This window comes from Duganella aceris, from assembly GCF_011090165.1.
GTDB lineage: Bacteria > Pseudomonadota > Gammaproteobacteria > Burkholderiales > Burkholderiaceae_D > Rugamonas > Rugamonas aceris.
On record NZ_JAADJT010000008.1, the window covers coordinates 55,669 to 110,338 of the forward strand.

General features: G+C 63.1%; 63 protein-coding genes, 5 tRNA genes and 3 pseudogenes (2 of these 71 running past the window's edge). 55 read left to right on the forward strand and 16 right to left on the reverse strand.

Features of this window, described 5'->3' with window-relative positions; all coding sequences use genetic code 11:
• The 7 genes from GW587_RS17850 to GW587_RS17880 all read left to right on the forward strand — a co-directional run.
• Positions 1-9, forward strand: the final stretch of a protein-coding gene (locus GW587_RS17850; RefSeq protein WP_166105707.1) for a hypothetical protein. Its footprint begins 282 nt before the window's first position; the window shows 9 of its 291 coding nt (coding positions 283-291); its start codon lies beyond the left edge, outside the window; the stop codon is at positions 7-9.
• Positions 10-125: 116 nt separating this feature from the next.
• A complete protein-coding gene (locus GW587_RS17855) occupies positions 126-629 on the forward strand; it encodes a hypothetical protein (protein ID WP_166105708.1) in 504 nt (167 codons plus the stop codon).
• A 14-nt stretch (positions 630-643) separates the two neighbouring features.
• Positions 644-1,723: a cytochrome c oxidase subunit II gene (locus GW587_RS17860; RefSeq protein WP_166105710.1), complete on the forward strand. Its 1,080-nt coding sequence runs from the start codon at positions 644-646 to the stop codon at positions 1,721-1,723.
• 12 nt (positions 1,724-1,735) lie between these two features.
• Positions 1,736-3,487, forward strand: a complete 1,752-nt coding sequence (locus GW587_RS17865; RefSeq protein ID WP_166105712.1) for a cytochrome c oxidase subunit I — start codon at positions 1,736-1,738, stop codon at positions 3,485-3,487.
• Complete coding sequence (locus GW587_RS17870; RefSeq protein ID WP_229259523.1) at positions 3,484-4,020, forward strand: cytochrome c oxidase subunit 3 family protein; 537 nt, start codon at positions 3,484-3,486, stop codon at positions 4,018-4,020. The genes GW587_RS17865 and GW587_RS17870 overlap by 4 nt, the downstream gene beginning before the upstream one ends.
• Positions 4,021-4,031: 11 nt before the next feature.
• Complete coding sequence (locus GW587_RS17875) at positions 4,032-4,691, forward strand: heme-copper oxidase subunit III family protein (RefSeq protein ID WP_166105713.1); 660 nt, start codon at positions 4,032-4,034, stop codon at positions 4,689-4,691.
• Positions 4,692-4,700: 9 nt separating this feature from the next.
• On the forward strand, positions 4,701-5,006 hold the full coding sequence (locus GW587_RS17880; RefSeq protein WP_166105715.1) for a cytochrome C oxidase subunit IV family protein: 306 nt from the start codon (positions 4,701-4,703) through the stop codon (positions 5,004-5,006).
• A gap of 8 nt (positions 5,007-5,014) precedes the next feature.
• Here the strand turns inward: GW587_RS17880 and GW587_RS17885 are convergent, their stop codons facing one another.
• The 4 genes from GW587_RS17885 to GW587_RS31870 all read right to left on the reverse strand — a co-directional run bounded on the left by GW587_RS17885 (position 5,015) and on the right by GW587_RS31870 (position 7,620).
• Positions 5,015-5,293: a DUF4242 domain-containing protein gene (locus tag GW587_RS17885; protein ID WP_166105717.1), complete on the reverse strand. Its 279-nt coding sequence runs from the start codon at positions 5,291-5,293 to the stop codon at positions 5,015-5,017.
• Positions 5,294-5,779: 486 nt separating this feature from the next.
• Complete coding sequence (locus GW587_RS17890) at positions 5,780-6,010, reverse strand: hypothetical protein (protein ID WP_166105718.1); 231 nt, start codon at positions 6,008-6,010, stop codon at positions 5,780-5,782.
• Between the two features lie 82 nt (positions 6,011-6,092).
• A complete protein-coding gene (gene trmL / locus GW587_RS17895) occupies positions 6,093-6,563 on the reverse strand; it encodes a tRNA (uridine(34)/cytosine(34)/5-carboxymethylaminomethyluridine(34)-2'-O)-methyltransferase TrmL (protein ID WP_166105720.1) in 471 nt (156 codons plus the stop codon).
• 34 nt (positions 6,564-6,597) lie between these two features.
• Positions 6,598-7,620, reverse strand: a complete 1,023-nt coding sequence (locus tag GW587_RS31870; protein ID WP_371875612.1) for a ComFC family protein — start codon at positions 7,618-7,620, stop codon at positions 6,598-6,600.
• A 94-nt stretch (positions 7,621-7,714) separates the two neighbouring features.
• Between GW587_RS31870 and GW587_RS17910 the strand changes: the two genes are divergently transcribed.
• From GW587_RS17910 to GW587_RS17935, 6 genes are all read left to right on the forward strand, one after another.
• Positions 7,715-8,644, forward strand: coding sequence for a methyltransferase domain-containing protein (locus GW587_RS17910; protein ID WP_166105722.1), 930 nt, complete (start codon positions 7,715-7,717; stop codon positions 8,642-8,644).
• 414 nt (positions 8,645-9,058) lie between these two features.
• Complete coding sequence (coxB, locus tag GW587_RS17915) at positions 9,059-10,276, forward strand: cytochrome c oxidase subunit II (protein ID WP_166105724.1); 1,218 nt, start codon at positions 9,059-9,061, stop codon at positions 10,274-10,276.
• Positions 10,277-10,291: 15 nt separating this feature from the next.
• On the forward strand, positions 10,292-11,887 hold the full coding sequence (gene ctaD / locus GW587_RS17920) for a cytochrome c oxidase subunit I (RefSeq protein WP_166105726.1): 1,596 nt from the start codon (positions 10,292-10,294) through the stop codon (positions 11,885-11,887).
• A gap of 111 nt (positions 11,888-11,998) precedes the next feature.
• Positions 11,999-12,589 carry a cytochrome c oxidase assembly protein gene (locus tag GW587_RS17925; RefSeq protein WP_166105727.1) on the forward strand — a complete coding sequence of 197 codons (591 nt, stop codon included), beginning with the start codon at positions 11,999-12,001 and terminating at the stop codon, positions 12,587-12,589.
• Positions 12,570-12,782, forward strand: coding sequence for a DUF2970 domain-containing protein (locus GW587_RS17930; protein WP_166105729.1), 213 nt, complete (start codon positions 12,570-12,572; stop codon positions 12,780-12,782). The genes GW587_RS17925 and GW587_RS17930 overlap by 20 nt, the downstream gene beginning before the upstream one ends.
• Positions 12,783-12,810: 28 nt before the next feature.
• Positions 12,811-13,671, forward strand: coding sequence for a cytochrome c oxidase subunit 3 (locus GW587_RS17935; protein WP_166105731.1), 861 nt, complete (start codon positions 12,811-12,813; stop codon positions 13,669-13,671).
• A gap of 79 nt (positions 13,672-13,750) precedes the next feature.
• Here GW587_RS17935 and GW587_RS17940 read toward each other — a convergent pair whose 3' ends face one another.
• Positions 13,751-13,957 (reverse strand): twin transmembrane helix small protein, encoded by a 207-nt coding sequence (locus GW587_RS17940; RefSeq protein ID WP_166105733.1) that lies wholly within the window; start codon positions 13,955-13,957, stop codon positions 13,751-13,753.
• Between the two features lie 39 nt (positions 13,958-13,996).
• On the opposite strand from GW587_RS17940, the gene GW587_RS17945 reads away from it, so the two are divergent.
• The 6 genes from GW587_RS17945 to GW587_RS17970 are packed head-to-tail and all read left to right on the forward strand — an operon-like array spanning position 13,997 to position 19,024.
• The gene (locus GW587_RS17945; protein WP_166105735.1) at positions 13,997-14,725 is read left to right on the forward strand and encodes an SURF1 family protein; all 729 of its coding nucleotides are present in this window, start codon (positions 13,997-13,999) and stop codon (positions 14,723-14,725) included.
• Entirely contained in the window at positions 14,700-15,326 is a 627-nt protein-coding gene (locus tag GW587_RS17950) for an SCO family protein (RefSeq protein ID WP_166105737.1), read from the forward strand. Before GW587_RS17945 ends, GW587_RS17950 begins: the two co-directional genes overlap by 26 nt.
• A 2-nt stretch (positions 15,327-15,328) precedes the next feature.
• The gene (locus tag GW587_RS17955) at positions 15,329-16,513 is read left to right on the forward strand and encodes a COX15/CtaA family protein (protein WP_229259524.1); all 1,185 of its coding nucleotides are present in this window, start codon (positions 15,329-15,331) and stop codon (positions 16,511-16,513) included.
• Positions 16,510-17,403 carry a heme o synthase gene (gene cyoE / locus GW587_RS17960; protein ID WP_166105739.1) on the forward strand — a complete coding sequence of 298 codons (894 nt, stop codon included), beginning with the start codon at positions 16,510-16,512 and terminating at the stop codon, positions 17,401-17,403. Before GW587_RS17955 ends, cyoE begins: the two co-directional genes overlap by 4 nt.
• A complete protein-coding gene (locus tag GW587_RS17965) occupies positions 17,400-17,978 on the forward strand; it encodes an SCO family protein (RefSeq protein WP_166105741.1) in 579 nt (192 codons plus the stop codon). The genes cyoE and GW587_RS17965 overlap by 4 nt, the downstream gene beginning before the upstream one ends.
• A gap of 11 nt (positions 17,979-17,989) precedes the next feature.
• Complete coding sequence (locus tag GW587_RS17970) at positions 17,990-19,024, forward strand: AI-2E family transporter (RefSeq protein WP_166105743.1); 1,035 nt, start codon at positions 17,990-17,992, stop codon at positions 19,022-19,024.
• Here the strand turns inward: GW587_RS17970 and GW587_RS17975 are convergent.
• From GW587_RS17975 to GW587_RS18005, 7 genes are all read right to left on the reverse strand, one after another.
• Positions 19,021-19,827 carry a substrate-binding periplasmic protein gene (locus GW587_RS17975; protein WP_166105744.1) on the reverse strand — a complete coding sequence of 269 codons (807 nt, stop codon included), beginning with the start codon at positions 19,825-19,827 and terminating at the stop codon, positions 19,021-19,023. The genes GW587_RS17970 and GW587_RS17975 overlap by 4 nt on opposite strands.
• Before the next feature lie 49 nt (positions 19,828-19,876).
• On the reverse strand, positions 19,877-21,214 hold the full coding sequence (locus GW587_RS17980; RefSeq protein ID WP_166105745.1) for a hemolysin family protein: 1,338 nt from the start codon (positions 21,212-21,214) through the stop codon (positions 19,877-19,879).
• A 165-nt stretch (positions 21,215-21,379) separates the two neighbouring features.
• Positions 21,380-22,213 carry a hypothetical protein gene (locus GW587_RS17985; RefSeq protein ID WP_166105747.1) on the reverse strand — a complete coding sequence of 278 codons (834 nt, stop codon included), beginning with the start codon at positions 22,211-22,213 and terminating at the stop codon, positions 21,380-21,382.
• Positions 22,210-23,667: a hypothetical protein gene (locus GW587_RS17990; protein ID WP_166105749.1), complete on the reverse strand. Its 1,458-nt coding sequence runs from the start codon at positions 23,665-23,667 to the stop codon at positions 22,210-22,212. The genes GW587_RS17985 and GW587_RS17990 overlap by 4 nt, the downstream gene beginning before the upstream one ends.
• A 23-nt stretch (positions 23,668-23,690) precedes the next feature.
• Positions 23,691-25,247: an OmpA family protein gene (locus tag GW587_RS17995; protein ID WP_166105751.1), complete on the reverse strand. Its 1,557-nt coding sequence runs from the start codon at positions 25,245-25,247 to the stop codon at positions 23,691-23,693.
• Positions 25,248-25,471: 224 nt separating this feature from the next.
• Positions 25,472-26,197 (reverse strand): SAM-dependent methyltransferase, encoded by a 726-nt coding sequence (locus GW587_RS18000; protein ID WP_166105753.1) that lies wholly within the window; start codon positions 26,195-26,197, stop codon positions 25,472-25,474.
• An 8-nt stretch (positions 26,198-26,205) separates the two neighbouring features.
• A complete protein-coding gene (locus GW587_RS18005; protein WP_166105755.1) occupies positions 26,206-26,796 on the reverse strand; it encodes a Maf-like protein in 591 nt (196 codons plus the stop codon).
• Between the two features lie 126 nt (positions 26,797-26,922).
• Between GW587_RS18005 and GW587_RS18010 the strand changes: the two genes are divergently transcribed.
• The 30 genes and pseudogenes from GW587_RS18010 to GW587_RS31905 all read left to right on the forward strand — a co-directional run.
• Positions 26,923-27,420, forward strand: coding sequence for a YceD family protein (locus GW587_RS18010; protein ID WP_207393548.1), 498 nt, complete (start codon positions 26,923-26,925; stop codon positions 27,418-27,420).
• Positions 27,421-27,610: 190 nt separating this feature from the next.
• Positions 27,611-27,793 (forward strand): 50S ribosomal protein L32, encoded by a 183-nt coding sequence (rpmF, locus tag GW587_RS18015; protein ID WP_008449924.1) that lies wholly within the window; start codon positions 27,611-27,613, stop codon positions 27,791-27,793.
• 195 nt (positions 27,794-27,988) lie between these two features.
• Positions 27,989-29,050 carry a phosphate acyltransferase PlsX gene (gene plsX, locus GW587_RS18020; RefSeq protein ID WP_166105756.1) on the forward strand — a complete coding sequence of 354 codons (1,062 nt, stop codon included), beginning with the start codon at positions 27,989-27,991 and terminating at the stop codon, positions 29,048-29,050.
• Between the two features lie 11 nt (positions 29,051-29,061).
• Positions 29,062-30,045, forward strand: coding sequence for a beta-ketoacyl-ACP synthase III (locus GW587_RS18025; protein ID WP_308495389.1), 984 nt, complete (start codon positions 29,062-29,064; stop codon positions 30,043-30,045).
• 35 nt (positions 30,046-30,080) lie between these two features.
• A complete protein-coding gene (gene fabD / locus GW587_RS18030; RefSeq protein ID WP_166105758.1) occupies positions 30,081-31,022 on the forward strand; it encodes an ACP S-malonyltransferase in 942 nt (313 codons plus the stop codon).
• Positions 31,023-31,070: 48 nt separating this feature from the next.
• Positions 31,071-31,817 (forward strand): 3-oxoacyl-ACP reductase FabG, encoded by a 747-nt coding sequence (gene fabG / locus GW587_RS18035; RefSeq protein WP_166105760.1) that lies wholly within the window; start codon positions 31,071-31,073, stop codon positions 31,815-31,817.
• 155 nt (positions 31,818-31,972) lie between these two features.
• Positions 31,973-32,212, forward strand: coding sequence for an acyl carrier protein (gene acpP, locus GW587_RS18040; RefSeq protein ID WP_008449912.1), 240 nt, complete (start codon positions 31,973-31,975; stop codon positions 32,210-32,212).
• Between the two features lie 30 nt (positions 32,213-32,242).
• On the forward strand, positions 32,243-33,490 hold the full coding sequence (gene fabF, locus GW587_RS18045; protein WP_166105762.1) for a beta-ketoacyl-ACP synthase II: 1,248 nt from the start codon (positions 32,243-32,245) through the stop codon (positions 33,488-33,490).
• Positions 33,491-33,641: 151 nt separating this feature from the next.
• Positions 33,642-34,049, forward strand: a complete 408-nt coding sequence (locus GW587_RS18050; RefSeq protein WP_166105763.1) for a hypothetical protein — start codon at positions 33,642-33,644, stop codon at positions 34,047-34,049.
• Positions 34,050-34,126: 77 nt separating this feature from the next.
• Positions 34,127-34,729, forward strand: coding sequence for an RNA polymerase sigma factor RpoE (rpoE, locus tag GW587_RS18055; RefSeq protein ID WP_166105765.1), 603 nt, complete (start codon positions 34,127-34,129; stop codon positions 34,727-34,729).
• Between the two features lie 38 nt (positions 34,730-34,767).
• On the forward strand, positions 34,768-35,106 hold the full coding sequence (locus GW587_RS18060; RefSeq protein WP_229259525.1) for a sigma-E factor negative regulatory protein: 339 nt from the start codon (positions 34,768-34,770) through the stop codon (positions 35,104-35,106).
• A gap of 136 nt (positions 35,107-35,242) precedes the next feature.
• Positions 35,243-36,754: a Do family serine endopeptidase gene (locus tag GW587_RS18065; RefSeq protein WP_371875613.1), complete on the forward strand. Its 1,512-nt coding sequence runs from the start codon at positions 35,243-35,245 to the stop codon at positions 36,752-36,754.
• A gap of 104 nt (positions 36,755-36,858) precedes the next feature.
• Entirely contained in the window at positions 36,859-37,101 is a 243-nt protein-coding gene (locus GW587_RS18070; RefSeq protein WP_166105767.1) for a glutaredoxin family protein, read from the forward strand.
• A gap of 199 nt (positions 37,102-37,300) precedes the next feature.
• Complete coding sequence (gene lepA, locus GW587_RS18075) at positions 37,301-39,094, forward strand: translation elongation factor 4 (protein ID WP_166105769.1); 1,794 nt, start codon at positions 37,301-37,303, stop codon at positions 39,092-39,094.
• Positions 39,091-40,008, forward strand: coding sequence for a signal peptidase I (gene lepB / locus GW587_RS18080; protein WP_166105771.1), 918 nt, complete (start codon positions 39,091-39,093; stop codon positions 40,006-40,008). Before lepA ends, lepB begins: the two co-directional genes overlap by 4 nt.
• A gap of 51 nt (positions 40,009-40,059) precedes the next feature.
• The gene (locus GW587_RS18085) at positions 40,060-40,443 is read left to right on the forward strand and encodes a DUF4845 domain-containing protein (RefSeq protein ID WP_229259526.1); all 384 of its coding nucleotides are present in this window, start codon (positions 40,060-40,062) and stop codon (positions 40,441-40,443) included.
• Positions 40,444-40,462: 19 nt separating this feature from the next.
• A complete protein-coding gene (gene rnc, locus GW587_RS18090) occupies positions 40,463-41,281 on the forward strand; it encodes a ribonuclease III (protein ID WP_166105774.1) in 819 nt (272 codons plus the stop codon).
• A 12-nt stretch (positions 41,282-41,293) separates the two neighbouring features.
• Complete coding sequence (gene era / locus GW587_RS18095) at positions 41,294-42,196, forward strand: GTPase Era (protein ID WP_166105776.1); 903 nt, start codon at positions 41,294-41,296, stop codon at positions 42,194-42,196.
• Between the two features lie 22 nt (positions 42,197-42,218).
• The gene (gene recO, locus GW587_RS18100) at positions 42,219-43,094 is read left to right on the forward strand and encodes a DNA repair protein RecO (protein WP_166105778.1); all 876 of its coding nucleotides are present in this window, start codon (positions 42,219-42,221) and stop codon (positions 43,092-43,094) included.
• Positions 43,095-43,116: 22 nt separating this feature from the next.
• Positions 43,117-43,878 (forward strand): pyridoxine 5'-phosphate synthase, encoded by a 762-nt coding sequence (gene pdxJ / locus GW587_RS18105; protein ID WP_166105780.1) that lies wholly within the window; start codon positions 43,117-43,119, stop codon positions 43,876-43,878.
• Complete coding sequence (acpS, locus tag GW587_RS18110; protein WP_166105782.1) at positions 43,875-44,273, forward strand: holo-ACP synthase; 399 nt, start codon at positions 43,875-43,877, stop codon at positions 44,271-44,273. Before pdxJ ends, acpS begins: the two co-directional genes overlap by 4 nt.
• Positions 44,273-46,132, forward strand: coding sequence for an excinuclease ABC subunit UvrC (gene uvrC / locus GW587_RS18115; RefSeq protein WP_166105784.1), 1,860 nt, complete (start codon positions 44,273-44,275; stop codon positions 46,130-46,132). Before acpS ends, uvrC begins: the two co-directional genes overlap by 1 nt.
• 105 nt (positions 46,133-46,237) lie before the next feature.
• Positions 46,238-46,819, forward strand: a complete 582-nt coding sequence (gene pgsA / locus GW587_RS18120; protein WP_166105785.1) for a CDP-diacylglycerol--glycerol-3-phosphate 3-phosphatidyltransferase — start codon at positions 46,238-46,240, stop codon at positions 46,817-46,819.
• A gap of 109 nt (positions 46,820-46,928) precedes the next feature.
• Positions 46,929-47,004, forward strand: a tRNA-Gly gene (locus tag GW587_RS18125).
• Positions 47,005-47,068: 64 nt separating this feature from the next.
• Positions 47,069-47,144, forward strand: a tRNA-Gly gene (locus tag GW587_RS18130).
• Between the two features lie 44 nt (positions 47,145-47,188).
• Positions 47,189-47,264, forward strand: a tRNA-Gly gene (locus GW587_RS18135).
• A gap of 54 nt (positions 47,265-47,318) precedes the next feature.
• Positions 47,319-47,392: transfer RNA gene (locus tag GW587_RS18140), tRNA-Cys, on the forward strand.
• A 17-nt stretch (positions 47,393-47,409) separates the two neighbouring features.
• A tRNA-Gly gene (locus GW587_RS18145) sits at positions 47,410-47,485 on the forward strand.
• 197 nt (positions 47,486-47,682) lie between these two features.
• Positions 47,683-47,973: a nucleotidyltransferase family protein gene (locus tag GW587_RS18150; RefSeq protein WP_166105787.1), complete on the forward strand. Its 291-nt coding sequence runs from the start codon at positions 47,683-47,685 to the stop codon at positions 47,971-47,973.
• Positions 47,974-48,047: 74 nt separating this feature from the next.
• Positions 48,048-48,242 (forward strand): annotated as a pseudogene (locus GW587_RS31905) (HepT-like ribonuclease domain-containing protein); the annotation flags it as partial.
• 90 nt (positions 48,243-48,332) lie between these two features.
• Here GW587_RS31905 and GW587_RS31030 read toward each other — a convergent pair.
• The 3 genes and pseudogenes from GW587_RS31030 to GW587_RS31655 all read right to left on the reverse strand — a co-directional run.
• A pseudogene (locus GW587_RS31030) lies at positions 48,333-48,626 on the reverse strand (lyase family protein); the annotation flags it as partial.
• Positions 48,614-48,745: pseudogene (locus GW587_RS18160) on the reverse strand (CoA transferase); the annotation flags it as partial. The pseudogenes GW587_RS18160 and GW587_RS31030, both read right to left, overlap by 13 nt.
• Positions 48,742-48,927 (reverse strand): tannase/feruloyl esterase family alpha/beta hydrolase, encoded by a 186-nt coding sequence (locus tag GW587_RS31655; RefSeq protein WP_308495390.1) that lies wholly within the window; start codon positions 48,925-48,927, stop codon positions 48,742-48,744. The gene GW587_RS31655 and the pseudogene GW587_RS18160, both read right to left, overlap by 4 nt.
• Positions 48,928-49,019: 92 nt before the next feature.
• Here GW587_RS31655 and GW587_RS18170 point away from each other — a divergent pair, with 92 nt between their 5' ends.
• From GW587_RS18170 to GW587_RS18180, 3 genes are all read left to right on the forward strand, one after another.
• Positions 49,020-49,574, forward strand: a complete 555-nt coding sequence (locus GW587_RS18170) for a TetR/AcrR family transcriptional regulator (protein WP_166105795.1) — start codon at positions 49,020-49,022, stop codon at positions 49,572-49,574.
• Between the two features lie 101 nt (positions 49,575-49,675).
• Positions 49,676-50,788, forward strand: coding sequence for an alkene reductase (locus GW587_RS18175; protein WP_166105797.1), 1,113 nt, complete (start codon positions 49,676-49,678; stop codon positions 50,786-50,788).
• A 162-nt stretch (positions 50,789-50,950) separates the two neighbouring features.
• Positions 50,951-51,700 (forward strand): SDR family oxidoreductase, encoded by a 750-nt coding sequence (locus tag GW587_RS18180; RefSeq protein WP_166105799.1) that lies wholly within the window; start codon positions 50,951-50,953, stop codon positions 51,698-51,700.
• Positions 51,701-51,816: 116 nt separating this feature from the next.
• Here the strand turns inward: GW587_RS18180 and GW587_RS18185 are convergent, their stop codons facing one another.
• Positions 51,817-52,302, reverse strand: a complete 486-nt coding sequence (locus GW587_RS18185) for a hypothetical protein (RefSeq protein WP_166105801.1) — start codon at positions 52,300-52,302, stop codon at positions 51,817-51,819.
• Positions 52,303-52,523: 221 nt separating this feature from the next.
• On the opposite strand from GW587_RS18185, the gene GW587_RS18190 reads away from it, so the two are divergent.
• The 3 genes from GW587_RS18190 to GW587_RS18200 all read left to right on the forward strand — a co-directional run.
• Positions 52,524-53,132, forward strand: a complete 609-nt coding sequence (locus GW587_RS18190; protein ID WP_166105802.1) for a TetR/AcrR family transcriptional regulator — start codon at positions 52,524-52,526, stop codon at positions 53,130-53,132.
• A gap of 102 nt (positions 53,133-53,234) precedes the next feature.
• The gene (locus GW587_RS18195; protein WP_166105804.1) at positions 53,235-53,915 is read left to right on the forward strand and encodes a type 1 glutamine amidotransferase domain-containing protein; all 681 of its coding nucleotides are present in this window, start codon (positions 53,235-53,237) and stop codon (positions 53,913-53,915) included.
• A gap of 129 nt (positions 53,916-54,044) precedes the next feature.
• Positions 54,045-54,670, forward strand: the 5' portion of a protein-coding gene (locus tag GW587_RS18200) for a LamG domain-containing protein (RefSeq protein ID WP_166105806.1). It continues 523 nt past the right edge of the window; the window shows 626 of its 1,149 coding nt (coding positions 1-626); it begins with the start codon at positions 54,045-54,047; its stop codon lies beyond the right edge, outside the window.

Consider the following 54,670-nt stretch of genomic DNA (forward strand, 5'->3'; position numbering starts at 1 on the left):
CGCCGATAATCAAAGCCCGGCCGCGACAGCCATCAAGATCCTGTCGTTTTCCATTCGTGCGCGCTGGCGGCGCGCAAAAAAAACTCCTAGACTGAATACCCTGCGGGACTCTTTGGGAGGCGATCATGGAGCTGCATCTGCAATCACATCATTGGCAGGCGCGCGTGCCCGACTGGGCCGCCGCCGCGGTGGCGGGCTTCGGCGCGGGCGGCGTGCTGATGCTGCTGGAACTGGCGTGGTCGGCCTTCATCGCCGGCGGCGATCCGTGGCTGACCTCGCGCCTGATCGCGGCGATGGCGATGAGCGGCGAGGTGCTGCAGACCAGCGGCTACAGCCTGACCGTGCTGGTGGTCGCGTTGCTGGTGCACTACGCGCTGGGGGTGGTGTTCGGCGTGCTGCTGGCGGCGATCATGGCGCCGTTCAATCTCGACTCGAGCAGCGCCATGGCGCTGACGGCGGGCGCGCTGTTCGGCCTGCTGCTATATGTGCTGAACTTTTATGGCATGACCGGGGTCTACGTATGGTTTGTCGAACTGCGTAGCTGGCCCACCGCGATTGCCCATGTCATCTTCGGGATGGCGGCGGCCTTCATTTACCTGAAGCTCGAAAGGCCGGCCAGGCCGCGCTGAACCCGGATCCCGACATGGTGCTAGCACTGGCATTGATCCTGATCGTTGTCGCCGCGCTCGAATTTCATTACATGAGTCCGTGGTGGCTGACGCCCATCGCCTCCAACTGGCAACAGATGGACGATGCGCTGTTGCTGACGTTCGTCATCACCGGCGTCGCCTTCGTGGTCATCAACCTGTTCGTCGCCTATGCGGTGGTCAGGTTCCGGCATCGCGACGGCGTGCGCGCGTCCGCCGACCACGGCAGCAGCAAGCTGGAGTGGTCGCTGGTGATCGCCACCAGCATCGGCATCATCGCCATGCTGGCGCCGGGCTTGTCGGTGTACGCCAAGCTGATCAGTCCGCCGCCGAACGCGATGCTGTTCGAGGTCATGGGGCAGCAATGGCAATGGCATTACCGGCTGCCGGGCAAGGACGGCAAGCTGGGCAGCACCGACGTGCGCTTCATCGGCAACAGCAACCGCTTCGGCATCAACCCGGCCGATCCGGACGGGCAGGACGACCTGCTGGTCGACGGGCAGGAAATCCATGTGCCGCTGCAGCGGCCGGTGCGGGTGATGCTGCGCGCGCAGGACGTGCTGCATGATTTTTACGTGCCGCAGTTCCGCACCCGGATGAACATGGTGCCGGGCATGGTGACCTCGTTCTGGTTCACGCCGACCGCCATCGGCCGCTACGAGGTGATGTGCGCGCAGTTGTGCGGCATCGGGCATTTCAATATGCGCAGTTATGTGGTGGTGGACGAGGCGGCCGACTATGCGCGCTGGCTGGCGGCGCAGCCGACCTTCGCCGCGACGCTGGCGGCGCCGCCCGAGCCGGGCCGGCAGGGACGGCTGCTGGCGCAGTCGCGCGGCTGCGTCGCCTGCCACAGCATCGACGGCAGCGCCAGCGCCGGTCCGACCTGGAAGGGCTTGTACGGCAAGAACGAGATCATGAGCGACGGCAGCGCGATCAAGGTCGACGACGCCTATCTGCGCGAGTCGATCAACAATCCGAAGGCGCACATCGTCAAGGGTTTTGCGCCGATCATGCCGGAGCAACAGTTCAACGCGGCCGACCTGGCGGCGCTGGTGGATTACATCAAGAAGCTGTGAGCGGAGGACGGCATGAGCTACGGCAGCGCGCATGAGCAGAGTTTCTGGACCCGTTACGTGTGGAGCCAGGACCACAAGGTGATCGCCATCCAGTACACCATCACCGCCATCGTGGTTGGCCTGGTGGGGCTGGTGCTGTCCGACCTGATGCGCTTGCAGCTGGGCTTCCCGGGCAAGTTCAGCTTCATCGACGCCAGCGTCTATTACCAGTACATCACCATGCACGGCATGATCATGGTGGTCTACCTGCTGACCGCGCTGTTCCTCGGCGGCTTCGGCAATTACCTGATCCCGCTGATGGTCGGCGCGCGCGACATGGTGTTTCCGTTCCTGAACATGCTCAGCTACTGGTGCTACCTGCTGGCGGTGCTGATCCTGCTGGCCAGCTTCTTCGTGCCGGGCGGGCCGACCGGCGCCGGCTGGACGCTGTATCCGCCGCAGGCGATCCTGCCGGGCACGCCGGGTATGCAGTGGGGCATCATCACCATGCTGGTGTCGCTGGTGGTGTTCATCGTCGCCGCCACCATGGGCGGCTTGAACTATGTGACCACGGTGTTGCAGGCGCGCACGCGCGGCATGACCTTGATGCGCATGCCGCTGACGGTGTGGGGCATCTTCACCGCCACCGTGCTGGCGTTGCTGGCCTTCCCGGCGTTGTTCGTCAGCGGCGTGATGATGTTGTTCGACAAGACGCTCGGCACCAGCTTCTTCATGCCGGCCATCGTCTCGATGGGGCAGCACCTGAACCACCAGGGCGGCAGTCCGCTGCTGTTCCAGCACCTGTTCTGGTTCTTCGGCCATCCGGAGGTGTACATCGTGGCGCTGCCGGCGTTCGGCATCATCTCCGACCTGATCAGCGTGCACGCGCGCAAGCGCATCTTCGGCTACCGCATGATGGTGTGGGCCATCGTCGGCATCGGCGGCCTGAGCTTCGTGGTGTGGGCGCATCATATGTACGTCAGCGGCATGCATCCGTATTTCGGCTTCTTCTTCGCCACCACCACGCTGATCATCGCCGTGCCCACCGCGCTCAAGGTCTACAACTGGACGCTGACGCTGTGGCGCGGCGACATTCATCTGACGGTGCCGATGCTGTTCGCGGTCGGCTTCATCAGCACCTTCGTCATCGGCGGCTTGACCGGACTGTTCCTCGGCAATGTCAGCGTGGACATCCCCTTGTCGAACACGTACTTTGTGGTGGCGCATTTTCATATGGTGATGGGAGTGTCGCCGGTGCTGGCGGTGTTCGGCGGCCTGTATCACTGGTTCCCCAAGGTCACCGGGCGCATGTACGATCCGCTGCTGGGCAAGCTGCATTTCTGGATCACCTTCCTCGGCGCCTACCTGATCTTCTTTCCGATGCATTATCTCGGCTTGCTGGGCATGCCGCGCCGCTACTATGCGTACGACAACTACGCCTTCATTCCGGAATCGGCGCATACGCTGAACGAGTTCATCAGCATTGTCGCGCTGTTCGTCGGCGCGATGCAGTTCCTGTTCCTGCTCAACCTGGCGTGGAGCGCGTTTCGCGGCGAGGCGGCCGGCGGCAACCCGTGGGACGCGGCCAGCCTGGAATGGTTCACGCCGCACACCCCGCCGGGCCACGGCAACTGGGGCGAGGAAACGCCGGTGGTGTATCGCGGCGCCTACGAATACGGCATCCAGGATGGCGACAGCGATTATCTGCCGCAGAACAGTCCGCCGGAGCAGGCGCGCGGTGCGCCGGCCGGCTTGGCGCCCTTGCCGGGCGGAGGAGGGAAATGATGAGCACATCGTTGTATCTGGTGCCGGACCAGGCGGACGACAACGCGGCCAACCGGCGCACCGGCCTGTGGGTGTTCATGGGCGTGGTGGGCATGCTGTTCTTCCTGTTCAGCTGTGCGTATGTGATGCGCATGGGCTTGCCCGATTGGCGGCCGCTGCCGTTCGTGCCGTGGCAATTGTGGCTCAGCACCGCCTTGCTGGCGGCGGCCGGCGTGGCGTGGCGGCGCGGCGCGGTCGGCTGGGGTTGCGTGTTGTCGCTGGCGTTCCTGGCGTCGCAGCTGTGGGCGTGGCGCGCGGCGGATTTCGCGCTGGGCGCCAATCCGGCCAACAGCTTCTTTTACCTGATCACCGGCTTGCACGCACTGCATGTGGCGGGCGGACTGGTGGTGGCCGCCGGGGCGCGGCGCAGCCGCAGCATGGTGCAGCTGTGCGCGCGCTATTGGCACTTCATGCTGGTGCTGTGGCTGGCGATGTTCGGCCTGCTGTTCCGCGTGACGCCGGAACTGGTGCGGCAAGTGTGCGACGCGTTCTGACGGAGGCGGCGATGGACAAGATACCCGCTGGCTGGTCCGGCATGGTGGCCGACTGGGCCGGCGACCGCGAGGCGTTCCGCGTGCCGTGGGGCAAGGCGATGATGTGGATCTTCCTGCTCAGCGACACCTTCATCTTCGGCAGCTTCCTGACCGGCTACATGTCGGTGCGCATCGCGGCGACCGCCGGCTGGCCCAATCCCAGCGAGGTGTTCGCGCTGACGATCGGCGGCGCCAAGCTGCCGCTGATCCTGATCGCGATCATGACCTTCATCCTGATCACCAGCAGCGGCACGATGGCGATGGCGGTCAACTACGCCTACCGCCGCGAACGCGCCGTCTGCGCGCGGCTGATGCTGGCGACCGCGGCGCTGGGGGCGACCTTCGTCTGCATGCAGGCCTTCGAGTGGAGCAAGCTGATCGCGGAGGGCGTGCGGCCGTGGGGCAACCCGGAGGGCGCGGCCCAGTTCGGCGCGTGTTTCTTCATGATCACCGGCTTCCACGGCCTGCACGTGACGGCCGGCGTGATTTACCTGTCGATCGTCGCGGCGCGGGTGCGGCGCGGTTATTACGAACAGGACGGCAATTACGACATCGTCGAGATCGCCGGCTTGTACTGGCACTTCGTCGACCTGGTGTGGGTCTTCATCTTCGCGCTGTTTTATCTGTGGTAGGAGGGCGTCATGGAACAGCAACAGCATCCGATCGGCTTGTATCTGAAAGTGTGGCTGCTGCTGTTTGTGCTGAGCGCGCTGTCGTACATGGTCGACCTGTTCCACCTGCACGGCTATCTGCGCTGGACGCTGATCCTGCTGCTGATGATGGCCAAGGCCGGCCTGATCGTGGCGGTGTTCATGCACCTACGCTGGGAGCGCGCGGCCTTGATGTACGCGATCCTGGCGCCGCCGGCCTGCCTGCTGGTGCTGGCCTGGCTGATGTGGATGGAGTCGGACTACACCTTCCTGACCCGGATGGAATATTTCCGCTGACCTCAGCCTTACGCCTGTTCGGCGGTGCTGGGATCGATGATGGTGCGCACGCGCGCGATGCTGTTGGCGGGGAAGCCGCCCAGCTCCGCGTGGCGCCGCACGGTCGCTTCGTCCGGGGCTTGATAGATGCAGTAGACCTTGTCGTCGGTGACGTAGCTGTGGATCCATTGAATGCTCGGACCCAGTTCATTCAACACATCGCAGGATTTTTGCGAAATCGCCTGCAATTCGGCGGCGGCCAGGATACCCGCGCCGGGTATCTCGCGCTCGATGACAAACTTCGGCATGATGTTCTCCTTGGACCGGTAGGTATCGTTGCAGTCTAGTGCAAATGATCGCGATTGCAATCATGCCGAAAGCGACAGCTCAGCCGCCGCCGGCGTAACCGTTCTGGCGCCAGGCTTCGAACACGACGACAGAGACGGTGCTAGCGAAGTTCAGGTTTAGACGACCGAGGTCGATACCCAGCGTCTGACCGTTTTCCCGCTTGAGTCCTCGGTCTTAATCCACTGGCCTTGATAAGGTGTGTGATGAGTGACCATCTTGAAGTCTTGGGAGTTGCGAGTGAGTACCGTTCGACCGGTGATGAAGCAGTCGCGGCGATAATCGAGTCAGGCAGACGCTTTCTTCCATGTCCGTGGCCGCTGGTCGGATTCTTGTTGAACGCCGCAGTCAGCTTGAATCGACATGGCTTTCAAGCACAGAGACTGCGTCAGGAACCCCACCCAGCGCATCGATCCAAATGTTGGTATCGATGATGACTGGTTTGTCGATTACCATGTTTCACGTATCTGAGTTTGGTACTCAACGCCGTCTACAGGGCCGCCTTCGCGATCCTTCCACAGGCCTGCAATCATTCTTACTGCCTTGTGGTGCATCGCCAGGCGTTCCGTCCTCAGTTGGGCTTTGGATTTGGCGGGTTGCATTGAATCGGAAGTTGGTGGCTTCTTATTATTTCGACGCGACGTCAAGCCCAATTTTTTTGCTTTTGCTGTCATATCCATAATTTACTCCAATGCTCTCACTGCACCGCTATGGTCTATACATTACCACCGACTTAAAAAATTAGCACAGGCATCGCATCTTTCAGGCGCCGCCGTCGTAGCCGTTCTGGCGCCAGGCTTCGAACACCACCACGGCGACGGTGTTGGACAGGTTCAGGCTGCGGTTGTCGGGACGCATCGGCAGGCGGATGCGTTGCGCCGGCGGGAAATTTTCGCGCAATGCCGGAGGCAGGCCGCTGGTCTCGGAGCCGAACACGAACACGTCGCCCGGCTGGAAGCTGGCTTGCGCGAACGGCGACGAGCCGTGCGTGGTCATCGCGAACATGCGCGCCGGGTCCGGTTGCAGCTCGGTCAGGAAGGCTTGCCAGTCGGCGTGCACTTTCATCTTGGCGTACTCGTGGTAGTCGAGGCCGGCGCGTTTGAGTTTCGAGTCCTCCAGCGGGAAGCCCAGCGGTTCGATCAGATGCAGCTGGGCGCCGGTGTTGGCGCACAGGCGGATGACGTTGCCGGTGTTGGGCGGGATTTCCGGGTGGACCAGGACGACGTGGAACAAGGCGATTCTCCTCAGATGAATGTATTCAATGCGTTCAATGCGGCGGCGTGCGGGCGAACACCAGGTTGCTCACGCGCGCGGCGCCGTGGCGCTTCAATGTTGCCGCCAGTTCGTTCAGGGTGCGGCCGCTGGTCATGACGTCGTCGACGACGCCGATGTGGCGGCCCTGCACCAGCGCCGGATCCGCGATGGCGAAGGCGCCGGCGATGTTTTGCTGGCGCAGCTCCGGCGCGACGCTGCTTTGCGCCGCCGTTTCGCGTACCCGGCTGATCAGGCGCGGATGCAGTGCGACGCCAAGTCCGCGCGCCAGCGGTTTGGCGATTTCCAGCGACTGGTTGTAGCCGCGTTCGGCCAGCCGGCGCGGGCCCAGCGGCACCGGGCAGAGCAGGGCGGGCAGCACGAAGCCGGGCTGCAGCAGCACGGCGTCGCGCAGCAGGCGGGCGAACAGCGCCGCCAGCGCCAGCCTGTGGCCGAATTTCAGTTGCAGCACCAGCTGGTCGATCGGCAGCGCGTAATCCGCCGCGACCAGCGTGACGTCGAACGCCGGCGGATGGACGCGGCATGCGCCGCACAGCTGGCTTGCAACCGCGCCGCGCAGCGCCAAGGCGTTGTCCAGCGGCGAACCGGCGGCCGGCAAGTCCGTCGCGGCGGCCAGCGACGAACCGGTGGCCAGCGAGGAACCGGTGGCAGGCGACGAACCGGTGGCAGGCGACGATCCGGTGGCAGGCGGCGATCCGGCGGCGGCGGCGACCAGCGGCGAAGCTGCGGCGGCCGGCGAGCCCGTCACCGCGCCCGGCAGCGGGTTGGCGCAGCGGGGACAGCGGGGCGCAGCGTCGCGCTGGCTGCCGAAAAACTGGGCGGCGCAGCCGGCGCACAACAGCTCGTCGCTGTCGCCGGCGTCCTGCGCCCTGTGCAGCTGGCCGCACAGGGCGCAGGACGCCGGCAGCAGGCCGCGCAACAGCGCCGCGCCGCTCGCGTGCAACACGCCGCGCAGCGCGCCGTGCGCGGAAACGGCCATCGCGCCGCGTCTTGCATACCCAGCCAGCTTGCCATTCATGCCACGCTCCCGGCCAAAAAACGCGGCGGTCGGCGTCGCGTTCGCGTTCAACCATGTACACTGCCGACATTATCGCATTTCACCAGACCGTACTATGGAAGTCCCCGCAAATCCCCCCAAATTGAGCGCCCCGATCGACCTGGAACGCGTGCGCCGCCTGTTTTCCCGTCCCGACCGGATCGCCGCCGCCGATTTCCTGCGCCGCGAAATCTCCTCGCGCATGTTCGACCGGCTGGAATTGATCAAAATCGCCCCGCAGCGCGTGCTGGATGCCGGCTGCGGCGTCGGCGCCGACCTGGCGCCGCTGCAAAAATCCTATCCGGCCGCCCAGATCCTGGGCCTGGACGCCGCCGAGCCGATGATCCGCGCGGCGCGGGGGCCGGCGGCGGCCAGGCAATCGTCGCTGAACCAGTTGCTGAGCAAGCTGCTGCCGGCCAAGACCGGCGTCGACCTGATCTGCGGCGATTTTTCCGATCTGCCGCTGGCGCCGAACTCGGTCGACCTGGTCTGGTCCAACCTGGCGCTGCATTGGCACCCGCAGCCGCACCGCGTGTTCGCCGAATGGCGCCGCGTACTGCGCGTCAACAGCCTGCTGATGTTTTCGTGCTTCGGCCCGGACACCTTCCGCGAACTGCGCGCCGCCTTCGCCGAGGCCGACCTGGCCGAGCACGTGCTGCCCTTCGTCGACATGCACGACTTCGGCGACCAGCTGGTGCAGGTCGGATTCTCGACCCCGGTGCTGGACATGGAAGTCATCACCGTCACCTACGACACGCCCGAGGCGCTGCTGGCCGACGTGCGCGCCATGGGCGGCAATCCGCTGTCGACGCTGCGCCGCAGCCTGATGGGCAAGCAAGCCTGGCGCCGCATGCTGGCCGCGCTGGAGCGCGGACGCCGTCCCGACGGCAAACTGGGCCTGAGTTTCGAGGTGATCTACGGTCACGCCTTCCGGCCGGCGCCGAAAGTGACGTCCAAGGGCGAGGCCATCATCCGCTTCGATTTGCCCCGCAAGCCGCGCCAGTAGCGGGTTTGCGGAAATGGTGCGTTGCACACTGTGGTAAAGCTGAGTGCGCCCGGCGACACACAATAGTTGTGAAATGGATTATTTCTTGATGCTCGTCGTTGTTGTTCTATATAATCATTCACTAATTTTGCCAGCCTGTCATTTCGCCAGCTATAAACCAGCGAGTGGAAGGCGGTGTCGGCAAATACGAGCACGAACGAGCATTTGAATTAAGCAGAATCGAGCGTTGGCGTTGTTCCTGAGCAGTATGTAGGGGCGGCGCGGATGTTCTCAAGGTCCCGCAGCGGCCCGCGTTGAAAAAACCGGGCAGCATGGGGCCTGAAGTTGTTTAAGGAGCGGCGCCGGTTCAGTTCACCGAAATCCGGAGTCGTTAAAAAAATAAATTTTTTAATTTCTTGGGTGGTTGGGGAAAACATGAAACATGCGAAGCGACTTCAATCGTTGATGCTCGGGCTGGCCATCCTGGCAGCCGGAATCCCAGCGTGGGCAGCTGACACCGCAGCAGGTACCTATGCCGCAGCGACCGGCGGCACCGGCGGCCCCGTCGCCGGCCAGATCAACCTGCAACCCCCAGCGACGCAGATCGCGACCGAAATCTACAGCCTGCACAACTGGATGATGATCGTCTGCCTGGTCATCTTCTTCGCCGTGTTCGGCGTGATGTTCTACTCCATCTTCAAGCACCGCAAATCGCTGGGCCACAAGCCGGCCACCTTCCACGAATCGACCGCCGTTGAAATCGCCTGGACCGTGGTGCCGTTCCTGATCGTGATCGGCATGGCGCTGCCCGCCACCCGCACCGTGGTCGGCATGAAGGACACCTCCAACGCCGACATCACCATCAAGGCCACCGGCATGCAGTGGAAGTGGGGCTACGACTACCTGAAGGGCGAGGGCGAGGGCATTTCCTTCCTGTCCAACCTGTCGACCCCGCGTTCGCAAGTGGGCGCGCCCGGCTTCGAGCCGACCGAGAAGCGCGGCGACAACTACCTGATGGAAGTCGACAACGAGATCGTGGTGCCGGTGAAGAAGAAAATCCGCGTGGTCACCACCGCCAACGACGTGATCCACTCGTGGTCGATCCCGGCCTTCGGCGTCAAGCAGGATGCGATTCCCGGCTTCGTGCGCGACACCTGGTTCCGCGCCGAACACACCGGCACCTATCGCGGCTACTGCTCCGAGCTGTGCGGCAAGGAACACGCGTTCATGCCGATCGTGGTCAAGGTCGTCACCGACGCCGAGTACACCGCCTGGGTCGACGGCAAGAAAAAGGAAATGGCCGCGCTGGCCGACGATCCGAACAAGACCTGGACCATCGACGAGCTGAAAACCAAGGGCGAAAAAGTCTACACCACCAATTGCGTGGTCTGCCACCAGGCCAACGGCAAGGGCGTACCGGGCGCGTTCGCGCCGCTGGACGGCTCCGAAGTGGTCAATGGCCCCAAAGCCGAACAGATCAACGTTCTGCTGCACGGCAAGAAGAGCGGCAAGTACTCCGCCGAGATGCCGGGCTGGAAACAGCTGTCGGACACCGACATCGCCGCCGTCATCACCTATACCCGTAACAGCTGGTCGAACAAGGCCGCCGAAAACATCGTTCAACCAGCCGAAGTTGTGGCTGCACGTAAGTAATCAGGAGCGTTACAAATGAGCACAAGCACCCTGGATCACGCACACGATCACGCCCATGACCATGCGCACGACCATCCGCATGGATTGTCGCGCTGGCTGTTCGCCACCAACCATAAAGACATCGGTACGCTGTACCTGTGGTTCGCCTTCGTCATGCTGCTGTCCGGCGGCGTGCTGGCGCTGATGATCCGCACCGAGCTGTTCCAGCCCGGCCTGCAGTTCTTCCAGCCGGAGTTCTTCAACCAGCTGACCACCATGCACGGCCTGGTGATGGTGTTCGGCGCCATCATGCCGGCCTTCGTCGGCTTCGCCAACTGGATGATCCCGCTGCAGATCGGCGCCTCCGACATGGCGTTCGCCCGCATGAACAACTTCTCGTTCTGGCTGCTGCCGCCGGCCGCGCTGCTGCTGGCGACCTCGTTCCTGGTGCCGGGCGGCGCCACCGCCGCCGGCTGGACGCTGTACGCGCCGCTGTCGACCCAGATGGGACCGGGCATGGACATGGCGATCTTCGCCATGCACCTGATGGGCGCCTCGTCGATCATGGGCTCGATCAACATCATCGTCACCATCCTCAACATGCGCGCGCCGGGCATGACGCTGATGCGCATGCCGATGTTCTGCTGGACCTGGCTGATCACCGCCTACCTGCTGATCGCCGTGATGCCGGTGCTGGCCGGCGCCATCACCATGACGCTGACCGACCGCCACTTCGGCACCACCTTCTTTAACGCGGCCGCCGGCGGCGACCCGGTCATGTACCAGCACATCTTCTGGTTCTTCGGCCACCCCGAGGTGTACATCATGATTCTGCCGGCGTTCGGCATCGTCTCGCAGATCCTGCCGGCCTTCGCCCGCAAGCAGCTGTTCGGCTACGCCTCGATGGTGTACGCCACCGCCTCGATCGCGATCCTGTCGTTCATCGTCTGGGCCCACCACATGTTCACCACCGGCATGCCGGTGACCTCGCAGCTGTTCTTCATGTACGCCACCATGCTGATCGCGGTGCCGACCGGCGTCAAAGTGTTCAACTGGATCGCCACCATGTGGAAGGGCTCGATGACCTTTGAAACCCCGATGCTGTTCTCGGTCGGCTTCATCTTCGTGTTCACCATCGGCGGTTTCACCGGCCTGATCCTGGCCGTGACCCCGATCGACATCCAGCTGCAAGATACGTATTACGTGGTCGCCCACTTCCACTACGTGCTGGTGGCCGGCTCGCTGTTCGCGCTGTTCGCCGGCTTCTACTACTGGTCGCCGAAATGGACCGGCCACATGTACAACGAAACCATGGGCAAGACCCACTTCTGGCTGTCGCTGATCAGCTTCAACGTCACCTTCTTCCCGATGCACTTCCTGGGGCTGGCCGGCATGCCGCGCCGCTACGCCGACTACTCGGCGCAGTTCACCGACTACAACATGGTCGCCACCATCGGCGCCTTCGGTTTCGGCCTGTCGCAAGTGTTCTTCCTGTTCTGCGTGGTGCTGCCGACCATTCGCGGCGGCAAGAAGGCGGAAGCCAAGCCATGGGAAGGCGCCGAAGGGCTGGAGTGGACCGTGCCGTCGCCGGCGCCGTTCCACACCTTTGAAACGCCACCGCAGTTCAAATAACCATGGCCGAACAAAAGAAACCGAACAACCTCAAGACCGCCCTGTTGCTGGGCGGGCTGGTGCTGTTCTTCTTCGCCTCGGTGTTCGTCAAGCGCATCTGGCTGAGCTGACGTGAGCGAAGAACAGGAAACACGCGGCTTGAACCGCACGCTGCTGGGCAAGCTGATCGTCATCGCCATCCTGATGTTCGGCTTCGCCTACGCCTTGAACCCGTTCTACCGCCAGATCTGCGAAGCGCTGGGGCTGAACGTGTTGACGCAGCAGGATGGCACGGTCGCGCTGGACCAGAACACCCAGGTCGACAAGAGCCGCGACGTGGTCATCGAGTTCGACGGCAATGCGCAAGGCCCGTGGCGCTTCCGGCCGACGGTCAACACCATGACCGTCCACCCGGGCGAGCTGAACACGGTGATGTACGAGGTGGTCAATACGCAGAACCGCGAGATGAACGCGCAGGCCATTCCGAGCTACGCGCCGCAGAACGCGATGCAGCACTTCAAGAAAGTCGAATGCTTCTGCTTCAAGCAGCAGACGCTGAAACCGAACGAGGCGCGGCAGATGCCGGTGGTATTCTTCATCGATCCGAAGCTGCCGAGGGATGTGAAGACCATCACGCTGTCGTACACCTTCTTTGAAGTCGGCGGCGGCCTGGTCAAGACCGCGGCAAACGAAAGCGCAGGGAATGGAACCGCCAAAAGATAAACCGCAGCAAGCGTCTTTCATGTATGCGATGAAGGCGGTGATCTGGTCGTTCTTCGGCCTGCGCCGCAAAAGCGATTTCGAGACGGATTCGGCCAAGCTGAACCCGCTGCACATCGTGATCGCCGCCGTGCTGGCCGTGGCCCTGTTCATCGGGTTGCTGATTACAATCGTCAAATTAGTCGTGTCTAAGTAACGTGTCTAAGTAAATTAGGGAGATGAAGATGAGTTCGCATAACGCCACGGCGCCGTATTACTTTGTACCAGGTCCATCCAAATGGCCGCTGTTCGCCGGCATCTCGCTGCTGGTGACGATGATCGGCGCCTCGGCGTGGGTCAACGACGCCTCCTGGGGCCCGGCGGTCAACTTCGTCGGCCTGGCCGCCGTCATCGCCGTGCTGTACTTCTGGTTCGGCGACGCCATCAAGGAATCCGAATCCGGCCAGTACAGCCAGCGCATCGACCACTCGTACCGCTGGTCGATGGCCTGGTTCATCTTCTCCGAGGTGATGTTCTTCGGCGCCTTCTTCGGCGCGCTGTTCTACGCCCGCACCATCACCATGCCGTGGCTGGGCGACCTGGACCACAAGTTCATCTGGCCGGACTTCGCCGCGCACTGGGGCAACACCGGCCCGGCCGGCGTGGTCGAGTCGTTCAAGACCATGGGCCCGTTCCCGATCCCGACCATCAACACCGCGCTGCTGCTGACCTCGGGCCTGACGCTGACCATCTCGCACCACGCGCTGCGTGCCGGCCACCGCGCGCAGACCGCGATCTGGCTGTTCGCCACCGTGCTGCTGGGCGCCGTCTTCATGGGCTTCCAGGCCTACGAATACATGCACGCCTACAGCGAGCTGAATCTGAAGCTGACCTCGGGCGTGTACGGTTCGACCTTCTTCATGCTGACCGGCTTCCACGGTTTCCACGTGACGATGGGCGCGATCATGCTGTCGGTGGTGCTGTACCGCGTGCTCAAGGGTCACTTCACGCCGGAGAATCACTTCGCGTTCGAAGGCGCGGCCTGGTATTGGCACTTCGTCGACGTGGTCTGGCTGGGTCTGTACGTCGTGGTGTACTGGCTGTAAGCCAGCCGTAACGGCGCTATAATCCGCTGTAAGAAAGCCGCATACGGGGCGTTCCCGGATGCGGCTTTTTTCATGCGCTTCAGGTACGGATGCCGGTCGGGTGGATGTAGCCCAGCTTGTAGGCGACCAGGATCAGCACGAACAGCGTGATCGACAGGCCGACCCGCAGCGCCAGCGCGTTGACGGTGTTGCTGCTCTTGCCCTTGTCGCGCATCAGGAAAAAGAATGCCGCGCCCAGGCTGCCGAGGATCAGGATGAACGCAACGATGGCGACGGCAATTTTCATAATCGGACCGGACGGGTGGATGGACAGGATTCTATTGTAATGCGTATCAGCTTCCGCTTTAAATTGATTCCCTTCATCGCCACGGTGCTGGTGGTGGCGCTCGGCATTTCGCTGGGCAACTGGCAGGAACGCCGCGCCGCGCAAAAGCTGGCCTTGCAGGCGCGGCTGGCCGACGGCAACGCCGCCGCGCCGCTGACCCTGGACGGCAAGCCGATCGCGGCCGAGGCGGTCGAGTTCCGCCGCGTCGCCATGCGCGGCGAGTTCGTGCGCGACTGGCCGCTGTACCTGGAAAACCGTCCTTACCAGGGCCGCGCCGGGTTTTATTTGCTGATGCCGTTTAAAATTACGGGATCCGGCATGCACGTGCTGGTCGAGCGCGGCTGGTTGCCGCGCGATCCGGCGGCGCGCGACAAGTTGCCGGACTACGCCACGCCGCAGGGCGAGGTGGCGCTGCAAGGCGTGGCGCGGCTGAACGCCGGCCGCGTCATGCAGCTGGGCACGGTGCCGGTGCTGACGCCAAGCGCGATCGTGCTCAACGCCGATCCGCTGCAGCTGGCCAAGGACAGCGGCATGACCATGCAGCCGTTCGTGGTCGAGCAGGGTGCCGCGCCGCTGCCGGCCGGCGACGACGCGCGCATCGTGCGCGACTGGCCGGCGCCGTCGCTGGGCGTGGAAAAACATCAGGGCTACGCCTTCCAGTGGTACGCGCTGGCGGCGATGGCGGTTATCTTCTTTGTAGTGAATGGATGCAGACGTGGAAAAACATAGCAATTCCGCAGGACGCTGGAAACTGTTGGCCGTGCTGGCCGTATGCGCCGCGCCGTTGATCGCGTCCTACTTCACCTATTACGTCGTCAAGCCGAAAGGCGGCGTGACCAACTACGGCGCGCTGATCGATCCGCGCGCGCATCCGATCCCGGCCATGGCCAGCACCACGCTGGACGGCAAGCCGGCCACGCTGGACGACTACAAGGGCAAGTGGATCATGCTCAAGGTCGGCCCGTCCGAGTGTCTGCAGGAATGCCAGGACCAGCTGTTCGCGATGCGCCAGCTGCGCACCATGCAGGGCAAGGGCATGGAACGCATCGAGCGGGTGTGGATGATCACCGACCAGCAGCCGCTGGAAACGCTGCTGCTGCGCGTCAACGACGGCACCCGCATGCTGCGCGCGCCGGCCGGCGTGATCGACAAGTGGCTGCCGCTGGAAGGCGGCGCCGGCGACCGCGCCGCCGACCACGTCTACCTGATCGACCCGCTGGGCAACCTGATGATGCGCTTCCCGAAAGGCGCGGTCTCCAGCGATGTCGAGAAGGTCAAGAAGGTCAACAAGGACATCGCCAAACTGCTGAAGGCTTCCGCGATAGGGTAATCATGCACCTCACACTCGCTCAAATGGCCGTCACGGCGCTGCTGGTGGCGCTGCTGCCGGCGGCCATCGTCTGGACCTCGTCGGACGCCAACAAATACCGCAAGCTGGTGTGGGTCAGCGTGTTCCTGACCTTCGACCTGATCGTGTTCGGCGCCTTCACCCGGCTCACCGATTCCGGCCTCGGCTGTCCCGACTGGCCGGGCTGCTACGGCCTGGCCAATCCCTTCCTGGCGCACGATGAAATCAAGGCCGCCGAGGCGCTGATGCCGAGCGGACCGGTGACGCTGGTCAAGGCCTGGATCGAGATGATCCACCGCTACCTGGCGATGGCGATCGGGGTGCTGATCGTGGCGATGATGGCGCAAGCCTGGTATCAATGGAACAAGTCCAAGGGCGCGCGCGCCGAGTACGCGCCGGGTCTGCCGACCTTGCTGTTCTTCTTCGTCTGCCTGCAGGGCGCGTTCGGCGCCTGGACCGTGACCTTGAAGCTGCAACCGGTGATCGTCACCATGCACCTGCTGCTGGGCATGGGCTTGCTGGCGCTGCTGGTCTGGTACGGCGGCCGGCAAGACCAGTTGAGCGCGACCACGCGCGCGGTGGTCAGCGCCTCGCCGCCGGCGATGCGCAAGATCCGGTTGCTGGCCGGCGCCTCGGCCGCGCTGTTGCTGCTGCAGCTGGCGCTGGGCGGCTGGACCAGCACCAACTACGCCACGCTGGCCTGTACCGATTTCCCGCTGTGCGGCGGCAAGCTGGTGCCGGAGATGGACTTCGAGCACGGCTTCAGCCTGTGGCGCGAGCTGGGCAAGACCGCCGCCGGCCACTATCTGCCGTTCTCGGCGCTGACCGCGATCCACTGGGTGCACCGCAACGTCGGCCTGCTGGTGGCGCTGGTGGCCGGCTACACCGCCTGGCGCGCGTGGGACCACGCCGCGCTGCACAAGACCGCCCGCTATCTCGCCATCACGCTGGGGGTGCAGATCGCCAGCGGCGTCGCCACCATCTACCTGAGCTTCCCGCTGACCATCGCGGTGTTGCACAACGCCGGTGCGGCGATGCTGGTACTTTTGCTGACCATGTTAAACTACAAGGCTAAGCACCAATACGATATTGCAAAAAAGGCAGCCTCCAGCGCCGCATTTCCGCCCGGCTCGCCTATCCGGCAAGCCGGCAACCATAAGCACCAATGACCACTCACACCGCCACATCCAAATCCGCCAGCCGCGCCTCCGAATTCTGGGCGCTGACCAAGCCGCGCGTCACCTTGATGGCCGTCTTCTGCGCCGTGATCGGCATGTTCCTGGCCGTGGACGGCATCCCGGACTGGCGCATCCTGGTGTTCGGCACCGTCGGCATCTGGCTGCTGACCGGCGCCGCGTTCGCCGTCAACTGCCTGGCCGAGCGCGAAATCGACGCCCGCATGGCGCGCACCGCGCGTCGTCCGATGGCGCTGGGCAGCATCACCGTCACGCAGACGGTGATCTTCGCCCTCGTCATCGGCGGCGCCGGCATGTGGATACTGCATACGCTGGTGAACCCGCTGACGATGTGGCTGACCTTCGTCACCTTCCTCGGCTACGCCATCATCTACACCATGATCCTGAAGCCGTCGACGCCGCAGAACATCGTCATCGGCGGCCTGTCGGGCGCGATGCCGCCGGCGCTCGGCTGGGCGGCGGTCGCCAACGAAGTGCCGATGCAGGCCTGGCTGCTGGTGATGATCATCTTCGTCTGGACCCCGCCGCATTTTTGGGCGCTGGCGCTGTACCGCCGCGACGATTACGCCAAGTCCGGCCTGCCGATGCTGCCGGTCACGCACGGCATGCAGTTCACGCAATTCCACGTCTGGCTGTACTCGATCGCGCTGGCCGCCACCACCTTGCTGCCGTGGATCGTGCGCATGAGCGGGCTGATCTACCTGGTCAGCGCCATCATCCTGAACGCCGTGTTCCTGAACCACGCCTGGAAAATCTACCGCCACTACACCGACCTGATCGCCCGCAAGGCCTTCACCTGGTCGATCATCTACCTGACGCTGCTGTTCATCGCGCTGCTGGTGGACCACTACATCAAGCTATGAAAAAACTTCTCGCGCTGGCCCTGACATTCCTGTTGCTGGCCGCCTGCGGCGAGAAGCCCTCGGTTCAATTCCAGAACACCGACCTGACCGGTGCCTCGTTCGGCCGCGACTTCGCGCTGACCGACCACACCGGCAAGCCGCGCACCATGGCCGATTTCAAGGGCAAGGTGGTGATCATGTTCTTCGGCTATACGCAATGCCCGGACGTGTGCCCGACCACCATGGCCGAGATGTCGGCGGTGATGAAGGAACTGGGTCCGCAGGCCGGGCAGGTGCAGGTGCTGTTCGTCACCGTCGACCCGGAGCGCGACACGCAGCAGTTGCTGGCCGAGTACGTGCCGGCCTTCGACCAGCGTTTCCTCGGCCTGCGCGGCACGGCCGAACAGACCGCCGCCGTCGGCAAGGAATTCAAGGTTTTGTACAGCAAGGTGCCGGGCAAGGAGCCGGGCAGCTATTCGATGGACCATACCGCCGCCAGCTATGTGTTCGACAAGCAGGGCAAGATCCGGCTGCTGATCCGTCCGGGCCAGGGACCGGCGTCGACGGTGCATGACCTGAAGCTGTTGTTGTCCTGAGCGGGGGCCGCATGCAACAGCGGTTCCAGCCTTTCACCCGCCTCGCCGCCATCATCCTGCTGGTGATCGGCTGCCTGATCGTCTTGCGGCCGTTCATCGCGGCGATCCTGTTCGCCACCGCCATCACCATTTCCAGCTGGCCGCTGTACCTGCGGCTGTTGACGCGCGTCAAGCGGCGCTGGCTGGCGGCGCTGATCATGAGCGTCGGCCTGACCTTGCTGATCGTGGTGCCGCTGACCCTGGTCACCTGGAACATCGCCGACAACGCGTCCGACTTCTATGAACAACTCAAGGCCAGCGTCGGCAGCGGCACGCTGGAACCGCCGTTGTGGCTGAAGGATATCCCGCTGCTGGGCGAGATGGTCGATACTTATCTACGCCGCCTGCTGAGCAGCCGCGAGGAATTGCTCAACGCCGCCAAGGGCTTGCTCGATCCGGCGCGCCACCTGCTGCTGGGCGGCGGGGTGGTGCTCGGCAGCGGCGTGGCGCAGGTCAGCCTGGCGGTGTTCGTCAGCTTCTTCCTGTACCGCGACGGACTGACCTTGCTGGCGGCGCTGTCCACCGCGCTGGACAAGCTGATCGGCGAACAAAGCCTGACCGTGGCCGACACCGTCAGCCGCACCGTGCGCGGCGTCATGTACGGCCTGCTCGGCACCGCGCTGGCGCAGGCGGTGGTGGCGGCGGTCGGCTTCCTGATCGCCGGCGTGCCGGCGGTGGCGCTGCTGTCGGTGGCCACCTTCCTGTTCTCGCTGATCCCGGTCGGCCCGCCGCTGATCTGGGGCGGCGCCACCATCTGGCTGTTCAACCAGGGCAGCACCGGCTGGGCCATCTTCATGTTCGTGTGGGGGATGTTCGTCATCAGCGGCGTCGACAACGTGGTCAAGCCGATGCTGATCAGCCGCGGCAGCAGCCTGCCGTTCATCCTGGTGCTGCTGGGGGTGATGGGCGGCGTGCTGGCGTTCGGCTTCGTCGGCCTGTTCATCGGCCCGACGCTGCTGGCGGTCGGCCTCGGCCTGATGCGCAAGTGGACCGGCGACGCGCTCTAGAAATTCAGCAACCTGGCCGCCAGCTCGGCGTCGAGATGGCGCTCGAAAATGCGCTTCAGCGTGCCGTCGTCGCGCATCGCCTGGATGGTCTTGCCGAAGCGCGCCGCCATCGCCGCATCGACCCGCTGGCGCGACAGGATCAAGCCGCCGACCACGGCGTCCTTGGGCGGCGCCCAATCCATGATGCGGTAGGTGCCGGCCATCCGCTCCTGCTTGAGCAGCGGATACCAGCCCGACGTGATCGCCATGATCGCATGCACCCGCCCCACCTTGAACAGCCGCAGCAGCGCGGCGTAGTCGGGCGCCTCGTAGACCCGGCCCTTGGCGCGCAGCCGCTCCAACCAGGCGTCGTAGGCCTTGCCGTGCTTGAAGGACTTGATGACGCCGATCTTGATGTCGGGCGTGGCCAGGAACTGCTCCATGCTGCCGATGTGGGCGTCGACCTCCTTGCCCACCAAGACGTAGTTGCGTTCCGCGATATACGGCACGACGCGGCCGAATTTCTCGCGCTCGGGAGTGGAGACGGCCGACACCGACAGATCGAGATTGCCGCCGTTCAGGCCGGCCCAGATGCGGACCCGCGACTCGGTGCTGGCCTCGATGGTGCAGCCCATGCGGCGCGCCACTTCGTCCACCACGTCCTTGTCGATGCCGGCCCAGCCGCCGTCGGCGGTCTGGTAGTAGAGCGCGCCGTATTCGTAAAAGGCGCTGCGTAGATGGCCGCACGGGGCGGATTCGGCCGCGCCGGCGCAAGCGGCCACCCACAGCAGGGCACTGGCAAACAGGATACGCCGGGAAAACATGTCTCCTCCGCCGGCGCCTGGTTGGCGCCTGTCTAGGTCAAGCTCTGGGTCAATCCTGGTCGGCGTTGTCCTCGGTGTCGTCCCGTGGGATCACCTTGACCAGCAGGATACGCGGGCCGTTCATTTTCTTGGCGACGATGTCGAATCCGCGGAAACTGATGCGTTGCCCCTGTTTCGGGATATCGCCCAGCTTCAGCATGATCAGGCCGCCCACCGATTCTACCTCTTCCAGGCCCAGCTCTTCATTTTCGATATCGATGCCCAGCGTACGCTCGAGCGAGAAGATCGGCAGGCTGGCCTTGCCGATCAGCGTACCGTCGGCCTGCTTGAGCCAATCGTTCTCGTTGAGGCGGAACTCGTCGTGGATCTCGCCGACCATCGCGCCGAGCAGGTTGTCGAGCGTGATGAAACCGACCGGGCGCTTGCCTTTTTCGCCGATCAGCGCGAAGTGCGGCGCGCCGTCGCGGAAGCGGCGGAACTGCTCCAGCGCCGGGGTACGGGCGGAAATCGTCTCCACCGGGCGCAGGAAGGGCGCCAGGTCGGTCACCGGCTTGCCCGACTGCTGGGCGAAGAACAGATCCTTCAGGTGCACCACGCCGAGCACCGTCTCGCCGTCCTTGTCGTAGTAGGGATAGCGGCTGAAGCGGTTGCGCAGCATCGCGGCCAGGTTGTCGTTGAGCGGGCGGGCGGCGTGCAGGCTGATCACCTCGTTGATCGGGCGCATCAGGTCGGACACCGCCAGATCGCTGAAATCGAGCGAATGGGCCAGGATATTGCGTTCATCCTCGTTGAATTTCTCGCCGGGCTGGCTGGTGCGCAGGATCAGCTTGAGCTCCTCGACCGAATAATGGCTGTCGTGGCCGCCCTTGCCGGACAGGCCGGCCAGGCGCAGCACCATGTTGGCGCTGGCGTTGAGCAGGTAGATGAACGGATACATGGCCCAATAGAAGGCGTACAGCGGCGGCGCCGACCACAGGCCGACCACTTCCGGCATGCGGATCGCCAGCGACTTCGGCGCCAGCTCGCCGACCACGATGTGCAGGAAGGAGATCACGCAGAAGGCGAAGACGAAGGCGATGCCGTGGATCAACTCGGGCGAGGTGACGCCGATCGCGGTCAGCAGCGGCTCCAGCAAGCTGGCGAAGGCCGGCTCGCCGACCCAGCCCAGGCCCAGCGACGCCAGCGTGATGCCGAGTTGGCAGGCGGACAGGTAGGCGTCGAGTTGGCCGTGCACTTTGCCGAGGATGCGGCCCCGTAGTCCCTGTGTCTTGGCGATGGCGCGCACGCGCGTTTTTCGCAGTGTGACGATGCCGAATTCGGCCGCCACGAAGAAACCGTTCAGCGCGACCAGGAACACGGCGAGCACGACAAGCAGGAAGTTTTGCATAGGGGCCGAGCGGCTTTTGGGTAGTTTAAAACGAACATCTTAAACGACTGCGGCCGAAACCACCTAAAACCGGGGTCAGTTCCGGCAACCGGACACGGGCTCTACCGTAGCGGACGCTACGGTAGAGCCCGTGTCCGGTTGCCGGAACTGACCCCGGTTTTAAGATCAGCGTACCGGATTGAGCAGCGCCGGCTGGCCGAATTCGACCAGCCTGGCGTTCGATCTGGTGAAATATTCATCCCAGAAAGCGTGCAGCGCTTGCATGGTCTGGGGATCGCGATAGCTGTGCTTGAAAGCGGCCTCGCCGGCCAGCAACCCGGCGCCGATGACGTAGACGCGCGCGCCGCCGAAATCCGCCAGCAGCCGCTTATCCTCCACGCCGCGGAGTTCTTTGGCGGCCGCCAGCTTGCGCACCGCGCGCCCCCGGTCGGCGTAGAAGTTGGCCACCGATGAGTTCTCCAGCATGTCCGAAGCGATCAGCACGATCTTCTCCGGCGCCGTCGATCGCCCGATGACGCTGGAAAGCGCCTTCAGGCTGGCCAGGATATCGGATCTGGCGATCTCGCCGCTGGTGCCCAGGTAGGCGGCGCGCAGCGCCTGGCCCGCCGCCTGCGCCGCCTGTTGCGGCTGGCGCCGCCGGCACAGGTCCAGCTTGAGCAACAGCGGCTTGGCGACGTCGTCGCGCGCCTCGGACGGCAATCCGGCCTCCAGCGTGCCGGCGGCCAGGACGTCGGCGTAGTGGTCCTGCGTATAAGCGGAAAACACCGCGATGCTGAAGCTGCTGCCGGCCACCAGCAAAGGCCTGATGCTGTCGGCCACCAGCTGTTGCAGCGCCGGACTGAGCGGCGTGGTCTGGTCGATGATCACCAACAGTTCCCGCGTGCTGGGCGGGAAGGGCGGCAGCATCTTGTCGCGGCAACTGCGGACCGCGTCGATATTGGCGGCCAGCGTCGTCCCGCAAAGGCACAGGTGCAGCAGCAGCATCGCGCGCCATTTCACAACAGGTCCTCCAGTTCCGCATTGCGGACCTGCCGCGCCCTTTGCTGTTTTTGCCGCTTCAAGGCTGCGAGCACCTGCGCGTTCAATTCTTCGTCCAGCGTGGCCATCAGCGTCAGCTTGGCCGGCTTGTCCTCGCCCAGCGCATTCAGTTGGGCGAGGACGGCGGCGACCGCTGCGCTGTCGTGGACGGCGATGGTCGCGGCGTGCCGGCGCTCATGCTCACGCTCGGCTTGATCGGCGAGGCGGATTTCCTGCACATAGTCGCGGAAAGTCTTGCTCAGGTGCTGGCCCGACGTGCCGGAGGCGCTGTTCCTGGCCATGCTCTTTTGCTGCAACACCGCCAGCCGCGTCTGCGCGGTGTCGGCGACGCGGCGATAGGCTTCGCGCACGGCCGCATAGCTGGAGTAGCGCCCGCCGCCGATGTCGCGGAAGGCCAGGGCGCTGTTCTCGCCGGCGAAGCCCCAGCTGTAGCCGAAGATCACCCCCAGCAGTTGCAGGAACAGGAAGACAAAGGCCAGCATGATGAAGGTGGCCCAGCCGCCATGGCGGTCGAGGTCGGCCTCGTCGACGGCGACTTTCTTGTCGGCGTCGTGATCGGAGGCGACGTCGGCGTCGGGCAGGCGCACGGCGGACGGGCTCAAGTCCCACCGGTCGAGGGCGGCGCGGTCGCCGCCGTCGATCTGCCGACCGGCCTGGGTGACGCGCACCACCAGTTCTTTTTCCAGCACCTGGCCGCGGACATAGGTGGCGGCGCCGGCGATCAGCAGCACCATCGCCAGCGTGGCGATGGAGACCATATAGGTCGGATGGGCGCCGACGCGATTGCACAGCTGGGTGTAGGTCGGCTGGCCGTCATCGCTGTGCTGCGGGCGCGCCAGCGGGATGGTGCCGGTCGACAGCTTGGCGCGGCGCCTATCCTCCACCCACTCGCGGCGGGCGTTCTTGATGCGGCCCGACTTATACAGCTCATGGCCGGCGAAATGCGTGAACGCCACCAGGATCGCGGCGATCAGGAAAGCGATGCCGTAGGCGCCGGCCTGCTGCAGGTTTTCGCTGGCGCCGGGAATGGTGTAGCCGGCCAGCACATAGGAAAAACCCAAGGCCTCGACAAACACCATCGACACCGTCAGCAGCCAGATCCAGCCAGGGGTGTCGCGGCGTCCGTTGTCGCCGGCCTTGGTCAGGTAGGTGATTTTTTCGTTGAAGTCGTGCTCGTCCTGCACCGGTACGAAATTCTTGTATTCCTGGCACAGCGTGCGCTCGCCGCAGAACCAGCCGGGATAGGCCACGTCTTCATTGGCGTCGCGCGCCAGCGTGGCGATGCGGCCGATCACAGGAAAGCAGACCCAGGTATTGAACCACCACCATTTGATCTTTTGCCAGAGGGTCGCCACGACGGTCAGCGCCAACAGGATGCCGACGATGCCCCAGACCAGCGCGGTGGAAGTGGACATGAACTCCTTCATGAAAGCACCTTTTATTGTTGATGGATGGTGGGTTTGAAGTCGGCGGACATCAACCGCGCGCCGCGTGTGTAGATCAGGCGCCCGGTTTTGGCGCGGCCGGCGCCGTCGCTGCCGAACACCACGTCGACGCAGGACAAGCCGCCGGCGCCGTTGAGAAACATGCGGTACAACACGCCTTTGTCGCCCAGATAGGTGTTGACCTCCGGCGTGGCGCTCACCGCCGGCGCGGCGCGGGCGCTGGCGGCCGGGTCGTAGCCGGTGTAGACCTTGAACTCCGGTGGATTGGCGGCCGCGCCGTTGCTCGCCAGTACCGCAACCTTGTTCAGCACCACCAGATGGCCGTTCACCTGCTCGGCCCAGGTCTTGCCGTACAGGCCGGGCAGGTATTCGCTGGTCTTGTAGAGTTTGCCGTCTGCCAGCGTTTTGACGCCGTGGGCCACGCGTGGACGATCGCGCGTGCAATCGGCGATGACCACCGGCTCGTTGGCGAAGGCGCGGCTGATCAGTGAAAATAGCGGGCGGCTGTGGGCGTTCGGCTGGCCGATGTCGATCGCTGTCGACGCCGACAGCGGGTTGCCGCCGAAGTCGATGCCGTCTGCGACCGCGACCGTTGCCGGCCTGGCGGCGGTGGCCGGCTTGGACGGCGCTGGCGCTGGCGCCGCCGCCGGGGCGTTCTGCGGGCGCGCCGGCACGTGCGTCCCTGCCGGACGGTAGAGCTCGTAGCGTGGCTTGCGGCCGGCGAGATAGCGATTCAAGCCCGCCGCGTTGGCGACTTCGACGATTTCCACCCGACGGTTTTGCGCGCGGCCTTCCTCGCTGGCGTTGTCGGCGATCGGATAGGCCTCGCCGGCGCCCTGGAAATGCAGCGCATCGACGGGAATGCCGCGCTTTTCCATGTAGGCAGCGACGGCGCGGGCCCGGCGTTCGGATAAGTCGGCATTGGAACGGGAATCGCCGGTGTCGTCGGTGTGACCGATCAGCAGGATTTTCCGTTGGCTGATCTGGGCGATATAGTCGGCTTTTTGCGCCGGGTCGCCGAGATGGCTGGCGATAATGCGCGCGTTGTAAGCGTCGGCGATCGCCGAGAAGTAGCGTTGCGCATGCTCGGTCAATTGGTCTGAATCGGTGTTGAAATGGCCGCCGCGTCCGGCCTGCTCGCGGACCTCGACCGCCATGCCGACCGCGTCCTGCTGCTGACCGGCTTCGATCACTTCACCGCTTGCGCTGATGAGCGAGGTCTTCAGGTTCAGGTCGTATTGTTTGGCGATGTTCGCCAGTTCGCAACGCCGCTGGTCCATGTCGCGCCCGATCAGGCCGCCGATAGTCGCGCCGGCCAGGGCGCCGATGATGCGTCCCCGGTCCGAGTGCCGGGACTGGTTGCCCAGGATGGCGCCGGCGAGCGCACCGATGGCGATGCCGGTGTTGCGGGCGGTGTCCGCGCACGGATCGCCGCCGCCGAAGGATTGCTGGAGCGACGGCTGTCCGGTGCGCGGATCGGTGGCGCAGGCGCCGATCAGCGCGCCGCAAACGGCGACGCCGAGAAACTTCAGGGAAAGTGGTGGCTTCAAGGGAGGCTCGCTGATCAACCGTTGATCGGAATCGGCATGTGGTCTTAATTTTAATTTTCGACCGGCGCATCCATTTGAGCTAATTCAGTTTATACGCATTTATCAAACGAGCTCGACTGCTAAAACTCCGGGGTCAGAGCTAAAAACTGGACACGGGCTCTACCGTAGCGGTCGCTACGGTAGAGCCCGTGTCCAGTTTTTAGCTCTGACCCCGGAGTAGGACATTACTGGCCGAGCAGCAGGAAGACGGTCGGCTTTTTGTGGAAGTCCGGGGCGCTGGCTTTCTTCCATTGGGCCGCCGTCATCGTGCGGATGGTTTCCGATGGCAGGCTGAGGTCGGTCGCGACGCAGATCAGTGTGCCCGCGCCGCACGCGCCCACCAGCGCTTCCAGCATCGCGGCGTTGCGGTACGGTGTTTCGATGAACAGCTGCGTCTGCTTTTCCTTGCGCGAGCGCTGCTCCAGCTCCTTGATGCGGGTGACGCGCTGCGCGGCGTCGGTCGGCAGGTAGCCGTTGAAGGCGAAGCTTTGGCCGTTCAGACCGCTCGCCATCACCGCCAGCAACAGCGACGACGGGCCGACCAGCGGCCGCACCGGGATGTTGTGCTGGTGCGCCAGCCGTACCAGGTCGGCGCCGGGATCGGCCACCGCCGGTACGCCGGCTTCCGACACCAGTCCGCCGTCGCGGCCCGCCAGCAGCGGCGCCAGCAGGCCCGCCAGCGCGCCGGCCGGGGTGTTGACGTTGAGCTCGGCGATCTGGATCTCTTGCAGCGCCTTGGCCAGCGGATGGCCGGCGTTGACCAGTTTCAGGAAGGCGCGCGCGGTCTTGGCGTTCTCCGCGACAAAGTAGTCCAGCTGCGCGGTGATCCGCTGCACCTGCTCGGGCAGCACGTTGGCGAGCGCTTCGGTCTCGCCCAGGGTGTTCGGTATTAAATAGAGGGTGCCGGGCATAAAATTCTTTAGGTGTTGAAAAAGGTGACGCCGATCTTGCGCAGCATGCCCGTCAGGGCGATCAATGGCAAGCCGGTGAGGGCGGTCGGGTCGCTGCTGTCGATGCGCTCCAGGATGGCGATGCCGAGCGCTTCGTTCTTGGCGCTGCCGGCGCAGTCGTACGGCTGCTCGATGCGCAGGTAGGCGTCCAGCTCGGCATCCGGCAGGTCGCGGAACTTGACCACGGTCCGGATGTCTTCGACCTGCGACGTGTTGTCGCGGCCGTCATAGACGCACAGCGCGGTGTGGAAGATCACTTCGCGGCCGCGCATCGTTTGCAGCTGCGCCAGCGCGTTGGCGTGGTTGCCGGGCTTGCCGATCTGCGCGCCGTCCAGCGTGGCGACCTGGTCGGAGCCGATGACGATGTGACCCGGCATCCTGGCGGCGACGGCGGCGGCTTTTTCGCGCGCCAGCCGCAGCGCGGTGGCGCTCGGCGTTTCGCCGGGCTGCGGGGTTTCGTCGAGGTCCGGCACCGCCACCGTGAACGGTAGCTGCAGGCGCGACAGTAATTCCTTGCGGTAGGCGGAACTGGAGGCGAGTACGAGTAAACTTGATGTCATGAGGGGAATGTTATATGCTCTGTCGCCGGTAATGTCAGCGGCAAAAGAGCGAAAAAATCGCTTAGGCTTTGACTTGATGTCGAAAACCCTGCTATTATCGCAGGTTTTCCGGGGAAATTTTCTGTAATGAATGCTCTTGTGATCGACGCTTTTGATTTTTGTCGGGGCAACGGCAGCAAAGAAGGCGTGACGCCTGTTGCCGAAATGACCCGTTTGACCAAGGATTGCGCCGATAATTCCGGTACGATCGCCTGGAAGGTGGTAGGGAGCACCAGCAAGATGGGCTTCCCGCAGATGACGCTGTCGGTCGCCGGCACCGTGCAACTGGTCTGCCAACGCTGCCTGACCCCTTATGCTCACGAGATCGACGCTTCAACGCTGTTGATGCTCGGTAAAGATGATGAGCAGGCGGATGAAATTGAACAAATGCTCGACGACGAGACGATCGATGTGATCGTCGGCAGCCGCAGTATGGATGTGATGGATCTGGTGGAAGACGAAGCGCTGCTGGCCCTGCCGCATACGCCGAAACACGATGTCTGCCCCGATTCAGCCCTGCTGGACAAGGCGAAAAGCGAGAAACTGTCGCCGTTCGACGCCCTCAAGGGCCTCAAATCCGAATAAAGAATAAGTAGTGTTGTAAAGAACGTGTCAAACGCGTGTAGTAAATCGAGTATGGCAAGTCAGCAGTGAAATGTAGTAAATCTCAGTTTAACTATGCCGGTTCAGTTTTGCCGGCAGGATACTCGATTCGCATGTATTTGCTGGTCGAATGTGTTAAAATTTTAGAACTTATGTATTAGGAGTCATTAACATGGCAGTTCAACAGAACAAGAAGTCCCCTTCGAAGCGCGGTATGCACCGTTCGCACGATTTCCTGGTAGCTCCACAACTGGGTATCGAGCCAACCACCGGTGAAACCCACCTGCGTCACCACATCAGCCCTAACGGCTTCTACCGTGGTCGTAAAGTCCTGAAAACCAAAAACGACGAGTAATCGACGCTTTTGCTGGACCCGGAAATAGGCGGTGCTACGTGTCTTATTCGCGAAGCATCGCTTTTTCTTTTTTCATCGGCTGCAATCCTCTTTTGCACACCGTCATTTTGAAACGCGTCGACCTGGAAACTGTGGGTCCGCAGCTTGCCGCAGCTTGCCCCGGAAGGGCTGGAGCGTGGTACTGAATCAAAACAAATGACAATCAAAATTTCTATCGACTGCATGGGCGGAGATCACGGCCCGTCGGTCACCATCCCCGCAGCAATTTCCTTCGTCAAGCGCGAACCAGATGCTGAACTGATCCTGGTCGGTCTGGAAGACGTCATCCGCGCCGAGTTGAAGAAGCATCACGCCGACGCGCATCCGCGCCTGAGCATCGTGCATGCCTCCGAGCAAGTCACCATGGACGATCCGCTCGAAGTGGCGCTGCGCCGCAAGAAGGATTCCTCGATGCGCGTCGCCATCGAGCAGGTCAAGGACGGCAAGGCGCAAGCCTCGGTCTCGGCCGGCAACACCGGCGCGCTGATGGCGGTCGCCCGCTACGTGCTCAAGACCATGACCGGCGTCGACCGTCCGGCCATCTGCAGCATCATGCCGAACCAGAAGGGCGGGCCGACCTATATGCTGGATCTGGGCGCCAACGTCGATTGCGAACCGCATCACCTGCACCAGTTCGCCATCATGGGTTCGGTGCTGGTGTCGGCGATGGAGAACATCGAGCGTCCGACGCTGGGCCTGCTCAACGTCGGCACCGAAGACATCAAGGGCAACGACGTGGTCAAGGCGACCAGCAAGCTGCTGCAGGCCGACCACGAGCGCGGCGCGCTGAACTTCTACGGCAACGTCGAGGGCAACGATATCTTCAAGGGCACCACCGACATCGTCGTCTGCGACGGTTTCGTCGGCAACGTGACGCTGAAGGCGGTCGAGGGCGTGGCGCGCTTCTTCGCCGACACCGTCAAGACCGAATTCACCCGCAATCCGCTGACCATGCTGAGCGCCCTGATCGGCCGTGGCGCCTTGAAGGCGATCAAGAACCGCCTCTCGCCGTCGCGTTACAACGGCGCCAGCCTGCTGGGCCTGCGCGGCCTGGTGTTCAAGAGCCATGGCGGCGCCGACGCGTATTCCTTTGAATGGGCGATCAAGCGGGCGTATGATGCTGCAAAAAATGATGTGTTGCCGCACATTTCGACGTTGATCGCCGAGCTGATGCCGCGTAACACCGAAACTCCGGAAGTACCAAGCTCAACTATTTAGTGGACGGTGGCATGACCTTGTACAGCAAAATTATCGGCACCGGCAGTTATCTGCCGGAAAAGCGGGTGACCAACCAGGAACTGGCTGACCAACTCGCCGCCAAAGGCATCGAGACTTCGGACGAATGGATCGTCAGCCGCAGCGGTATCGCGGCGCGCCATTTCGCCGCGCCCGATCAGAATTCGTCGGACCTGGCGGTGAACGCCTCCAAAAAGGCGCTGGAAATGGCCGGCCTGCAGCCCAACGATATCGACCTGATCATCGTCGCCAGTTCGACCCCCGATTTCTTCGGCAGCTTCCCCAGCACCGCCTGCGTGGTGCAGCAAAAGCTCGGCATTACCAACCACGGCGGCGCGGTCGACGTGCAAGCGGTCTGCAGCGGCTTCGTCTATGCGCTGACCACCGCCGACGCCTTCATCCGCGCCGGCATGAACAAGAACGTGCTGGTGATCGGCGCCGAAGTGTTCTCCCGCATCCTCGACTTCAACGACCGCACCACCTGCGTGCTGTTCGGCGACGGCGCCGGCGCCGTGGTGCTGACCGCGTCCGAGGAGCCGGGCATCCTGGCCACCGCGCTGCACGCGGACGGCCGCCATGGCAACATCCTGTGCATGCCGAGCTCCTTCGGCGGCGCTATCGCCGGCGAGGCCTATCTGTACATGGACGGTCCGGCGGTGTTCAAGCTGGCGGTGTCGGTGCTGGAAAAAGTGGCGCACGAGGCGCTGGAAAAAGCCGACATGACGTCCGACCAGGTCGACTGGCTGATTCCGCACCAGGCCAACCTGCGCATCATGAGCAGCACCGCCAAGAAGCTGGGCCTGCCGCTGGAGAAGATGGTGGTCACGGTCGATCAGCACGGCAACACCTCCGCCGCGTCGATTCCGCTGGCGCTGGACGTCGCGGTACGCGATGGCCGCGTCAAGAAGGGCCAGACCATCATGATGGAAGGTGTTGGAGGTGGGTTTACGTGGGGCGCGGTGCTGGCGCGTTTTTGATGTCGGATTAGAATTAGAGTTCTAAGGATTCAAGCATGACTAAATTTGCATTTGTATTCCCTGGCCAAGGTTCGCAAGCGATCGCGATGATGGACGGCTTCGCCGGCAATCCGGTGGTGGCGCAGACCATCGCCGAAGCCTCCGACGCCTTGCAGTTCGACCTCGGCAAGCTGATGGCCGAAGGTCCGAAGGAAGAACTGGACCTGACCACCAACACCCAACCGGTGATGCTGACCGCCGCCGTGGCCGTGTACCGCGCATGGATCGCCGCCGGCGGTCCGCTGCCGTCGGTGGTCGCCGGCCACAGCCTGGGCGAATATTCGGCGCTGGTCGCCGCCGGCGTGATCTCGTTCAAGGACGCCGTGCCGCTGGTGCGCTTCCGCGCCCAGGCGATGCAGGAAGCGGTGCCGGTCGGGCAGGGCACGATGGCCGTGGTGCTGGGCCTGTCCGACGATGACGTGCGCGCAGCGTGCGCCGAAGCGCTGGCCGAACATCCGGCGCTGGTGGTCGAGGCGGTCAACTTCAACGCTCCGGCGCAAGTGGTGATCGCCGGCCACACCGCCGCCGTCGAGCGCGCCTGTGAAATCGCCAAGGCCAAGGGCGCCAAGCGCGCCATGAGGCTGCCGGTGTCGGCGCCGTTCCACTCGTCGCTGCTGAAGCCGGCGTCGGACCGCCTGCGCGACTACATGGCCGGCCTGACTTTCTCGGCGCCGCAAATCGCCCTGATCAACAACGTCGACGTCGCCGTCATCAACGATCCGGCCAGCATCAAGGATGCGCTGGTGCGCCAGGCCGCCGCGCCGGTGCGCTGGGTCGAAACCATGCAGCAGGTCGCCGCCGACGGCATCACCCAGGTGGTCGAGTGCGGTCCGGGCAAGGTGCTGATGGGCCTGGCCAAGCGGATCGACGCCAACCTGGTCGGCGACGCGATCACCGATCAAGCCTCTTTGGAACGCGTATTGAGCTTGCTCAAATAAGTTGTCGCGACTTCAGGCACACTCCCTATTTACCGTAGAAGGACTTACATGAATTTAGCAAATCAAGTCGCCCTGGTCACGGGCGCATCGCGCGGCATCGGCAAGGCCATCGCGCAGGAACTGGCGCGCCAGGGCGCGCGCGTGGTCGGCACCGCCACCACCGAAGCCGGCGCCGAGGCGATCTCCGCCTACCTGGCCGAGATCGGCGCGGAAGCCGGCAAGGGCATGGTCCTGAACGTCACCGACGCGGAACGCTGCGCCGCCGTCATCGATGAAATCGGCAAGACCTTCGGCGCCGTCGGCATCCTGGTCAACAACGCCGGCATCACCCAGGACCAGCTGGCGATGCGCATGAAGGATGAGGAATGGGACAACGTCATCGCCACCAACCTGTCGTCGGTGGGGCGTTTGTCGCGCGCCGTCCTGCGGGGCATGATGAAAGCGAAAACTGGGCGTATTATCAACATCACGTCGGTGGTGGCGTCCTCCGGCAATCCGGGGCAGATGAACTACGCGGCGGCCAAGGCCGGCGTCGAGGGCATGGGCCGCGCGCTGGCGCGTGAAATCGGCAGCCGCAACATCACCGTCAACAGCGTCGCGCCGGGCTTCATCGATACTGACATGACCAAGTCGCTGGGCGACGAGCAGCACGCCGCCTTGCTGACGCAGATTCCACTGGCGCGCCTCGGCAAGCCGGAGGATATCGCGGCGGCGGTGGCCTTCCTGGCGTCGCCGCAGGCGGCCTATATTACCGGTACCACCCTGCACGTCAACGGTGGTATGTATATGAACTGATGAGTTCCGGCGGTCTCAAAACCGCCGGTTCTTGTCTTTTACCAGCGATTTCGGGAGAGTTGTCGGCAAATTCGCAGCAGACACCGAAATTAGTTTTTCAGTGCGCAAACCTGATAAAATGCGCGCTTTCCGTAACAAACAAATGGAGCCATAACATGTCGGATATCGAACAACGCGTTAAGAAAATCGTCGCTGAGCAACTGGGCGTCGCAGAAGCAGACATCAAGATCGAATCCTCGTTCGTCGACGACCTCGGCGCTGACTCCCTGGACACCGTGGAACTGGTGATGGCCCTGGAAGACGAATTCGAAATGGAAATCCCTGACGAACAAGCAGAAAAAATCACCACCGTGCAGCAAGCGATCGACTACGCTACCGCTCACGTCAAGGCGTAATTTCTGCCCGATCGACTTTAGGAGAATCGCTTGAGAGGTTCTAAAAACCGTCGTGTTGTCATTACCGGCCTTGGCGCCGTCACCCCGATCGGCAACAACATCGCCGACACCTGGGCTGCGGCTGTCGAGGGCAAATCCGGTATTGCCACCATCACCAAGTTTGACGCAACAGCTTTCAGCACCCGCTTTGCCGGTGAAGTCAAAGGCTTCAATATCGAGGACTACATCTCGGCCAAGGAAGCCCGCCACATGGATACCTTCATCCATTACGGCATGGCGGCCGGCATCCAGGCTGTCCAGGACTCCGGCGTGGTCGTCACCGAAGAGAACGCCGACCGCATCGGTGTCATCATCGGTTCCGGTATCGGCGGCTTGCCGATGATCGAAGAACAGAAGGAAGACTACGACAAGCGCGGTCCGCGCCGTATCTCCCCGTTCTTCGTGCCCGCCTCGATCATCAACATGATCTCGGGTAACCTGTCGATCAAGTACGGCATGCGTGGTCCTAACCTGTCGATCGTGACGGCTTGCACCACCGGCCTGCATTGCATCGGCGCGGCCGCCCGCATGATCGAGTACGGCGATGCCGACGTCATGGTGGCCGGCGGTGCGGAATCGACCGTGTCGCCGCTGGGCCTGGGCGGCTTCGCCTCGGCCAAGGCGCTGTCGTCGCGCAACGACGATCCGGCCACCGCGTCCCGTCCATGGGATACGGACCGCGACGGCTTCGTGCTGGGCGAAGGCGCGGGTGTGATGGTGCTCGAAGAGTACGAACACGCGAAGGCGCGCGGCGCCAAGATCTACGCGGAAGTGCTCGGTTTCGGCATGAGCGCGGATGCGTATCACATGACCTCGCCTCTGGAAGATGGCAGCGGCGGCAGCAAGTCGGCGCAAGCCGCGTTGCACGACGCCGGCATCAACCCGGACCAGGTGCAGTACGTGAACGCGCACGGCACCTCGACGCCGCAAGGCGACGTGGCGGAAGTGCAGGGCATCAAGCGCACCTTCGGCGATCACGCCAGGAAGCTGGTGGTCAATTCGACCAAGTCGATGACCGGCCACTTGCTGGGCGGCGCCGGCGGTCTGGAAGCGGTGTTTACGGTTCTGGCGATCCACCATCAGGTGTCGCCTCCGACCATCAACATCTTCAACCAGGATCCGGCGTGCGACCTGGACTTCTGCGCCAATGTGGCCCGTCCGATGAAGATCGAGTATGCGTTGAAAAACTCGTTCGGCTTCGGCGGCACCAACGGTTCGCTGCTGTTCGGTCGCGCCTAGTAAAAAATTCCGCCTCCGGGCGGAACTTCGTCCCGCGTCATCTTGTCAAAGCAAGGTGAGCGAGGATTCGGCGCCGGCATTCTCGCCGGCGCCTGCATACATCCCCCAAATTTTTTAACGTGTTTGTGCTGCTGCCGTCATGTCGATCGCGGTGTCCGTCATCGTTCGTCCCTCGCCGGGCTTGCGCCTTGCGCATGCCGGCCTGTGTTGCTGCGTGATGCTCAGCGCCGCTGCATGTCCCGGCGTGCTCGCGCCGCTGCTGTGCGTGCTGGCGGGCCTGCTCGGCTGGGTGTGCGGGCGCCCGCGCGGTATCGCATGCGGGCTTGATATATCGGGTGTCGGCCAAGTAAGGCTGACGGTATACCAACAGACGGGAGCGGTGGTGCGCCTGCTGGACGGCTCGACCTTGTGGCCGGGTTTGCTGTTGTTGCGCCTGCGCGGCGACGGCGACCGCGTGCGCGTGCTGGCGGTGTTGCCGGACAGCGTGGCGCCGGCCGAACGGCGCGCGTTGGCGCTGGCTTGCCGCGCCGCGTCGCAAATAAACATGCCGGCACTGTGAACTTCTTGCAGCGGGCTAACTCTATAGCATATGGCTATAAGAATCGGCAGCGCTGCAGGCCACCGAGGAATGCAGGAGTGACGACAGAACGTGAGTGTGACCAGTTGCTGGTCGATCGGGTCCATGCCGGTGACAAGCAGGCGTTCGATTTGCTGGTGGCGAAGTACCAACGCCGGCTGATGCGCCTGCTGTCGCGTATCGTCCACGATCCGGCCGAAGCGGAGGACGTGGTGCAGGAAACCTTTATCAAGGCCTACCGGGCGTTGCGGCACTTCCGCGGCGACTCGGCCTTCTACACCTGGCTGTACCGCATCGGCATCAACACCGCCAAGAATTTCCTGGCCAATCAGGGGCGGCGCACGCCCACGTCGACCGAAGCGGATGCCGAACAAGCCGAAGCCTTCAACGATGGCGAGTATTTGCGCGACATCAATACGCCGGAGTCCATGCTGGCCAGCAAGCAGATCGCCCAGACCGTCAACGCGGCGATGGATGCCTTGCCGGTGGATTTGCGCACCGCGATCGCGTTGCGCGAGATCGAGGGCTTGAGCTATGAGGAGATTTCCGACATCATGGCCTGTCCGATCGGTACCGTGCGCAGCCGTATTTACCGCGCCCGCGAAGTCATCGCGGAGAAATTGAAGCCCTTGCTGGACATGCCGGTTGACAAGCGCTGGTAGGGCGGGAATGATGGCGCACGGCGGCGGAGTTGTTTTACATGGCGAGATACGCGATGGATACCCAGAAAAGACTGCACGAAAACATCTCGGCACTGGTCGACGGCGAGTTGCCGGACAGCGAGCGCGAGCTAGCCTTCGCCGCGCTCGGCACCGTGGAAGGGCAGGCGGCCTGGCGCGCCTATCATCTGACCGGCGACGTGCTGCGCAGCGCCCCTGGCGGCGAACTCAGCGCCGGTTTCGAAGCGGCGTTGGCGGCCCGTCTCGCGGCCGAGCCGGACCAGGCGCCGGCGTCCGCCCCATCGGCCGGGCCGGCGGACCCGGCCGCCGCGCAGCGCCAGGACCAGGCCGAATCGCCGGCCGACGTCATCCTGCCTTAAGGCTCTTATAATAGTTTGCGCATACCGGCACGCGACTTTTCGCTTACCATGTGCTAGCCTCACGTCGGGCGTCGGGCGTCGTGCGCCGGCGCCATGGGCGCTCGCATCCCGGAACTTTTAAAGAACGATACTTTCCATGAAAAACAATATCTCTGCTGGTGGTAAAACTCTTTCCGCGCTGGTCCTCGGCGCGAGCGTATGGATGTCGCTGGGCCTGGCCCCGGCCACGGCGGCCGCGCCGGTCACCGGCGCCGTTATCGGCCTGCCGGACTTCGCCGACCTGGTCGACCGCGTCGGCCCGGCCGTGGTGAATATCCGCACCACCGAGCGCCTCAAGCAAAGCGGACGCGGCGGCAGCGCCGACGGCCTGCCGGGCGATGAAGAAATGCAAGAATTCCTGCGCCGCTTCTTCGGCGGCGCGATCCCGCAGCCGGGCAATCCCGGCGGCAAGGGCACGCCGCGCGGCCGCCGCCAGGCGCCGTCCGACGAGCCGGTGCAGCGCGGCGTCGGCTCCGGCTTCATCCTGTCGGCCGACGGCTATGTGATGACCAACGCCCACGTGGTCGACGGCGCCGACGAGGTGTTCGTCACGCTGACCGACAAGCGCGAGTTCAAGGCCAAGGTGCTGGGCGCCGACGCCCGCACCGACGTCGCGGTGCTGAAGATCGAGGGCGACAAGCTGCCGTTCCTGGTGATGGGTGACTCGGACAAGATCCGCGTCGGCGAATGGGTGATCGCCATCGGCTCGCCGTTCAACCTGGAAAATACCGTCACCGCCGGCATCATCTCGGCCAAGCAGCGCGACACCGGCGACTACCTGGCGTTGATCCAGAGCGATGTCGCGGTCAATCCGGGCAACTCGGGCGGTCCGCTGATCAATATGCGCGGCGAGGTGATCGGGATTAACTCGCAGATCGCGACGCTGTCCGGCGGCTACAACGGCATCTCGTTCGCGGTGCCGATCGACGAGGCGATCCGTGTCTCGGAGCAGTTGAAGAAGAGCGGCAAGGTCACGCGCGGCCGCATCGGCGTGCAGATCGGCGAAGTCAACAAGGACGTCGCCGAATCGCTGGGCCTGAAGAACGCGCAGGGCGCGGAAGTGTCGCTGGTGGAGCCGGGCGGTCCCGCCGACAAGGCCGGCATCAAGGCGGGCGATATCATCCTGAAATTCAACGGCGTGACGGTGACCCGTTCGTCGGACCTGCCGCGTCTGGTCGGCGGCACCGCGCTGGACAGCAAGGCCACCGTGACCGTATGGCGCAAGGGTCAGCAGCTGGACTTGCCGGTGACCGTGGCCGAGCTGGAATCGGACAAGCCGGCCAAGGCGGCCAAGGGCAAGGGCGGCAAGGCCGAGCCGGAAGTGGCCAAGGCCAACGCGCTGGGCCTGAAGGTCAGCGACCTGAGCGCCGAGCAGAAGAAGGAATTGGGCGTCGACGGCGGCGTGGTGGTGGATTCGGCCGAAGGCGTGGCCGGCAAGGCCGCGCTGGACGAGGGCGATGTGCTGCTGCAGCTGAATAACACCGAGATCAAGGACGCCAAGCAGTTCAACGCGCTGGTGGCCAAGCTCGATCCGAAGAAGCCGTCGGTGCTGCTGGTGCGCCGTGGCGACGTGACGCAGTTCATCTCGCTGCGCCCGAGCGCCAAGTAACAGGCTGATTGAGCCGCAAAGTCACCCCGCAACGGCGGGGTCAGACCCCGTACGGGGTCTGACCCCTATGTGCCGCAGTGCGGGGTAAACGGTTCCCGCATACGATGCACTTCACCCTTTACTCCCGCAGCTACTGCCACCTGTGCCAGGACATGCTGGACGCGCTGATGCGCCTGCAGACCCCGGACCAGCCCATCACCGTCGACGTCATCGATGTCGACGCCGATCAGGCCCTGGTCGACCGCTTCGACGAGCTGGTCCCGGTGCTGTACGCCGACCTGTCGCAACCCGAACTCTGCCATTACTTCCTGGACGAGTCCAAAGTGCGCGAAGTGCTCAATAAATAAGCACCGCCACCGCAGAAATGCATTTCGCAGTGCATAAGTCGGGCTTTCCCCTCTGAAATCCGGTAAAATGCGGGGGTAGAAAAGCATCAAGGCGCTCGCCAGGGCATTCAACGCCCCGTTCGGAGCGCTTTTTTTGTATTGCGCGCAGCAGTTCGACCCGCGCCCCTGTCGTTTCAAACCCGTTTTTGAATATTTGTTAATGAACAACATACGCAATTTTTCCATCATCGCCCACATCGACCACGGCAAATCGACCCTGGCTGACCGCATCATCCAATTGTGCGGCGGCCTGTCCGACCGCGAGATGGAGGCGCAAGTGCTCGATTCGATGGATCTGGAGCGCGAACGCGGCATCACGATCAAAGCCCAGACCGCGGCCCTGCAATACAAGGCCCGCGACGGCCAAATCTATAACCTGAACCTGATCGATACGCCGGGCCACGTCGACTTCTCGTACGAAGTGTCTCGCTCGCTGTCGGCCTGCGAAGGCGCGCTGCTGGTGGTCGATGCCTCGCAAGGCGTGGAAGCCCAGACCGTGGCCAACTGCTACACCGCGCTCGACCTGGGCGTGGAAGTGGTGCCGGTGCTCAACAAGATCGACTTGCCGAACGCCGATCCCGCCAACGCGATCGCCGAAATCGAAGACGTGATCGGCATCGAAGCCGGCGACGCCGTGCATTGCTCGGCCAAGACCGGCCTCGGCGTGGAAGACGTGCTGGAATCGATCATCGCCAAGGTCCCGCCGCCGAAGGGCGATCCGGACGCGCCGCTGCAGGCGCTGATCGTCGACTCCTGGTACGACCCGTACGTCGGTGTGGTGATGCTGGTGCGCGTGGTCAACGGCACGCTGAAGCCGAAGGACAAGATCAAGCTGATGGCCACCGATTCGCTGCAACTGGTGGAAGACGTCGGCATTTTCGCGCCGCGTTCGGTCTCGCTGAAAGAGTTGTCGGCCGGCCAGGTGGGCTTCATCATCGCCGGCATCAAGGAATTGAAGGCCGCCAAGGTCGGCGACACCGTCACCCTGGCCAACCGTCCGGCCGCCGCGCCGCTGCCGGGCTTCAAGGAAGTCCAGCCGCAGGTGTTCGCCGGCCTGTTCCCGGTCGAGGCCAACCAGTACGACGCGCTGCGCGACTCGCTGGAAAAGCTGAAGCTGAACGACGCCGCGCTGATGTACGAGCCGGAAGTGTCGCAGGCGCTGGGCTTCGGCTTCCGCTGCGGCTTCCTCGGCCTGCTGCACATGGAAATCGTCCAGGAACGCCTGGAACGCGAATTCGACATGGACCTGATCACCACCGCGCCGACCGTGGTGTACGAGGTGGTGATGCGCGACAACAGCATCCTCAAGGTGGATAATCCATCGAAGATGCCGGAGCCGACCAAGATCAACGAGATCCGCGAACCGATCGTCACGGTCAACCTGTACATGCCGCAAGAATACGTCGGCTCGGTGATCACGCTGTGCATCGGCAAGCGCGGCGTGCAGATGGACATGGCCTACCACGGCCGCCAGGTCAAGCTGGTGTACGAGATGCCGATGGGCGAGATCGTGCTCGACTTCTTCGACAAGCTGAAGTCGACCTCGCGCGGTTATGCCTCGATGGACTACGAGTTCAAGGAATACCGCGCCTCCGACGTGGTCAAGGTCGACATGCTGATCAACGGCGAGAAGGTCGACGCGCTGGCCATCATCGTGCACCGATCCAACTCCGCCTATCGCGGCCGCCAGGTGGCCGCCAAGATGCGCGAACTGATTCCGCGCCAGATGTTCGACGTCGCGATCCAGGCCGCCATCGGCGTCAACGTGATCTCGCGTGAAAACGTCAAGGCGCTGCGCAAGAACGTGCTGGCCAAGTGCTACGGCGGCGACATCAGCCGTAAGAAGAAACTGTTGGAAAAGCAAAAAGCGGGTAAAAAACGCATGAAGCAAGTGGGCTCGGTAGAGATCCCACAAGAAGCGTTCCTGGCAATCTTACAAGTGGACGACAAATGAACCTGCAAGTGATCTTGGGTAATTTCGCTTTAATCCTGTTCGTGCTGATGGTGATCACGGGCGTGATCTGGTTCCTGGATGTGTTTTACCTGGCCAAGCAACGCCGCGCCGCAGCCGACCGCGCGCTGGCCGAGTTCGACGCCCGCAACGCCAAGCTGACCGCCGACGGCATCAAGGTCGACAGCAACATCAGCCGCGCCGCGATCGAATCCGGCCTGCTGCGCCAGCCGACCTGGATCGAATACTCGGGCAGCTTCTTCCCGGTCATCGCGCTGGTGTTCTTCCTGCGCTCGTTCCTGTACGAGCCGTTCAAGATCCCGTCGTCGTCGATGGTGCCGACCTTGCTGGTGGGCGATCTGATCCTGGTGAACAAGTTCACCTACGGCATCCGCCTGCCGGTGCTGAACAAGAAAGTCATCCAGATCAACGACCCGCAGCGCGGCGACGTGATGGTGTTCAAGTATCCGCTGGACATGAGCCAGGATTACATCAAACGCGTGGTCGGCGTGCCGGGTGATAAAATCACGTATGAAAACAAGCGCTTAACGGTGAACGACGTCGAAGTGAAGTACACCGCGCTGGACGATTACCTGGAAGAGGACCGTCTGGTCTACAACAAGCAGTTCCAGGAAAACCTGACCGGCACCAGCCACCGCATTCTCAACAATGAGAAGGCGCCGCCGGTGAACCTGTCCGACGTGAAACAGTTCCCGCACAGCGAGGCATGCACCTATCGCTACGAAGGCTTCACCTGTGTTGTTCCGCAAGGCAACTACTTCATGATGGGCGACAATCGCGACAACAGCGCGGACAGCCGCTACTGGGGCTTCGTGCCGGACAAGAATATTGTTGGAAAAGCATTCTTTGTATGGATGAACCTGGGCAACCTGCGCCGCATCGGCAGCATCCAATAAGTCATGCACTCATCGCGCAGCGCCTCGAAAGGGACTAAGATGGACTCAGTATTGAATTTACGTCCCTCGCGGCAGGACGGTATTTCGCTGATCGGACTGATCGTGGTGCTGGCGGCGCTGGGCTTTATCGGCGTGCTGGGCATGAAGATCGTGCCGACCTACACCGAATACCGTTCGATCCAGAACGCCATCGTGACCGCCAAGGCCACCGGCGGTTCGGTGGTCGAGATGCAAAAATCGTTCGACGCCAGCGCGACCGCCGGCTATATCAGTTCCATCTCCGGCCGTGACCTGATCATCGGCAAGGAGAACGGCGAAACGGAAATCAGCTTCGCCTACGAAAAGAAAATCCCGCTGGTCGGACCGGCCAGCTTGCTGCTTGAATATGAAGGCTCCACCGCCAAGGCTGGCGCCAAACCCGCGAAAACCGACTAAATAAAGCATCGTACAGACAATGAATCTTCAGTTATTGCAAACCCGTTTAGGCTATACGTTCCAGGATGCTGGCCTGTTGCAGCAAGCCTTGACGCATCGTAGCCATAGCAGTTTGCATAACGAACGGCTGGAATTCCTCGGCGACTCCGTGCTCAACTGCGTGGTGGCCTCGATTCTGTACGAACGCTATCTGGCGATCGACGAGGGCGACCTGTCGCGCCTGCGCGCCAATCTGGTCAAGCAGCAATCGCTGTACGAAATCGCCCAGAAGCTGGAGCTGTCGCAGTTCCTGCGGCTTGGGGAAGGGGAGTTGAAGTCGGGCGGTTTCCGCCGTCCTTCGATCCTGGCCGACACGCTTGAGGCGCTGCTAGGCGCCATTTTTTTGGATGGCGGCTTCAACCCTGCGCGCGACGTGATCCGCGCCTTCTACATCCCGATCCTCGACACGGTCGACCCGCAGACCTTGGGCAAGGACGCCAAGACGCTGCTGCAGGAATTCCTGCAAAGTAAGAAGATCTCCCTGCCGCTGTACAATGTGGTGGCCACGCACGGCGCCGCGCACAGCCAGGAATTCGAGATCGAATGCCTGGTGCCCAAGCTGGGCATCCAGGTCTACGGACGCGGCGGCAGCCGCCGCGCCGGCGAACAGGCCGCCGCCAAGCTGGCGTTGGAAGTGGCCGAACAAGCGCTGCTGAAATCGCCGGCAGCCGGCCGCAAAACCAAGCCGCGCGCCGCCCAGCTCAAGCTGGCCGGCATCGCCACCGTGCAGACCAGCGAGGCGAAGGATGTGACCGACAGCGAACCGTCGCCTCCGCCCGCCAAAGCAGCACACAAGTAAAAAGAGAACAGCATGACTACCGAAACGACCTCCGCCAATTACCGTTGTGGCTATATCGCCATTGTCGGCCGCCCGAACGTGGGCAAATCGACCCTGATGAATACCCTCATCGGCGCCAAGGTCAGCATCACCTCGCGCAAGGCGCAGACCACGCGCCACCGCATCACCGGCATCCAGACCTACGACGACGCGCAACTGATCTACGTCGATACACCGGGCTTCCAGACCCGTCACGCCAACGCGCTCAACAAGACGCTCAACAAGACCGTCACCAACACGCTGATCTCGTCGGACTTGATCCTGTTCGTCATCGAAGCGGGCACCTTCGGCCCGGCCGACCAGCAAGTGCTGGACCTGCTGCCGACCGAAGTGCCGGTGCTGCTGGTGATTAACAAGTCCGACCGCGTCAAGGACAAGGCGGTGCTGTTGCCGTTCGCGCAGCAGGTCGCGGCCAAGTTCAATTTCGCCGCCATCGTACCGGTGTCGGCCAAGCTGCGCTTCCAGTTGGACGGCCTGGAAAAAGAGATCAAGAAATTCCTGCCGGAGAACGATCCGATGTTCGGCCCGGACGACATCACCGACCGCAGCGAAAAGTTCATGGCGTCGGAAATTGTGCGCGAAAAACTGTTCCGCTTCGTCGGCGACGAGCTACCGTACACCAGCACCGTGCTGATCGAGAAGTTCGAGCAGGAGGGCGATCTTCGCCGAGTGTTCGCCGCCATCCTGGTCGAGCGCGACACGCACAAGTCGATGATCATCGGTAACAAGGGCGCGCGCCTGAAGGATGTCTCGACGCAGGCGCGGCTGGACATGGAACGCCTGTTCGGCGGCCCGGTGTACCTGGAGATCTGGGTCAAGGTCAAGTCCGGCTGGGCCGACAACGAAGCGGGTCTGCGCGCCTACGGCTACGAGTAAGCGGCAGGACGCCACCACCAGCATGTCCACCACGCTCGCCGACGACACCATCACGGCACCGCCACCGGCGGCGCCTGCGGAGGCGAGCGTGCCGGCGGAACCTGCGGCACCGGCCGCCCCGGCCGCCCCGGCCAGCGCCGCACCCGCCGCCAAGCGCCCCCGCGCACCATCGCGCGAGCGCACCTTCGGCACCAAGGTCGCCGGCCAGCCGGCCTTCGTGCTGCACAGCTACCCCTACAAAGAAACCAGCCTGATCATCGACCTGTTCACGCGCGACTTCGGCCGCGTGGCCTTGATCGCCAAAGGCGCCAAGCGGCCGCACTCGCAACTGCGCGGCGTGCTGCAAACCTTCCAGCCGCTGTCGTCGAGCTGGGTCGGCAAATCCGAACTGCGCACGCTGACCGACGCCGAATGGGTCGGCGGCATGCTGCCGCTGGAAAAGACCGCGCTGCTGTGCGGCTTCTACCTGAACGAACTGCTGGTCAAGCTGCTGGCGCGCGACGACGCGCATCCCAAACTGTTCGACCACTACGTCGCCACACTGAACCAGCTGGCGCACAACGAACCCGCGTCCATCGTCTTGAGAAAATTCGAACGGGCCTTACTTAAAGAGACGGGCGTCTCCGCCGACCTGACCCGCTGCACCGCCACCCGCGCCCCGGTGCGGGCCGACGTGATCTACGTCGTCGACCCCGAGCGCGGCCCGCGTCCCGAACGCGCCTCGGACGTCTCGCCGCGCGTGGCCGGCAAGACGCTGCTCGACATGGAGCGCGAAGACTACCAGGACGCCGCCACGCAATCGCAAAGCAAGCACTTGATGCGCTACCTGCTGGCGCACCACCTGGGCGGCGCGCCGCTGAACACCCGCCAGATCCTGATCGACCTGTCGCAGTTATAAACGAGATAAACGGTATAGACCAATGAGCTTCCTGCAACCAAGCGGCACCATCATCGACCTCGGCGTCAATATCGACCACGTCGCCACCCTGCGCAACGCGCGCGGCACGCAGTACCCGGACCCGATCCGCGCCGCGCTGCTGGCCGAGCAGGCCGGCGCCGACTGCATCACGCTGCACCTGCGCGAAGACCGCCGCCACATCAAGGACGCCGACGTGATCGCGCTGGCGCCGCAGCTGATCACCCGCATGAACCTGGAAGCCGCCGTGACGCAGGAGATGATCGACTTCGCCTGCCGCATCAAGCCGGCCGACGTCTGTCTGGTGCCGGAAAAGCGCACCGAAGTCACCACCGAAGGCGGCCTCGATGTCGCCGGCAACTTCAACGCCGTGCAAGCCGCCGTCAAGCAGCTGCAGGCCGAAGGCATCCGCGTCAGCCTGTTCATCGACGCCGACGAACGGCAGATGGACGCCACCGCCGAACTGGGCGCCCCGGTGATCGAACTGCACACCGGCCGCTACGCCGACACCGAAGGCGCCGAGCAGGCGGCTGAACTGGAACGCATCCATCGCGGCGTGCTGTACGGCGTCGGCAAGGGATTGAAGGTCAACGCCGGCCACGGCCTGCACTACACCAACGTGCAAGCCATTGCCGCAATTCCGGAAATCGCCGAACTGAACATCGGCCACGCCATCGTCGCGCACGCGGTGTTCGTCGGCTGGGAAAACGCCGTGCGCGAAATGAAGGCCATCATGGTCTCGACCCGGCTGGGCGCGCGCCGATGATCTACGGGATCGGCACCGACATCTGCAAGATCCCGCGCATCGAAGCCGCGCTGGCGCGCCACGGCGACCGCTTCGCGAAAAAGATCCTCGGCCCGCAGGAGATGGCGAAGTACCTGGCGCGCAAGGCCAAGAACCCGGTGCGCGGCATCCGCTTCGTGGCGACGCGCTTCGCCGCCAAGGAGGCCTTCGCCAAGGCCATCGGCCTGGGCATCCGCATGCCGATGACCTGGCCCGCCGCGCAGATGCTGAATCATCCGAGCGGCAAGCCGATGATCGTCTGCAGCGGCGTGCTGAAGGAATTCATGGACAAGAACAGGCTGACGACGCAGGTGACGGTCAGCGACGAAGCGGAATACGCGGTCGCCTTCGTCATCGTGGAACAAGAGACCAAGTAATGACCGAACTGGAAGCAAAGCCGGACCCGCGCGAGCAGGTGCTGGCCACCGTCGCCAAGCTGCCCAACCTGCCCGGCGTGTACCGTTATTTCGACGCCGAGGACAAGGTGCTCTACGTCGGCAAGGCGCGCGACCTGAAGAAGCGCGTCTCCAGCTACTTCCAGAAGAACCTGGCCAGCCCGCGCATCGCCATGATGGTCGAGCGCATCGCGCGGCTGGAGACCACCGTCACCCACAGCGAAGCCGAAGCGCTGATCCTTGAGAATAACCTGATCAAGGCGCTGAGCCCGCGCTTCAACATCCTGTTCCGCGACGATAAATCTTACCCCTACCTGAAGATCACCGGCGGCGACGCGCCGCGCATGGTCTACTATCGCGGCGCGGTGGATAAGAAGAACCAGTACTTCGGACCGTTCCCCAGCTCGTGGGCGGTCAAGGAATCGATGCAGATTTTGCAGAAGGTGTTCCGCATCCGCACCTGCGAGGAAAGCGTCTACGCCAACCGCACGCGTCCCTGCCTGCTGCACCAGATCGGCCGTTGCAGCGCGCCGTGCGTCGACTTGATCAGCAAGGAAGACTACAAGCTGGATGTGGAAAACGCCGCGCGCTTCCTGCGCGGCCGCCAGTCCGAAGTGATGGCGGACCTCGACAAGAAGATGCACGCCTACGCCGGCGAACTCAAATTCGAGCAGGCGGCGTCGGTGCGCAACCAGATCCAGTCGCTGTCGCGCGTGCTGCACCAGCAAAGCATGGAGACCACCGGCGACGCCGACGTCGACATCATCGCGGTGCTGGTGCAGGGCGGACGCGCCTGCGTGAACCTGGCGATGGTGCGCGGCGGCCGCCACCTCGGCGACCGCGCCTATTTCCCCACCCACCTCGGCGACGCCGAAGCGATCGCGGAGAACGCCATCGAAGTCGAAGTGCTGGCCGCCTTCCTGGCGCAGCACTACACCGAGAAGTTCATCCCCGGCACGCTGATCCTGAACATCGAATTCAACCACCCGGCGCTGATGCAGGCCTTGCAGGAGCAGTGCGGCCACCGCATCAACCTGATCTTCCAGCCGCAGGACCAGCGCCGCAAATGGCTGGAGCTGGCGCAGAAGGGCGCCGAAATCTCGCTGGCGCGGCTGCTGCAGGAGCAGGGCTCGCAGCAATCGCGCACACGCGCGCTGGTCGACGCCTTGCAGCTGGAGCCGGAAGACATCGAGACGCTGCGCGTCGAATGCTTCGACATCTCGCACACGCAGGGCGAGGCGACCCAGGCCTCGTGCGTGGTGTTCCATCACCACCAGATGCAGAACGGCGAATACCGCCGCTACAACATCAACGACATCACGCCGGGCGACGATTACGCCGCGATGCGGCAAGTGCTGTTCCGCCGCTACGAGAAGGTGGCCAACGGCGACGGCGTGATGCCCGATGTGGTGCTGATCGACGGCGGCAAAGGGCAGATCGAAATGGCGCGCCAGGTGTTCGCCGAGCTGGGACTCGACATCAGCCTGATCGTCGGCGTGGCGAAAGGGGAAGGGCGCCGCGTCGGCCTGGAGACCTTGATGTTCGTCGACGGCCGCCCGGCGCAGGAATTGGGCAAGGAATCGGCCGCGCTGATGCTGGTGGCGCAGATCCGCGACGAGGCGCACCGCTTCGCCATCACCGGCATGCGCGCCAAGCGCGCCAAGACACGTCAGACCTCGCGGCTGGAAGAGATCGAAGGCATCGGCGCCAAGCGCCGCCAGCGCCTGCTGGCGCGCTTCGGCGGCCTGCGCGGCGTGGTCGACGCCAGCGTCGAGGATCTGAAGCAGGTCGAAGGCATTTCCAGCGCGCTGGCGGAAGAGATTTACAAGCAGTTACATTGAGTCATAGTTTCGTACACGGCAACTGTGCGCTGGTTTAATGTGCCTTGGCAAGGTAGACTAGCGGCGCATTACAAATTTTCACGGCCGCACCTTAACTACGAGCTTATGCCCTTCAATATACCGATACTGTTGACCTGGTTGCGCGTCGCGCTGATCCCGCTGGTGGTGGGCGTCTACTACCTCCCGACCACGATGCTGCCGGTGGTGGATCAGAATCTGGCGGCCACGGCGGTGTTCATCGTCGCCGCCGTCACCGACTGGTTCGACGGTTTCCTGGCGCGGCGCTGGAACCAGACCTCGGCCTTCGGCGCCTTCCTCGACCCGGTGGCCGACAAGTTGATGGTGGCCGGCGCCTTACTGGTGCTGGTCCAGCTGGACCGCGCCAACGCCGTGCTGTCGTTCATCATCATCGGCCGCGAGATCGCCATCTCCGCGCTGCGCGAATGGATGGCGCAGATCGGCGCCTCGAAGTCGGTCGCGGTCAGCTCGCTGGGCAAGATCAAGACCACCGCGCAGATGACCGCCATCCCGCTGCTGCTGTTCCACGACGTGCTGTTCGGCGCGGTCGACACCCAGTTCTGGGGCGCGCGTTTGCTGGAAATAGCGGCGCTGCTGACGGTGTGGTCGATGTTCTACTACCTGCGCCTGGCGTGGCCGCTGATCAAGGAAAAATCCGGTCAGCTGTAATCGCGGGGTAGAAACCAGATATACAATATTTTTTATTCGGCAAAGTTTTGACCATTGACAGGCGGCACAGTTCATCTATAATGCTGGCCTGTTGTTGATGACGAACGAAGCGGGAGTAGCTCAGTTGGTAGAGCGCAACCTTGCCAAGGTTGAGGTCGAGAGTTCGAGACTCTTCTCCCGCTCCAAGTAATCGACGACACGTAGTACTGGCAAAAACAGCGGCTTGCTGCTATGATGCTGGACTCCAATGCGGGAGTAGCTCAGTTGGTAGAGCGCAACCTTGCCAAGGTTGAGGTCGAGAGTTCGAGACTCTTCTCCCGCTCCAGTTCTTCGGGACTTGGTTGGCGTAGTAAAAACAGTAACTCCAATGCGGGAGTAGCTCAGTTGGTAGAGCGCAACCTTGCCAAGGTTGAGGTCGAGAGTTCGAGACTCTTCTCCCGCTCCAGAATTCCGGATCGCAGCGCGTAACCCGCTGTCGTCTTAGTCAACAGTTTCCTCTGGCGAGGTAGCAAAGCGGTTATGCAGCGGCCTGCAAAGCCGTCTAGGTCGGTTCGACTCCGATCCTCGCCTCCAGACAATTTGAACTCCAAGCGGGAGTAGCTCAGTTGGTAGAGCGCAACCTTGCCAAGGTTGAGGTCGAGAGTTCGAGACTCTTCTCCCGCTCCAGTATGTAGAAGGGCAGCCGATGTGGCTGCCCTTTTTGCATTGGCGGCGAGGATTGTCACCACTGCTAGTTCGCCTACCCAAAGCGCCGCGCTCCCGCCATTTATAGTTTTGTCGTGTGCTATGATTTACTCTAGTCTGCCGGCACGTTCCGCCACCCTTGGCTACTTCCACTTTTGTCGGATAAAAATAGGATTTCCATGCGACCGTCAACTGCGCTTGCACTGAATCGAGTTGCCGTGCGTGAAGCGGCAAGTCGTTTCCGTACCGTGAATCTCCGTATTTTCGGTTCGGTGCTGCATGGCACCGACATGGATGGTAGCGACCTTGACCTACTGGTCGACACGCTGCCAAACGCGACGTTATTTGACCTTGGAGGGCTGCAGGACGAGCTGGAGTCCTTGCTCGGGATACCTGTTGATCTGCTCACTCCGGCGGATTTGCCGTCGAAATTCCGAGCTGAAGTGCTCGCCGAAGCACAACCGGTATGAGCAGGACTAGACTGCCCGATTACCTCGATCATATGCAACAGGCGGCAGAGGACGCGTGCAGCTTCGTGGAGGGTATGGAAAAAGACGCGTTCTTCAAGGATAAGCGCACCCAGCAGGCTGTGATCATGAGTGTCATTATCATCGGGGAAGCCGCGACGAAAGTAATGGATAGCTACGCTGAGTTTTCACTTGCGCATCCACAGGTGCCTTGGCGCAGCATGCGAGGAATGCGTAACCGGATCGCCCACGGCTATTTCGACATCAATCTGGACGTGGTATGGGATACCGTGCGGTTTGCACTCCCGGACCTGCTAAAGCAACTGTCCGTTATACGCTTGGATGCCGACCATGACAGTGGAACCGTTGCCGGACGGCTCGGCCAGTTCGGCGATCTCGCCTTGCGCCATCAGGCTGATGTCGGTGGCGATCTTGCCCAGGCTGCCGGTCAGCACCGCCACATCCAGTCCGAGCCGCACCCATTCGTCGCGCTGCGTGTGCCACGCCGGCCCGGCCGGACGCAGGCCCAGCCCGGCGGCGACGCGCGCCGCCACCGCCGGCGCCTGCTCGCCCATCACGGCCAGCGTGCCGACCGCGCCGCCCAGTTGCAGTTGCAGCGCGCGCGCCGCGCAGTCGCGCAGCCGCCAGGCGCTTCGACCTTGACCACCTCCGCGCCCATCAGCCCCAGCTGATAGGTGGCGAACGGCCCGGCGTAGGCGTGGGTCAGGTCGATCACGCGGATGCCGGCCAGCGGCGCGTGGGCAGGGTTGCTCATGGTTGTTTCTCCTTGATTTGACAGACGAAATTGGCGGCATCGTCGCTGGAGCCGGTACCGAGGTAGACGGCCTGGCGCGGATACGGGCACAGCGGAGGGGTGCGCGTGAGGCGGCCGGCCTCGATCCGGGAGGCGACGATGCGCTCCGGCGCGCGGCCTTGTTCACCTATGTCGCCCGCCAACTGGCGCCCTTTCTGCCCGTGGTGAAGCGCTGGCCGCATAGCCGCTGAAGGTTGCGGAGCGCCTCCGGCCACGTTTTTGGTATGATCCCTGCATGGGAAGAACAAAACTTTATGACCGGGATGCGCTGCTCGACGCGGCCATGCGCGTGTTCTGGCAACGCGGCTTCGCCGACACCAGCGTTCAACAACTGGAACGCGCCACCGGCGTGAATAAATCCGGGCTGTACGCGGAATTCAAGGGCAAGGAAGACTTGTATCTGGCGTCGCTACGGCACTACGTCACCCAGCGCGGCGCGGAGGGCTTGCTGACCGCGGAGCCACCCGGCTGGAGCAACGCCGAGTCGTTGCTCCAGCTGGGACCGGTCTGTGGCGCGGACCGCAAGGGCTGCTTCGCCATCAACGCGATGCGCGAAGTGGAGTCGCTGCCGGAAGAGGCCGCGCAGATCGTTGCCTCCTCCCAGGCGGCGATGCTGGCGCTGCTGCTGAAAAACATCAGCGTCGAAGAAACGCGGATGCCCCCCAAAGCCGTCGCGGAAATCGTCCTGATCTTCTTCTCCGGGCTTTGCATCGAAATGAATCTCTCGCCGTCACCGGCGAGCGTGAAGCGCAAGGTCAAGAACTTCATGGCGATGCTGAAAACGCTCTAATTGCGGTTGTTTTTGTCCTGTATGTCAGGAACTGCGGCCTCTTTATCCGCTGCGGACACGTCCCTATCATTGGTTGCATCAACAACCAACGAAAGATCGTCATGTCGCACCAGCTCTTTTCGCCGTTCAAGATCGGCCCGTACACACTCTCCCATCGCGTCGTGCACGCGCCGACCACGCGGTTACGCGCCAACGCCGACGACAGCCCGAGCGAGATGATGGTCGACTATTACCGCCAGCGCGCCTCGCAAGGCGGGTTGATCATCAGCGAGTCGACGCATATGTCGTTTGATAGCCGGGGCTATCTCGGCGCGCCCGGCATCTACGAAGACCGGCATATTCCCGGCTGGCGCAAGATCGCCGACGCGGTGCACGCCAAAGGCGGCGTGCTGTTCATGCAGTTGGGCCACGATGGCCGTCAGTCGCACGTCGACCTGACCGGCGGCGCGCTGCCGATCGCGCCATCCGTGGTGCCGTTCGAAGGCGAATCGCTGACAGCCAATGGTTGGGTGCCGGTCTCACCGCACCGCGAAGTCGGCATCGCCGAAATCAAGCAAGTCGTCGAGAATTATCGTCAGGCCGCGATCCGCGCCAAGGAAGCGGGGCTGGATGGTGTCGAACTCCATTCGGCCAACGGCTATCTGGCCGATACCTTTCTGCAGGATGGTACCAATAAGCGCACCGACGAATACGGCGGCTCGCTGATGAACCGTACCCGCCTGTTGCGGGAACTGGTGGAGGCGCTGGCGTCGGTGTTCGGCGCCGACCGCGTGGGCGTTCGCCTGTCGCCGCGCGGGCAATGGGGGTCGATCTCGGATTCCGATCCCGAAGCGACCTTCAGCTACGCGGCGCAAGTGCTGAACCAATATGGCCTGGCCTATTTGCATATCATCGAGCCGCGCGTCAAAGGCGTCGAGACACTGGACGAGCACCAGCATCCGGCGGCGTCGGAATTCCTGCGCAAAGTGTTCACCGGGCCGATCATCGCCGCCGGCGGATTCAACGGCGAAGGCGCGGAAACGATACTGCAAAAGGGTGACGCCGATTTGGTGGCGTTTGGCCGCTTCTTCGCGTCCAATCCGGATCTGCCTTACCGCCTTCAGCAAAAACTGCCGTTGAATCACTACAACCGCGACGCCTTCTGGGGCGGCAACGAAGCGGGTTACACGGATTATCCGGTTTACCAGGATTCCGAATTCGCCCGGCGGGCATGAGCGATGGCGCGATGGATAGCCTTCTACGGCGGCAGCTTGACGGTGCGTCAAACTTAAAAGAACTGAATGGTTCAAAAATGGCTTGTGATTCCCCTGGGCTTGCTTCATTATTGAACTGTTCGGTTCAATAAATATTCCACTATTCCGTACAAAGGATGTAACATGAAACTCAGCGGAAACACTATCCTCATCACCGGTGGCACCTCGGGCATCGGCCGCGCCTTGGCCGAAGCACTGCACAAGCTGGACAATCAGGTCATCATCTCCGGCCGCCGCAAGGCGCTGCTGGACGAGGTGACGGCCGCCAATCCGGGCATGAAGTCGATCGAGTTCGACGTCGGCAGCGCCGCCGCCATCAAGGTCGCCGGCGCCAGGCTGATCGCCGATTTCCCCAAACTGAACGTGTTGATCAACAACGCCGGCATCATGCATATCGATAATGCCGCCGCCGAAGTCGATGAGGAGATGATGCAAAACACCATCACCACCAACCTGATGGGACCGATCCGCATGACCGGTGCGCTGATCGAGCACCTGAAGGCGCAGCCGTCGGCCACGGTGATCAATGTCTCTTCGGTGCTGGCGTTCGTGCCGATGGCGATGACCGCCGTCTACTCGTCGACCAAGGCGGCGCTGCACTCATACACGATGTCGTTGCGCTGGAACTTGAAGGACACGCCGGTCAAGGTGCTGGAGCTGTCGCCGCCGTGGGTGCAGACCGACCTGCTGAACAGCAAGGAGGAGCCGCGCGCCATGCCGTTGCAACAGTTCATCGATGAGACCATCGCCGTATTGGGCACCGACGTGACGGAGGTGCTGGTGGAGGGCGCCAAGCAGATGCGCGCCAATCCGGGGCCGAATGAATATGAATGGGTGAACCAGTTCAACGACATCCTGTCGCAGCCGGCGTAATGCGGCAGCATTTTGCAGGCTTGCAGAATCCAGTCGGCATATGCGCCCGACAGTTCGCGTAGACGGGCAGCGCTGCTTGGGCTGCCCCGCTTGCGTTGGCCTCCATGATCGCCCGGTCAGGTTGCCGATGGATTGAGTTCCTGCCTTACTTCGCGCTGGATCTCTGTGGCGATGTCGTCCGCTACATCATCCCGCACTTCATAGTCCACCGCATCGTCTGCCTGTCGCGTCGCCGCTTCGGCGGCCAAGGCCGGATGATTGAGGATGGCCATCGCGGCATTCAATGGCACCGGCTCCTCGGCTGCGGAAGTCTCCATGTCCGGCTGATCCTCCTCCGGTTCGGCCTCAGCAGCACTGTCGTCGGGCGCTGGCGCTTCATCAAGGTCGGTTGCCTGATCGTCACCAGCGGCTGCGAAACTTGCCTGTTCCACGTTGGCTTCATCGACGACCGAGGCCGTGTAACGCTTGATGATCTCGCGCTGGACTTCTCCCCAATAATGAATCATGGAGAGGTGAATTTCAGCAAGCGCGTCGCTCGCCGAGACGAGGCTCGTGCCCCAAGGCCTCAAGGAAGCCGAATACATTTCCGAATAATTCCACACGTTTTTCTCCGGTTGAAAGTTGCGATTCTTCGAAGCACAATTGCCTGGAAGTGCGAAACTGATGCCCGGCTGTGACTTTCTCTATGCATGCCAGGAATGGACAGAATGCAGTGCCGATGGGGCGGGGACGGTGCGATACCTCACACCAGAAAATCATCGGCTTAGAAAATGTTTTTATAAATCTGTAGACGACTGGTCTAATGGTTGATATAGTGGTGTCCATGAACAGCACAGCACACGCCGAAACCAGCGATGTACGGGGAAACATCCTCGCCACGGGCCAGCGCCTGATGGCAGGAAAAGGTTACTCGGCAGTCGGTCTGAACGAAATCTTGACCGATGCCGGCGTGCCGAAGGGTTCCTTCTACCATTATTTCGGTTCGAAGGATGCGTTCGGCGAGGCGCTGCTGGAGAGTTATTTCGAGGACTACCTGGCGGAGCTGGATGCCACAATGGCCCAACCGGGTCTGAGCATGGCGCAACGTCTGGTGAGTTACTTCGAGGCCTGGCGTCAGACCCAGTCGTTCTTCGATTGCCAGGGCAAGTGCCTGGCCGTGAAGATGGCGGCGGAGGTGGCGGACCTGTCGGAGGCGATGCGCCTGGCGATGAAGCGCGGCACCTCGGGTATCGTTACTCGTCTGGCGCGCGCGATCGAAGCCGGCGTGGCCGAGGGTTCGCTGGTCGTCCACGGCGACGCCGACGGCACGGCGCAGAGCCTGTATCAGTTATGGCTCGGTACCAGCGTGATGGTAAAAATAGAACGCGACGTCGCACCGTTCGAAACGGCAATGACGACGACGCGCCAGATCCTTCATCTCCCTGTTGTTTGAGGGTGGATGACCGTGCATTTCAATAGAGATGCTTTTTTTGACCCGCTTCTAGACGACCAGTCTAATAGTGGTTGTGATTGCTAACTACCTTCGGAGAACGACATGAAAAAAGTATTGATGGTCCTGACCTCGCACGACACCCTGGGCAACACCGGCCGCAAGACCGGTTTCTGGCTGGAAGAATTGGCCGCGCCTTACTACACCTTCAAGGACGCCGGCGTCGAGGTGGTACTGGCGTCGCCGGCCGGCGGCCAGCCGCCGCTGGACCCGAAGAGCAACGAGCCGTCGTTCCAGACCGACCTGACGCGCCGTTTCGAAGCCGATGCCGCAGCGAACGCGCAACTGGCGTCCACCGTGCGTCTCGACAGTGTGACTCAGGCAGACTTCGACACCGTGTTTTATCCGGGCGGCCACGGCCCGCTGTGGGACCTGGCCGAAGACCCGCATTCGATCGCGCTGATCGAGTCCTTCATCGGCGCCGGCAAGCCGGTGGCGCTGGTCTGCCATGCGCCGGGCGTGCTGCGCCATGTGAAGGCGGCGTCCGGACGTCCGCTGGTCGAGGGCAAGAAAGTGACCGGCTTCACCAACACCGAAGAGGAAGCGGTCGGCCTGACCGACGTGGTGCCGTTCCTGGTTGAGGACGAGCTCAAGGCCAAGGGCGGCGTGTACTCCAAGGGCGAAGATTGGGGCTCGTACGTCGTCACCGACGGCCTGTTGATCACCGGCCAAAACCCGGGCTCCTCGTCGGCCGCCGCCGCCGTGCTGCTCAAGCAAATCGGCTGACGTTTCGTCTCGCGGCAGTACCGGCTCGACGGCGCGGTAGTCCGGCTTGCAACATTGCTCCTTCCGCGCCGCCGAGAGGCCTGACACTGTCTACTCCGCCTTCACAGGCAATGACAAGGGTAGACAATCATGCGTTTCATTCAAACCGCCGCCGGCCTGTTGCTGGGCGCGGCGCTGTTATCGGCCGCGGCCAAGCCGGTCGACCTGCGCGCCGATGGCTGGCAGGCCACAGGCGATGTCCAGTTCTCCCGCGACGCCGCGCATCCGCAGGGCGTGATCTCGGTCAGGGGCGGCGGCGCCGTGCTGAAAGGGATGACTTTCGGCGACGGCACCATCGAATACGATATCAACCAATACGCCGACAGCAGGGGCGTCGAAGGCATCTGGTTCCGCCAGCTGGGCGAGTCCGCCGAGAGCTTTTACCTACGCCCGGATTCGGACTGTCCGGCCTCGGTCGAATGCATCCAGTATTCGCCGGTCAGTCATGGCAATGAGGAGTGGGATGTGTATCCGGAATTCCAGGCCCGCGCGCCGGTCAAGGCCAGCGGGTGGAACCACGTCAAGCTGGTGATTTCCGGGAAGCGCATGAACGTCTACATCAACGGTGAGCAACGGCCTTCGCTGGCGGTGGCGAGGCTGGCGGGCGATGCCCTGAGCGGCCAGGTGCAGCTGCGCGGCGACGCCATGTTCGCCAATCTCGATATCACGCCGGATGCGGTCGAGGGCCTTGCGCCCGAGGCGCTGATCACCGCCGC

Bases quoted from the DNA above. Each gene is read 5' to 3' on its own strand.
- GW587_RS17855 (WP_166105708.1), top strand. From the start codon at position 126: ATGGAGCTGCATCTGCAATCACATCATTGGCAGGCGCGCGTGCCCGAC.
- GW587_RS17860 (WP_166105710.1), top strand. From the start codon at position 644: ATGGTGCTAGCACTGGCATTGATCCTGATCGTTGTCGCCGCGCTCGAA.
- GW587_RS17865 (WP_166105712.1), top strand. From the start codon at position 1,736: ATGAGCTACGGCAGCGCGCATGAGCAGAGTTTCTGGACCCGTTACGTG.
- GW587_RS17870 (WP_229259523.1), top strand. From the start codon at position 3,484: ATGATGAGCACATCGTTGTATCTGGTGCCGGACCAGGCGGACGACAAC.
- GW587_RS17875 (WP_166105713.1), top strand. From the start codon at position 4,032: ATGGACAAGATACCCGCTGGCTGGTCCGGCATGGTGGCCGACTGGGCC.
- GW587_RS17880 (WP_166105715.1), top strand. From the start codon at position 4,701: ATGGAACAGCAACAGCATCCGATCGGCTTGTATCTGAAAGTGTGGCTG.
- GW587_RS17885 (WP_166105717.1), bottom strand. From the start codon at position 5,293: ATGCCGAAGTTTGTCATCGAGCGCGAGATACCCGGCGCGGGTATCCTG.
- GW587_RS17890 (WP_166105718.1), bottom strand. From the start codon at position 6,010: ATGGATATGACAGCAAAAGCAAAAAAATTGGGCTTGACGTCGCGTCGA.
- GW587_RS31870 (WP_371875612.1), bottom strand. From the start codon at position 7,620: ATGAATGGCAAGCTGGCTGGGTATGCAAGACGCGGCGCGATGGCCGTT.
- GW587_RS17910 (WP_166105722.1), top strand. From the start codon at position 7,715: ATGGAAGTCCCCGCAAATCCCCCCAAATTGAGCGCCCCGATCGACCTG.
- coxB (WP_166105724.1), top strand. From the start codon at position 9,059: ATGAAACATGCGAAGCGACTTCAATCGTTGATGCTCGGGCTGGCCATC.
- ctaD (WP_166105726.1), top strand. From the start codon at position 10,292: ATGAGCACAAGCACCCTGGATCACGCACACGATCACGCCCATGACCAT.
- GW587_RS17930 (WP_166105729.1), top strand. From the start codon at position 12,570: ATGGAACCGCCAAAAGATAAACCGCAGCAAGCGTCTTTCATGTATGCG.
- GW587_RS17935 (WP_166105731.1), top strand. From the start codon at position 12,811: ATGAGTTCGCATAACGCCACGGCGCCGTATTACTTTGTACCAGGTCCA.
- GW587_RS17940 (WP_166105733.1), bottom strand. From the start codon at position 13,957: ATGAAAATTGCCGTCGCCATCGTTGCGTTCATCCTGATCCTCGGCAGC.
- GW587_RS17945 (WP_166105735.1), top strand. From the start codon at position 13,997: ATGCGTATCAGCTTCCGCTTTAAATTGATTCCCTTCATCGCCACGGTG.
- GW587_RS17950 (WP_166105737.1), top strand. From the start codon at position 14,700: ATGGATGCAGACGTGGAAAAACATAGCAATTCCGCAGGACGCTGGAAA.
- GW587_RS17955 (WP_229259524.1), top strand. From the start codon at position 15,329: ATGCACCTCACACTCGCTCAAATGGCCGTCACGGCGCTGCTGGTGGCG.
- cyoE (WP_166105739.1), top strand. From the start codon at position 16,510: ATGACCACTCACACCGCCACATCCAAATCCGCCAGCCGCGCCTCCGAA.
- GW587_RS17965 (WP_166105741.1), top strand. From the start codon at position 17,400: ATGAAAAAACTTCTCGCGCTGGCCCTGACATTCCTGTTGCTGGCCGCC.
- GW587_RS17970 (WP_166105743.1), top strand. From the start codon at position 17,990: ATGCAACAGCGGTTCCAGCCTTTCACCCGCCTCGCCGCCATCATCCTG.
- GW587_RS17975 (WP_166105744.1), bottom strand. From the start codon at position 19,827: ATGTTTTCCCGGCGTATCCTGTTTGCCAGTGCCCTGCTGTGGGTGGCC.
- GW587_RS17980 (WP_166105745.1), bottom strand. From the start codon at position 21,214: ATGCAAAACTTCCTGCTTGTCGTGCTCGCCGTGTTCCTGGTCGCGCTG.
- GW587_RS17990 (WP_166105749.1), bottom strand. From the start codon at position 23,667: ATGTCCACTTCCACCGCGCTGGTCTGGGGCATCGTCGGCATCCTGTTG.
- GW587_RS18000 (WP_166105753.1), bottom strand. From the start codon at position 26,197: ATGCCCGGCACCCTCTATTTAATACCGAACACCCTGGGCGAGACCGAA.
- GW587_RS18005 (WP_166105755.1), bottom strand. From the start codon at position 26,796: ATGACATCAAGTTTACTCGTACTCGCCTCCAGTTCCGCCTACCGCAAG.
- GW587_RS18010 (WP_207393548.1), top strand. From the start codon at position 26,923: ATGAATGCTCTTGTGATCGACGCTTTTGATTTTTGTCGGGGCAACGGC.
- rpmF (WP_008449924.1), top strand. From the start codon at position 27,611: ATGGCAGTTCAACAGAACAAGAAGTCCCCTTCGAAGCGCGGTATGCAC.
- plsX (WP_166105756.1), top strand. From the start codon at position 27,989: ATGACAATCAAAATTTCTATCGACTGCATGGGCGGAGATCACGGCCCG.
- GW587_RS18025 (WP_308495389.1), top strand. From the start codon at position 29,062: ATGACCTTGTACAGCAAAATTATCGGCACCGGCAGTTATCTGCCGGAA.
- fabD (WP_166105758.1), top strand. From the start codon at position 30,081: ATGACTAAATTTGCATTTGTATTCCCTGGCCAAGGTTCGCAAGCGATC.
- fabG (WP_166105760.1), top strand. From the start codon at position 31,071: ATGAATTTAGCAAATCAAGTCGCCCTGGTCACGGGCGCATCGCGCGGC.
- acpP (WP_008449912.1), top strand. From the start codon at position 31,973: ATGTCGGATATCGAACAACGCGTTAAGAAAATCGTCGCTGAGCAACTG.
- GW587_RS18060 (WP_229259525.1), top strand. From the start codon at position 34,768: ATGGCGAGATACGCGATGGATACCCAGAAAAGACTGCACGAAAACATC.
- GW587_RS18065 (WP_371875613.1), top strand. From the start codon at position 35,243: ATGAAAAACAATATCTCTGCTGGTGGTAAAACTCTTTCCGCGCTGGTC.
- GW587_RS18070 (WP_166105767.1), top strand. From the start codon at position 36,859: ATGCACTTCACCCTTTACTCCCGCAGCTACTGCCACCTGTGCCAGGAC.
- lepA (WP_166105769.1), top strand. From the start codon at position 37,301: ATGAACAACATACGCAATTTTTCCATCATCGCCCACATCGACCACGGC.
- lepB (WP_166105771.1), top strand. From the start codon at position 39,091: ATGAACCTGCAAGTGATCTTGGGTAATTTCGCTTTAATCCTGTTCGTG.
- rnc (WP_166105774.1), top strand. From the start codon at position 40,463: ATGAATCTTCAGTTATTGCAAACCCGTTTAGGCTATACGTTCCAGGAT.
- era (WP_166105776.1), top strand. From the start codon at position 41,294: ATGACTACCGAAACGACCTCCGCCAATTACCGTTGTGGCTATATCGCC.
- recO (WP_166105778.1), top strand. From the start codon at position 42,219: ATGTCCACCACGCTCGCCGACGACACCATCACGGCACCGCCACCGGCG.
- pdxJ (WP_166105780.1), top strand. From the start codon at position 43,117: ATGAGCTTCCTGCAACCAAGCGGCACCATCATCGACCTCGGCGTCAAT.
- acpS (WP_166105782.1), top strand. From the start codon at position 43,875: ATGATCTACGGGATCGGCACCGACATCTGCAAGATCCCGCGCATCGAA.
- uvrC (WP_166105784.1), top strand. From the start codon at position 44,273: ATGACCGAACTGGAAGCAAAGCCGGACCCGCGCGAGCAGGTGCTGGCC.
- pgsA (WP_166105785.1), top strand. From the start codon at position 46,238: ATGCCCTTCAATATACCGATACTGTTGACCTGGTTGCGCGTCGCGCTG.
- GW587_RS18150 (WP_166105787.1), top strand. From the start codon at position 47,683: ATGCGACCGTCAACTGCGCTTGCACTGAATCGAGTTGCCGTGCGTGAA.
- GW587_RS18170 (WP_166105795.1), top strand. From the start codon at position 49,020: ATGGGAAGAACAAAACTTTATGACCGGGATGCGCTGCTCGACGCGGCC.
- GW587_RS18175 (WP_166105797.1), top strand. From the start codon at position 49,676: ATGTCGCACCAGCTCTTTTCGCCGTTCAAGATCGGCCCGTACACACTC.
- GW587_RS18180 (WP_166105799.1), top strand. From the start codon at position 50,951: ATGAAACTCAGCGGAAACACTATCCTCATCACCGGTGGCACCTCGGGC.
- GW587_RS18190 (WP_166105802.1), top strand. From the start codon at position 52,524: ATGAACAGCACAGCACACGCCGAAACCAGCGATGTACGGGGAAACATC.
- GW587_RS18195 (WP_166105804.1), top strand. From the start codon at position 53,235: ATGAAAAAAGTATTGATGGTCCTGACCTCGCACGACACCCTGGGCAAC.